At 46.4% G+C, this 41,731-nt stretch carries 54 protein-coding genes and 1 pseudogene; 10 read left to right on the top strand and 45 right to left on the bottom strand.

Annotation, left to right across the window (positions count from 1 at the left end):
• Positions 1-975: 975 nt before the first annotated feature.
• The 3 genes from C7R92_RS27550 to C7R92_RS33515 all read right to left on the bottom strand — a co-directional run bounded on the left by C7R92_RS27550 (position 976) and on the right by C7R92_RS33515 (position 2,687).
• Entirely contained in the window at positions 976-1,581 is a 606-nt protein-coding gene (locus C7R92_RS27550; protein ID WP_106836348.1) for a hypothetical protein, read from the bottom strand.
• Between the two features lie 18 nt (positions 1,582-1,599).
• Positions 1,600-2,178, bottom strand: a complete 579-nt coding sequence (locus tag C7R92_RS27545) for a zinc metalloprotease (RefSeq protein ID WP_106836347.1) — start codon at positions 2,176-2,178, stop codon at positions 1,600-1,602.
• A gap of 284 nt (positions 2,179-2,462) precedes the next feature.
• Complete coding sequence (locus C7R92_RS33515; protein ID WP_482758283.1) at positions 2,463-2,687, bottom strand: hypothetical protein; 225 nt, start codon at positions 2,685-2,687, stop codon at positions 2,463-2,465.
• 187 nt (positions 2,688-2,874) lie between these two features.
• On the opposite strand from C7R92_RS33515, the gene C7R92_RS27540 reads away from it, so the two are divergent.
• Positions 2,875-4,191, top strand: coding sequence for a recombinase family protein (locus tag C7R92_RS27540; RefSeq protein WP_106836346.1), 1,317 nt, complete (start codon positions 2,875-2,877; stop codon positions 4,189-4,191).
• Here the strand turns inward: C7R92_RS27540 and C7R92_RS27535 are convergent.
• The 4 genes from C7R92_RS27535 to C7R92_RS27520 are packed head-to-tail and all read right to left on the bottom strand — an operon-like array spanning position 4,100 to position 7,125.
• Positions 4,100-4,696 carry a sulfite oxidase-like oxidoreductase gene (locus C7R92_RS27535; RefSeq protein WP_069848645.1) on the bottom strand — a complete coding sequence of 199 codons (597 nt, stop codon included), beginning with the start codon at positions 4,694-4,696 and terminating at the stop codon, positions 4,100-4,102. The genes C7R92_RS27540 and C7R92_RS27535 overlap by 92 nt on opposite strands.
• Before the next feature lie 30 nt (positions 4,697-4,726).
• Positions 4,727-5,158, bottom strand: coding sequence for a CoA-binding protein (locus tag C7R92_RS27530; RefSeq protein WP_106836345.1), 432 nt, complete (start codon positions 5,156-5,158; stop codon positions 4,727-4,729).
• Positions 5,159-5,204: 46 nt separating this feature from the next.
• Complete coding sequence (locus C7R92_RS27525) at positions 5,205-6,701, bottom strand: leucyl aminopeptidase (protein WP_106836344.1); 1,497 nt, start codon at positions 6,699-6,701, stop codon at positions 5,205-5,207.
• Positions 6,702-6,750: 49 nt separating this feature from the next.
• Complete coding sequence (locus C7R92_RS27520; protein ID WP_017251328.1) at positions 6,751-7,125, bottom strand: DUF309 domain-containing protein; 375 nt, start codon at positions 7,123-7,125, stop codon at positions 6,751-6,753.
• Positions 7,126-7,278: 153 nt separating this feature from the next.
• On the opposite strand from C7R92_RS27520, the gene C7R92_RS27515 reads away from it, so the two are divergent.
• Entirely contained in the window at positions 7,279-7,755 is a 477-nt protein-coding gene (locus C7R92_RS27515; protein WP_015892987.1) for a divergent PAP2 family protein, read from the top strand.
• A 12-nt stretch (positions 7,756-7,767) separates the two neighbouring features.
• On the top strand, positions 7,768-8,538 hold the full coding sequence (locus C7R92_RS27510) for a cobalamin-binding protein (RefSeq protein ID WP_106836343.1): 771 nt from the start codon (positions 7,768-7,770) through the stop codon (positions 8,536-8,538).
• Positions 8,539-8,628: 90 nt separating this feature from the next.
• Here the strand turns inward: C7R92_RS27510 and C7R92_RS27505 are convergent, their stop codons facing one another.
• The 6 genes from C7R92_RS27505 to C7R92_RS27485 all read right to left on the bottom strand — a co-directional run bounded on the left by C7R92_RS27505 (position 8,629) and on the right by C7R92_RS27485 (position 12,200).
• A complete protein-coding gene (locus C7R92_RS27505; RefSeq protein WP_106836342.1) occupies positions 8,629-9,264 on the bottom strand; it encodes a 3D domain-containing protein in 636 nt (211 codons plus the stop codon).
• Positions 9,265-9,422: 158 nt separating this feature from the next.
• Entirely contained in the window at positions 9,423-9,683 is a 261-nt protein-coding gene (locus C7R92_RS27500) for a YuiB family protein (RefSeq protein WP_017251331.1), read from the bottom strand.
• A 203-nt stretch (positions 9,684-9,886) separates the two neighbouring features.
• Complete coding sequence (locus tag C7R92_RS32130) at positions 9,887-10,030, bottom strand: YuiA family protein (protein ID WP_238144523.1); 144 nt, start codon at positions 10,028-10,030, stop codon at positions 9,887-9,889.
• Positions 10,031-10,211: 181 nt separating this feature from the next.
• Entirely contained in the window at positions 10,212-10,688 is a 477-nt protein-coding gene (locus tag C7R92_RS27495) for an NUDIX domain-containing protein (RefSeq protein WP_069848654.1), read from the bottom strand.
• A 65-nt stretch (positions 10,689-10,753) separates the two neighbouring features.
• Positions 10,754-11,005, bottom strand: a complete 252-nt coding sequence (locus tag C7R92_RS27490; RefSeq protein ID WP_017251334.1) for a hypothetical protein — start codon at positions 11,003-11,005, stop codon at positions 10,754-10,756.
• Between the two features lie 4 nt (positions 11,006-11,009).
• Complete coding sequence (locus tag C7R92_RS27485; RefSeq protein ID WP_106836341.1) at positions 11,010-12,200, bottom strand: NAD(P)/FAD-dependent oxidoreductase; 1,191 nt, start codon at positions 12,198-12,200, stop codon at positions 11,010-11,012.
• A gap of 349 nt (positions 12,201-12,549) precedes the next feature.
• On the opposite strand from C7R92_RS27485, the gene C7R92_RS27480 reads away from it, so the two are divergent.
• Positions 12,550-13,560: an NAD(P)/FAD-dependent oxidoreductase gene (locus tag C7R92_RS27480; protein ID WP_017251337.1), complete on the top strand. Its 1,011-nt coding sequence runs from the start codon at positions 12,550-12,552 to the stop codon at positions 13,558-13,560.
• 115 nt (positions 13,561-13,675) lie between these two features.
• Positions 13,676-13,966, top strand: a complete 291-nt coding sequence (locus C7R92_RS27475) for a hypothetical protein (RefSeq protein ID WP_069848659.1) — start codon at positions 13,676-13,678, stop codon at positions 13,964-13,966.
• Between the two features lie 30 nt (positions 13,967-13,996).
• On the opposite strand, the gene C7R92_RS27470 is transcribed toward C7R92_RS27475, so the two are convergent.
• From C7R92_RS27470 to C7R92_RS27455, 4 genes are all read right to left on the bottom strand, one after another.
• Positions 13,997-14,617, bottom strand: a complete 621-nt coding sequence (locus C7R92_RS27470) for a hypothetical protein (protein ID WP_017251339.1) — start codon at positions 14,615-14,617, stop codon at positions 13,997-13,999.
• A 42-nt stretch (positions 14,618-14,659) separates the two neighbouring features.
• Positions 14,660-15,019, bottom strand: a complete 360-nt coding sequence (locus C7R92_RS27465; protein ID WP_007716752.1) for a hypothetical protein — start codon at positions 15,017-15,019, stop codon at positions 14,660-14,662.
• Between the two features lie 392 nt (positions 15,020-15,411).
• Entirely contained in the window at positions 15,412-15,795 is a 384-nt protein-coding gene (locus C7R92_RS27460) for a cupredoxin domain-containing protein (protein WP_106836340.1), read from the bottom strand.
• 120 nt (positions 15,796-15,915) lie between these two features.
• On the bottom strand, positions 15,916-16,710 hold the full coding sequence (locus tag C7R92_RS27455) for a metallophosphoesterase (protein WP_106836339.1): 795 nt from the start codon (positions 16,708-16,710) through the stop codon (positions 15,916-15,918).
• Between the two features lie 54 nt (positions 16,711-16,764).
• On the opposite strand from C7R92_RS27455, the gene C7R92_RS27450 reads away from it, so the two are divergent.
• Positions 16,765-17,355 carry a hypothetical protein gene (locus C7R92_RS27450; protein WP_106836338.1) on the top strand — a complete coding sequence of 197 codons (591 nt, stop codon included), beginning with the start codon at positions 16,765-16,767 and terminating at the stop codon, positions 17,353-17,355.
• 27 nt (positions 17,356-17,382) lie between these two features.
• Here C7R92_RS27450 and C7R92_RS27445 read toward each other — a convergent pair whose 3' ends face one another.
• The 20 genes and pseudogenes from C7R92_RS27445 to C7R92_RS27350 form a co-directional block, all read right to left on the bottom strand.
• Positions 17,383-18,864, bottom strand: a complete 1,482-nt coding sequence (locus C7R92_RS27445) for a DUF4153 domain-containing protein (protein ID WP_106836337.1) — start codon at positions 18,862-18,864, stop codon at positions 17,383-17,385.
• A 119-nt stretch (positions 18,865-18,983) separates the two neighbouring features.
• A complete protein-coding gene (locus C7R92_RS27440; RefSeq protein ID WP_106836336.1) occupies positions 18,984-19,901 on the bottom strand; it encodes a hypothetical protein in 918 nt (305 codons plus the stop codon).
• Positions 19,876-20,460: an RNA polymerase sigma factor gene (locus C7R92_RS27435; RefSeq protein WP_106836335.1), complete on the bottom strand. Its 585-nt coding sequence runs from the start codon at positions 20,458-20,460 to the stop codon at positions 19,876-19,878. Before C7R92_RS27435 ends, C7R92_RS27440 begins: the two co-directional genes overlap by 26 nt.
• Positions 20,461-20,626: 166 nt before the next feature.
• A pseudogene (locus C7R92_RS33000) lies at positions 20,627-20,731 on the bottom strand (iron-sulfur cluster assembly accessory protein); the annotation flags it as partial.
• A gap of 626 nt (positions 20,732-21,357) precedes the next feature.
• The gene (locus C7R92_RS27425) at positions 21,358-21,747 is read right to left on the bottom strand and encodes a hypothetical protein (protein ID WP_106836334.1); all 390 of its coding nucleotides are present in this window, start codon (positions 21,745-21,747) and stop codon (positions 21,358-21,360) included.
• A 217-nt stretch (positions 21,748-21,964) separates the two neighbouring features.
• On the bottom strand, positions 21,965-23,746 hold the full coding sequence (locus tag C7R92_RS27420) for a phage tail tape measure protein (protein ID WP_106836333.1): 1,782 nt from the start codon (positions 23,744-23,746) through the stop codon (positions 21,965-21,967).
• Between the two features lie 3 nt (positions 23,747-23,749).
• Positions 23,750-24,088, bottom strand: coding sequence for a hypothetical protein (locus C7R92_RS27415; RefSeq protein WP_106836332.1), 339 nt, complete (start codon positions 24,086-24,088; stop codon positions 23,750-23,752).
• Positions 24,089-24,090: 2 nt separating this feature from the next.
• Positions 24,091-24,540, bottom strand: a complete 450-nt coding sequence (locus C7R92_RS27410) for a phBC6A51 family helix-turn-helix protein (protein WP_158265775.1) — start codon at positions 24,538-24,540, stop codon at positions 24,091-24,093.
• A gap of 12 nt (positions 24,541-24,552) precedes the next feature.
• A complete protein-coding gene (locus C7R92_RS27405; protein WP_106836330.1) occupies positions 24,553-25,068 on the bottom strand; it encodes a hypothetical protein in 516 nt (171 codons plus the stop codon).
• A gap of 325 nt (positions 25,069-25,393) precedes the next feature.
• Positions 25,394-25,561, bottom strand: coding sequence for a hypothetical protein (locus tag C7R92_RS32120; RefSeq protein ID WP_158265774.1), 168 nt, complete (start codon positions 25,559-25,561; stop codon positions 25,394-25,396).
• A 57-nt stretch (positions 25,562-25,618) separates the two neighbouring features.
• Positions 25,619-25,870: a hypothetical protein gene (locus C7R92_RS27400; RefSeq protein ID WP_106836329.1), complete on the bottom strand. Its 252-nt coding sequence runs from the start codon at positions 25,868-25,870 to the stop codon at positions 25,619-25,621.
• Complete coding sequence (locus tag C7R92_RS27395) at positions 25,870-26,760, bottom strand: hypothetical protein (protein WP_106836328.1); 891 nt, start codon at positions 26,758-26,760, stop codon at positions 25,870-25,872. Before C7R92_RS27395 ends, C7R92_RS27400 begins: the two co-directional genes overlap by 1 nt.
• Positions 26,761-26,819: 59 nt before the next feature.
• Positions 26,820-27,209 (bottom strand): hypothetical protein, encoded by a 390-nt coding sequence (locus C7R92_RS27390; protein ID WP_106836327.1) that lies wholly within the window; start codon positions 27,207-27,209, stop codon positions 26,820-26,822.
• A complete protein-coding gene (locus C7R92_RS31925; protein ID WP_146147637.1) occupies positions 27,206-27,373 on the bottom strand; it encodes a cold-shock protein in 168 nt (55 codons plus the stop codon). Before C7R92_RS31925 ends, C7R92_RS27390 begins: the two co-directional genes overlap by 4 nt.
• A gap of 562 nt (positions 27,374-27,935) precedes the next feature.
• A complete protein-coding gene (locus tag C7R92_RS27375) occupies positions 27,936-28,151 on the bottom strand; it encodes a helix-turn-helix transcriptional regulator (RefSeq protein WP_158265773.1) in 216 nt (71 codons plus the stop codon).
• A gap of 82 nt (positions 28,152-28,233) precedes the next feature.
• Positions 28,234-29,196: a CGNR zinc finger domain-containing protein gene (locus C7R92_RS27370; protein WP_106836323.1), complete on the bottom strand. Its 963-nt coding sequence runs from the start codon at positions 29,194-29,196 to the stop codon at positions 28,234-28,236.
• A gap of 232 nt (positions 29,197-29,428) precedes the next feature.
• Positions 29,429-29,875, bottom strand: coding sequence for a hypothetical protein (locus C7R92_RS27365; RefSeq protein WP_106836322.1), 447 nt, complete (start codon positions 29,873-29,875; stop codon positions 29,429-29,431).
• Between the two features lie 86 nt (positions 29,876-29,961).
• Positions 29,962-30,216, bottom strand: a complete 255-nt coding sequence (locus C7R92_RS27360) for a hypothetical protein (protein ID WP_106836321.1) — start codon at positions 30,214-30,216, stop codon at positions 29,962-29,964.
• 277 nt (positions 30,217-30,493) lie between these two features.
• Positions 30,494-30,793 (bottom strand): hypothetical protein, encoded by a 300-nt coding sequence (locus tag C7R92_RS27355; RefSeq protein WP_106836320.1) that lies wholly within the window; start codon positions 30,791-30,793, stop codon positions 30,494-30,496.
• Between the two features lie 2 nt (positions 30,794-30,795).
• The gene (locus C7R92_RS27350; RefSeq protein ID WP_106836319.1) at positions 30,796-31,164 is read right to left on the bottom strand and encodes a hypothetical protein; all 369 of its coding nucleotides are present in this window, start codon (positions 31,162-31,164) and stop codon (positions 30,796-30,798) included.
• A 331-nt stretch (positions 31,165-31,495) separates the two neighbouring features.
• Between C7R92_RS27350 and C7R92_RS27345 the strand changes: the two genes are divergently transcribed.
• Entirely contained in the window at positions 31,496-31,720 is a 225-nt protein-coding gene (locus C7R92_RS27345) for a helix-turn-helix domain-containing protein (protein ID WP_106836318.1), read from the top strand.
• 77 nt (positions 31,721-31,797) lie between these two features.
• On the opposite strand, the gene C7R92_RS27340 is transcribed toward C7R92_RS27345, so the two are convergent.
• The 7 genes from C7R92_RS27340 to C7R92_RS27310 form a co-directional block, all read right to left on the bottom strand.
• Positions 31,798-32,880, bottom strand: a complete 1,083-nt coding sequence (locus tag C7R92_RS27340; protein WP_244195843.1) for a tyrosine-type recombinase/integrase — start codon at positions 32,878-32,880, stop codon at positions 31,798-31,800.
• A 373-nt stretch (positions 32,881-33,253) separates the two neighbouring features.
• Positions 33,254-33,631: a cupin domain-containing protein gene (locus C7R92_RS27335; RefSeq protein ID WP_106836317.1), complete on the bottom strand. Its 378-nt coding sequence runs from the start codon at positions 33,629-33,631 to the stop codon at positions 33,254-33,256.
• A 102-nt stretch (positions 33,632-33,733) separates the two neighbouring features.
• On the bottom strand, positions 33,734-34,327 hold the full coding sequence (locus C7R92_RS27330; protein ID WP_106836316.1) for a hypothetical protein: 594 nt from the start codon (positions 34,325-34,327) through the stop codon (positions 33,734-33,736).
• A 564-nt stretch (positions 34,328-34,891) separates the two neighbouring features.
• Positions 34,892-35,923 carry a tyrosine-type recombinase/integrase gene (locus C7R92_RS27325; protein WP_106836315.1) on the bottom strand — a complete coding sequence of 344 codons (1,032 nt, stop codon included), beginning with the start codon at positions 35,921-35,923 and terminating at the stop codon, positions 34,892-34,894.
• 136 nt (positions 35,924-36,059) lie between these two features.
• Positions 36,060-37,088 carry a tyrosine-type recombinase/integrase gene (locus C7R92_RS27320; protein WP_106836314.1) on the bottom strand — a complete coding sequence of 343 codons (1,029 nt, stop codon included), beginning with the start codon at positions 37,086-37,088 and terminating at the stop codon, positions 36,060-36,062.
• Positions 37,089-37,321: 233 nt separating this feature from the next.
• Positions 37,322-37,681: an iron-sulfur cluster insertion protein ErpA gene (erpA, locus tag C7R92_RS27315; protein ID WP_017251346.1), complete on the bottom strand. Its 360-nt coding sequence runs from the start codon at positions 37,679-37,681 to the stop codon at positions 37,322-37,324.
• Between the two features lie 147 nt (positions 37,682-37,828).
• The gene (locus C7R92_RS27310) at positions 37,829-38,050 is read right to left on the bottom strand and encodes an aspartyl-phosphate phosphatase Spo0E family protein (protein ID WP_106836313.1); all 222 of its coding nucleotides are present in this window, start codon (positions 38,048-38,050) and stop codon (positions 37,829-37,831) included.
• 337 nt (positions 38,051-38,387) lie between these two features.
• Between C7R92_RS27310 and mqnE the strand changes: the two genes are divergently transcribed.
• Positions 38,388-39,491, top strand: coding sequence for an aminofutalosine synthase MqnE (gene mqnE / locus C7R92_RS27305; RefSeq protein ID WP_106836312.1), 1,104 nt, complete (start codon positions 38,388-38,390; stop codon positions 39,489-39,491).
• Positions 39,492-39,594: 103 nt separating this feature from the next.
• Here the strand turns inward: mqnE and C7R92_RS27300 are convergent, their stop codons facing one another.
• Positions 39,595-39,858: a DUF1450 domain-containing protein gene (locus C7R92_RS27300; RefSeq protein ID WP_047072975.1), complete on the bottom strand. Its 264-nt coding sequence runs from the start codon at positions 39,856-39,858 to the stop codon at positions 39,595-39,597.
• 173 nt (positions 39,859-40,031) lie between these two features.
• On the opposite strand from C7R92_RS27300, the gene C7R92_RS27295 reads away from it, so the two are divergent.
• Positions 40,032-41,099: an NAD(P)/FAD-dependent oxidoreductase gene (locus C7R92_RS27295; RefSeq protein ID WP_106836311.1), complete on the top strand. Its 1,068-nt coding sequence runs from the start codon at positions 40,032-40,034 to the stop codon at positions 41,097-41,099.
• A 78-nt stretch (positions 41,100-41,177) separates the two neighbouring features.
• Positions 41,178-41,648, top strand: a complete 471-nt coding sequence (locus C7R92_RS27290) for an NUDIX hydrolase (protein WP_106836310.1) — start codon at positions 41,178-41,180, stop codon at positions 41,646-41,648.
• The last annotated feature ends 83 nt before the right edge of the window (positions 41,649-41,731 follow it).

Below are 41,731 nucleotides of genomic sequence, written 5' to 3'. Positions count from 1 at the left end.
AAATTCAAGGGGTTAATCCGATAGCATAACGATATGAATGGAAATCCTCACATCTGCACAGATAGCGAGGATTTTTCGATGCTGATCTATTTTTGATCTCACTCGTTTTTTTAAGACAAATTGTCAAGCCACGTGCGAAAAAGCTTACATAATGGCAAGGTAGTGACCTGTCTTGCGATCAGCGGGACGTCACTCGCCTTACTTTCCCCATATCTTCATTTTAGAAGGTGGTGTAAATTAAGCTAACAAATCAAGAAGTCATCGATATGGCACGTACTATGAAAGAAAACTGTGGCCATCCTGAACTCGAACACAAAAAACTTATTATGCATACCCTGTTTTCTGAAATAGTCATAAACTCATATGGTGAAGCCGTAGATAGACCAGGACGACGAGTAGCTTGTGAAATTAAATCCTTTAAAACAAAAAAGAGGCGGATCATCGCCGCCTCTTTTCCCAAATCACTCCCAAGCAAACCTCTGCTCTTTCCAGGGATCTCCATACATATTTTAATGTAACCATTAAACAACCCGTCTCTCCAAAACAAGGACGGCTTATTTTCTACCCAGCTAGAGTAAAATAGACGTATACTGGTGAGCGAAGCATGCCGCTCTTTGTCCAGTTTCTCATTTTGACGCGAGCCTTTATCTGAGGCTGAACATAAACATGGTCCCGATCCTCGCCAGTAATCAACTGTTTCGCAACTCCATAAAACACCTGCTTGTGAGTAGGCGGAACACCAAGCTCAATGACACCTGCAGGCCGACCATTATAGTGTGCAAGCCAGCCAAAGTCACCTTTTCTGTAGCCGGCAATATGGACATCAGCATATAAATAATTAATGACCCTTATGAAGTCATACGTTCTTTTACCTGAGTGATATCGTCCGTACTTGCGCTTATTTATTTTTGCGAGAGTACACCTTCCGTTACAAAAAAGCCCCCGAATAGTTCGGGGTAACAATTTAACTAATGACTAATTATACTTTTCTAGAACTTCTTTCTTCAATTTATTAAACTGCTCAACATTTTCACCAAAATATTCACTTTCCTCTAAACTACGGTACGTATCAGTTGGTTGTGCTTTTTTAGCCTTTGTATTCTGCATACCTGCACTGATATCATACTTACCTTGATACATTCCAATAATTGCATATCCTTCTTTATCACCTGTATCTCTCAAGAATAATACGTAGGTACCTTCTTCATTCATGAGATTATAACCTTCAACTGTATCAAAAACATTACCTTCGAAATATGCAGGCTCATATACAGAGATTGTATCTCCTTCTTCAAGACTTCCCTTGTGAACCTTCTGTATTTTTACTTCTGACTCTGAAGCAGTTTTTACATCACCTTCGCCAAGATTCCATTCTTTTAATGATCTCTTTCCTGTAAATTCAGCTTGCACTATATAGCCCGAGTATTTTTCAACCTCTTCAATATTTTCAAACTCAATAAAATCAGCCTGACTTATAGCAACTCGATAATCTTTATCAGTAGTATTGAATTCTTTATAAGAAAATGCTCCTCCTATTAACAAAGCAATTGTAGCAACAGAAACAGCGATCAATTTTTTCATAACTCCACCTGCTTTCTCCTAGTATTTCCAGGATAAATTATTTTCGTCTAATGTTGTAGGATCTGTAAGGTTCAACTTTCCTTGCTCCATTATAGAATTCGAGGATTGATGGACTAATCCAAGTCCATGCCCAAATTCATGAATTGTAGTTTTTCTGCGGTTTGCAGAATTGTAGTTATAGTAATCCATATATTCACGATTTAAAAGTATTTTCACCCTATCCCAAGATTCAGTCCCGTAATGTCTTTCGTAATTATCATTGTTGTCTAAATAATATAAGCGAGTCTCTCCAGCATAATCCAATCCATATTGACCTGCAGTAACCCTCAAATCGTAATTAGAAGAAGACACATTGGATGTATCATAGCTAATATTAGCTCCAGAAATACCTTCATAGTCTGCTATAGCTTCGGTAACAGCACCTAGTAGATTCTCATCTGAGACTGAAGCAGTGATATAGGTATCAATGTCCTTGACATAACTTGCTGTTGGAGTAGTATCAAAAAATGCATCGCCCCTCGTCAATTCTGCATATGCGACATTGGTTAAAGAAAAAGCTCCTAGTAAGACTAAACTAAATACTCTTTTTTTATTCATTTTTATGCTCCTTTTTTAAAATTGTTGCATACAGTTAATGGAAATAACTACTTCCATAATTATATAATAATTTCCTTTTTTTTCTTGTCAATCAAAAATATAATTCGCATATAACGACCCGCCTAGACATTAAGCCTGGCGGGTCGTTTGCTGTATAATCCCTCTGCTCAGTCTATGCAAGCCCTTGCGCTTACTGCTTGGCGTCGTACAGATAATTGTTAAGCCGCACCTGGTATTCAGCTTTCAGGTGCGACACATTGTAAATGCACTCTTCTTGACGACCTTTAACTGTAACAAGAACCAAGTACCATCGTCGTTTTCTGAACGTGGATTTTGCCACCCATTCTCCCAAACTGACTCCGGTATTCGTGGTGTTTCCGCTCTGCCCACATCGATACCGTGTCGAACATCGGGCGGTACGATAATTTAAGTTGATCTTGATTTAGACTTTGTGCATCCAGAGCTAGCGCCTTAAAAAGCATGCCATATAGGATCGTTTCATGCAAAATGTCTCGCCATTGGTCAGGTTAAATCATTGTCTAATACACCCGCTCAACCTGCAGCATTTTTTTCAATGGGCACCCACCACACACCATACAGCGACTATTAAAAGACTGTGAAAAGAAAAAGTTTGATGTGCTGCTCATTTATCGATTGGATCGATAAGTTCGAAACGTAATTGATCTCTAGAACGTTATGGAACACCTGGACAAACATGCTGTCATGTTCAAATCCGCAACTGAGGTTTATGATACAACGTCGGCTATTGGGCGTTTCTTCAATACATTATTAGTTGCAGCTATCGCTCAATGGGAACGAGAAAATCTTGGAGAACGCGTGAAAATGGGTATGAAAAAAAATTTTCGTAAAGGTGGATGGAATGGCGGCGAACCTCCATACGGATATCACTTAGAGGATGGGAAGTTGATCGTTTACGAACCAGAGGCAGCTATAGTGAGACGCACTTTTGAAATGTACAAAAAGCATGGGCACCGATATATATCGAAAGTATTTAACCGCGAAGGTCTTCGAACTAGAGATGGTGCATTATGGGCCGAGTATACCATCCGATATATCTTAGATAACCCTGTCTATTCTGGGAAGATACGCTGGAACTATCGCCATTTAGGTGGTAAAAAAAACGGACAGGAAATAATCATCGATGGAGAACATGAAAGCATTATCTCTATTGAAGAACAAGAAGCAGTTCCCTCAATTGCAAAAAGAAGGCTTCTGACCCGAGAAAAAACTCATGTATGCTTCCCCTTTACCTGGCTACTGCGATGTTCAAGATGCGGAAATACAATCAACGGCGGCGAAAAGAAGCAAAAGCTCCAGAACTATCGTTTCTATGGTTGTCGTGGCAGATTCTCCCTTGGAGTATGTGACTTGCCAATTATTTCAGAGGACACCATCGAAAAGCTTGTACTACAAAAAGTAGATGTAATTGTTAGTGGATCATGGAAAAAAGATATCAATTTTGCAAGAGAGGAAATGGAGGTTGACACAATAGACAACAGCCATCTCGAAAATGAACTTTCTGAAATACAGAAACGAAAAAAGAAATGGCAAATGGCATTCGCTAACGAGGCTATATCAACAGAAGATTTACGCCAGCGTATGCAGGAAGAAAACGATCGGGAAACAGCTATTCGCAATCAACTAACTTCGCAGGTAGCACCTGCAAAACCAGTTGTTAAGCTAACAAATCAAGAAGTCATCGATATGGCACGTACTATGAAAGAAAACTGTGGCCATCCTGAACTCGAACACAAAAAACTTATTATGCATACCCTGTTTTCTGAAATAGTCATAAACTCATATGGTGAAGCCGTAGATAGACCAGGACGACGAGTAGCTTGTGAAATTAAATCCTTTAAAACAAAAAAAGAGGCGGATAATCACCGCCTCTTTTCCCCAATCAATCCCAAGCAAACCTCTGCTCTTTCCAAGGATCTCCATACATATTATACCCGTTCTTCTCCCAAAACCCTTGCTTGTCTTTCTCCATAAACTCAATCCCACGCACCCACTTGGCGCTTTTCCAGAAGTAGAGATGCGGGATGACAAAGCGCAGCGGCCAGCCGTGCTCAGGCGTCAAGTCTTCACCGTTATGTTTCGTGGCGAACAGATTGCCATTTGTCATGAAGTCGACCAACGGAATGTTCACAGTCCATCCGTGCTCAGCGTGCAGCATGACGTATTTCGCTTCCGGCTTCACCTTCACCAGCTTCAGAACTTCCTCCACGGGAATGCCTTCCCATTCATTGTCCAGCTTGCTCCAGCCTGTCACGCAGTGAATATCGTTGGTCGTGCCGCCTTTTGGCAGAGCCATCATTTGTTCGTAGGCCAGCGTGACTTCTTCTTCGACGAGACCGAAAAGGCGAAAACTCCACTCCGTAGACAGATCTGTATATTCCGGAACCTCTCCATAGTGCAGGACAGGAAAGCCTGTCGTCTGTTTTTGATTCGGTGGAATGCGATCGCGCTTGGTATCTGCCGCTGGGTTGATAAACATGTTGTTTCCACTCCCTCGATTGTCAGTCTCTTATTTTCCAACCCGCAAAAGGGCGTGATCTACCTTGATGCACATGTCCTGCACAACCTCGATGCCTTGATCTGCAACCAATTTAGCCGCGTCTTCGTTGGCAATGCCTTGTTGCATCCAGAACACTTTTGGCTTGTTCTGCATTTTCAATGCTTCCTCTGCAACAGGCATCATGTCTTCACTGCGGCGAAACACGTTGACGATGTCGACTGGCTGATCAATCTCAGTCAGGCTCCCCAATACTTTTTCACCCAAAACCGTTTCACCCGCGATAACAGGATTGACCGGGATGATCGTGTAGCCCGCGTTCTGCATGGCTTGCGATACCATATAGCTGGTACGGTCCGGCTTGTTGGACAGCCCCACTACTGCGATCGTTTTTGCATCCTCCAGCATTTGACGACGTGCTTCGTTGCTTGGATTTTGAGCCATGTGAAAACACTCCTTTTTATTTTGAAATGGGAAGTTGAACTACCTCTTATTTACTACGACTGGAAACGAATTCAACGATGGTCCGCGTCATCGCTCCGGTTCCGCCAGCTGGTTGCATGTCGCCAGCACTTGCTGTGTACGCCGTACCCGCGATGTCCAGATGTACCCACGGTGTGTCGCCAACGAATTCTTGCAGGAAAACACCACCGATGATACCGTGGCCATAACGTCCACCCGAGTTTTTCAAATCGGCAAAACGGCTCTTGTTCAGGCTACGGTACTCATCGAAGGTAGGGAGCTGCCACAAACGCTCACCTGCCACATCTGCTGCTTTCATCAGTTCATCCAACAGTACTTTATCATTAGTCATGGCGCCAGAGCAGAAATGACCGAGCGCAACCACGATACCACCTGTCAAGGTAGCGGCATCTACCAAGCAAGACACACCTTGCTCTTTTGCATAGGTGATGCAATCAGCCAGTACGAGGCGACCTTCTGCGTCTGTCGTAATGATCTCTACCGTTTTGCCGCTCATGGTCGTGATGACATCCCCTGGACGGAATGCCGTTCCGGATGGCATATTTTCCACGGTACCGACGACAGCCAGTACGTTTACTTTTGGTTTAATCTGTCCCAGTGCCTCCAATGCGCCGATCATCGAAGCCGCTCCACCCATGTCCGACTTCATGTCTTCCATGCCTGCTACTGGCTTGATGGAGATTCCACCTGTATCAAATGTCACGCCTTTACCGATCAGGCCAATGACATCGTCCCACGTGTCTCTTCCTTGATATTTGACTGCCACGACGTAAGGCTCAAGCTCGCTGCCTTGTGCTACAGAAAGCACTCCGCCCATCCCCAGCTCTTCCAGCTTCGCTTTTTCCATTACTTCCACAGTCATGCCATAGCGCTCTGCTACCTCGACCATCGCATCCTTCAAAGCGCGTGGAGTCAAGTAGTTAGCTGGTTCATTGACGAGCGTGCGCGCCAGATTCGTCCCAGATACGAGCGCCGAACCACGTGCAACACCTGCCTGTACCAATGAAGCATCGGCATCTGCTGACAAAATTTGCACCGTCGCAATTGGGTCAGACTCACGCTTTGGCTTTTGACGATAGCCCTCGTAATTGTATTCGGCAAGTCCAAAGGCTTCTGTCACTGCCTGCGCCAGACGATCAGCACTCAGATGCTCTGTTGTTGGCAAATCAATAACTACTGTTTTGCCTTTGCCTTTTCCCACAACCGTTTTGGCTGCACGTCCCCATGCATTTCGGGCTGCGACGAAATCAAATTTCCCTGGTTCACCCATCCCGACGATCAACAGTTTTTTCGCAGCTACGTTGCTCATTCCGTGAACAACCGTAATTTCCTTTGCCTCACCCGTAACTTCCTTGTCCTGCTGCAAACCACTCAGACTGCCTCCAAAAGCTTCGTCCAATTCCGGGTATACTTGCGAAATCTCCTCACCCTTCCACAGCGGAACAATCAGTTCATCACACGCAATATTCACAAGCTGTATGCGTTTTTCTACTGCTACTTTCATATACTCTTCCCTCTTTCTGTGTGGTAGGATACTATATGGGCACATTTGTTTAACATGATGTGTCGACATATAAGCGCAAGGGTGGAAACGTCATGGCTTTTGCCTCTGTGTAAGAAATGACATCCTTTTCCGGCAACAATTTCTCGCATTCATCTATGTAACGAAGAACTCTTGTTACGTCCAGTCCCCAATGAACTGGCTGGTAACGGGTCAAATACTTTCGTGCATTGCCTAACATCCAGCGAGCACCTTTTATATTGCCGTACTCTTGGTGATACAGTCCGACTGACAATTGCAGCAATCCTTGTAGAAACTTGTCTGACTTATCTTCCATCCAGATGTCTTCCAACAGATCGTGGCATTCGTAGTATTCTCCATCATTGAATTTTTCAATGAACTGCAAATACTGCTCGGGATACCCCATGGATGCATGCCTCCGTTTCGAACCTTCCGTCTTCATGGTAACACAGATTGGCAATGACTTTACATCCAAACAAAAACTTCACGGATTAAGACAACGCCCTTCTGTTACAATAATCCTAGAGATAAGCGCACAGTAGAAAGGAATGGATTTTCCGTGGCGGATTTTTTTGAAAACTTCCCCTTATGGGCAGCACTGCTAGCCATAGGGATCGCCCAATTTATCAAAATTCCCCTCCATTTTTTTGCAACGAAAACGTGGCAATGGTCACTACTCATGAGTACAGGCGGTATGCCCAGCTCCCACTCTTCTGCGGTGACGGCACTATCCACAGCCGTGGGACTGCGTGAAGGCTTCGGCAGCAACATGTTCGCTATTTCCGCTATTCTCGGCGTAATCGTGATGTTTGATGCCGCAGGTGTCCGCCGCCATGCCGGTATGCAAGCCGTTGTCTTAAATAAGCTGGTCGATGAATTCAACCACCTGTTAGAAGGAATGAAATCGTTAAAAGTACGCCCTAGCCAGGAAAAAGCAAAAAAACTGAAAGAACTACTCGGTCATCAACCGATCGAGGTTTTGATCGGCGGTTGGTTAGGCGTCATGATTGCGTTATTGCTCCATCCGTTTTTTTAAAGGAGGGCTCCCATGCGCATTGTTTCCATCTGTCCCAGCAATACCGAAATCCTGTATTATTTAGGCCTGCATGAGCATGTCGTCGGATTGGATGATCACTCTGACTGGCCGCTGGAGTGGCAGCATCTCCCCCGGGTTGGGCCCGATTTGACAATCGATATGGACCTGGTCGCTGCCCTCCAACCGGATCTGGTCGTAGCGTCACTCTCTGTTCCTGGCATGGAGAAAAATATAGAGGCTCTGCGCGATAGAGACATTCCTCATATCGTCCTGAACCCTTCCCGGATCGCAGAAATCGCTCAGGATATCCGACTCGTCGGGGAGGCATCAGGAACACAGAGGCAAGCCGAGCAGCTTGCGGTTCAATTTGACGAAACCATTGAAAGCATCCGACAAAAGGCCGCGAAGTACACTCAACGCCCGAAGCTGTACTGGGAATGGTGGCCGAATCCCATCTACACACCTGGTCAGGAAAACTGGCTGACTGATGTAAGTGAGATTGCGGGTGCCACTAATATTTTTGCAGATTATCCTGTCGCGAACGTCAAGGCTACCCGAGAAATGGTCATGGAACGCGATCCCGATCATATTTGTGTCGTCTGGTGCGGAATTGAACTGAAGCGAATCAAGCCTGACATGATCACAAACCGCCCAGAGTGGATGAACATGACTGCGATTCGAAACAATCAGGTCCACTTGTTGGAAGAGGGCCTTTATTGCCGCCCTTCTCCTCGCATTTTGGAAGGACTGGAGAAGCTGGTTGATTTGATTCATACAGAATGACACAAAAAACGTTCAAAGCCTGTGCCTTGAACGTTTTTTCTTTTTTTCTTTCATGCCACCGATGCGGCATTCATTTGTTTTCGTTAGTTGCTATTCAGTTTGTTGTTGGCCGCTGACGGGTTCCGCCATGGCTGCGATTCCTTTTTCATTCAAGCTATTCAGAAAAGCTTCCGTTACTTTGCCTTCGCCTTTTTTTACGATATACACGTCCACCGATTTTTTCCCCCATTGCGAGAATACGTCCTGCTTGGTCTCGAAATACAGGTCAATCTTATGGCCGCGAATCGCTCCACCCTTGTCAGCTACAACGCCATATCCATAACCGGGGATGTACAAAATGGTCCCCAGCGGGAAAACGCGCAGATCAGCTGCAATCGTGGAATAGTCGTCTCTACGAACTTTTACACCTGAATATGTAATGCCATAGGACGGGTGAGATGGATTTTTGCCCGTCGACTCGTATCCAGCATAGTAGCCGGTCGCAACTACACGTACTTTTGGATATTGATCGTGAAATACATCCGCTTTATCAATCACTTGAGTAAGAGAACTGGCTGATACCGTCCGTTTTTTGACGACATGTTGCCCCTCTTTCATTTCCTTGATTCCAAAAGTGGATGAGACTCCGTGGTCTCCCACAACATTATAGCTGTATCCATCGCTTGCGAAGGCCGTCAAGACCAGGATGAACAGCGCGACGATACCTACGAACTGCTTTCCATTCATTTCTTGGTAAACCTCCTCTCGTTTCTAGTCATGTCCCGACGAGGAGGAAAGTATACACAAATTTTGGGTGATTACAGAAATATTCAGTCAGTTGCATGTTTTTCCAATAAAATACCAAAAGAAAAACAGGCCCGAAACAAAGGCCTGCTTGTACTTGATTAAAACATCCGATATCCTTTTTTGCGAAGCGTTTGAATGGTCCAGCCACTCGCCACTGTACCTGCCATGCCGCAACCCAGAATGAGCGAATCCCATATTCCCGGAACGATTTGTTGATAGACAAGCGCACCTACAACTACACCCACGCCGATCACAACTGGAAACCATGTTGTTTTCAAAATCATGTTTAAAATAAACCCAATGCCAAACCCTAGCACGGAGAACAGAACAATGGATACCATAAATTGCATCAAGTTCATCGACGAAAAAGACCTCCTGCCACCTTCTCCACCTTTTGCCACTTTTTCGGCAAATACAGGAAAGACGGGCTATTTTCGGTATTAAGTGTAGCAAAAAGGCGAGGGATCGGTCAATAAGAGAACCCTATCGTATGTGTATGGCCTGACAGAAAAAACCGCCGATGCATTCGCTTCGACGGTTTCTATGCGAGGTTCCTTAATCACTATTGATGAAAAGAAACAGCTTCCTTCTGAGCTTCCTGTGTACCAGCTCCGTCACAGTTAGGACAATTCTCCGAGCCCCCCAGGAGCAGTTGGAAATACCCTTGGCCGTGGCAGTACGGGCACTGTTCTTGTTTTTGTCTCATGTTGAGCTCCCCTTTCGGCATACATGCGTGAGAATTAATTACATGTATTTTCAGATTATTTTGATGTATCTAACTATATCAGAATTTCCCCTTGGTTCACAATACAGTTCATTGCGAAAAAACCATAAAAAAACCGCAATGTAAGCGGAAACATTGCAGTTTATCTAGCTTATTCGCAGTATTACTTAAAGATTTTATAGGATGTGTATTGAAAAATGGGATCGATATCAAATGATTGACCTGTCATTCCTTGCTCACGTTTGATATAGTCCGGCAATATGATTTTCAAATAAGTCGATGACAGCGGGTCTTGAAGCAGGTCCTGTATCGGCATAAATCTCGCCTCCGCGATCTCACCTTCCTGCGGGCGCGGTTCTCCTCCTATGTAATCCATCCAAAAAACGACCATATTGTCGCTAATGGACTCCCGAATGACGCCAGAACGGATTCCCGCTACTTGTCGTACGACTGCCTCGACACCCGTTTCTTCCAGCACCTCACGCACTGCTGCTTCATCTACAGTCTCGCCCTCCTGCACGAATCCCGCAGGAAATGACCATTGTCCTTTTAATCCGCTGTACGTTTTTTTGACAACCAGTGCTTCTTGCCCGCGAATAACAATCCCGCAGGCGCCTAGCCAAACCTTCCCTTCCCGCATCCAGCTCGCTCCTTCCACGTCCTAGCTAAACGAAACCCCCGGCTCTTCTTCGCCGGGGGTACCTATCAATCATCCTCGTCATCAAGGAGCCCATTATCGATCATGTATCGCAGATTTTCCCGATCCCTCTCGCGGCCCTTTTCCTTGAGCCGGTCGATGGCAGGCAGGATGAGAATATCTACTTCACGCTGTACATGCCATGCCAAATCGTGTCGCCCCTGTTCCTCCAGAAAAGCTCCCACTTCCATCAAGGCATTGTACCGATCCATCTCTTCGCGGACCATGAGCCCCCGGACTTGAATGCTCGCGTGACGCATCGTTTTACAGCTTTACTTTCTTCAGTGCGAGACCGACGCCACCAATTTTGTACAAGTAGCGCAGGTCGCTCGCTTTTTTCATCATGGCTGCTGTGCTGCCGAACAGCTTTTTCGAACCAACTTGCCCGATGCCCTCACCTTTTCCAAGAGAGGCAAGTGTCCCTTGCAGATGCGGGATGAATTTTTGAGGGAGATCGCCACGAATCAAGGCAGCGAGATTCTCACCCAACGTCTCGCCTTCCTGTACCGCGATTTGCGCAGTTGGCGGGTAAGGACGTCCTTCTTCGTTGAAGATCAAGGCACAATCCCCTACCACAAAAACATTCTCATGACCAGGCGCACGCAAATATTCGTCTACCTTAACGCGACCACGCATGACTTCGAAGCCTGCTTTTTCCACGATACTGTTGCCGCGGACACCTGCTGCCCAAACCACCGTCTTCGATTTGATTTCTTCTCCGGTAGCCAACAGCACGCCATCCGGGGTGCACTGCTTGATCGGTGTTCCAATTTTGAACTCGATGCCTTTTCTCTCCAATACATCCATTGCGTATTGGATCAGCTCTGGATCAAAGCCAGGCAATGCAGTTGGTGCTGCCTCAATGCAGTAGACTTTCACCAGTTCAGGATCGACATCAAATTCTCGGCACAGCTCTGGCAGACGATCGCCGAGCTCTCCGCAAAACTCAATGCCTGTAAAGCCAGCTCCACCCACAACAAACGTGAGGTAGTCCGTACGATCCGGCTCATTTTTGAATTTGGAGAACATGTATTCAATGTGCTCGCGAATATTGCGGACTGCATTGATGCTGCGAATGCTAAACGCATGCTCCTTGAGTCCCTCAATTCCGAACGTTTCTGGCTCGCTACCCAATCCGATGACGAGATAGTCATACGACAGCACCTCGCCATTTTCGAGCGCTACGGTCTGCTCCTCTGGCTGAATGGCTTGCACCGTTCCTTTGACAAAGTTGACTTTGTCCTTGTTTAAGATGCCATCCAGACTGACGCGAGCATGATCCGCTGGTGCTGTACCTGCAGCCGGCTCATGTAGCCAAGTCGTGATGTAGTGATAGTTGTGCTTGTTGACCAAGGTGATTTCTGCCTCATTGTAGTTGAGCTTTTTCTGTAGCTGCAACGTTGTGAGCAAACCACCGTATCCAGCGCCAAGAATCAGGATTTTGGGTGTACCCATCAGTATCCCTTCCAATCATGTATGATGTCATAGTTCATGGTAACTTTAGGAAGATTGTGCGATTTTTCACGTGGTCTGGTACCTATTAAGATGCCCCATTTCATGATCCCTGTAGTATCGGAATTATTGCCCTGTACTGCCATCCGAACCACTCTGTGAAAAAATGCACAAAGTCAGACGTAGAAAAATGTGACAATTTCTTTACAGTCATCCTCATCTTATCGGCTGCCGATTGGATTTGCAAGGGTTTTTTGCCTATCATCTTTCGAATTTTCTCTCCTGTTTTTCCACTTGTATGGGTTATAATGGTTGAGGAGTTCGCTTACGATTAATTCGGAGGTGCTTTGGATTGAATTTTCTGCAAAAGGACGAGCAAATCTACGACATTACGATCATTGGTGGCGGCCCTGCCGGGTTATTTACCGCTTTTTACGGCGGGATGAGGCAGGCCAGTGTAAAAATCATTGAGAGCATGCCCCAGCTAGGTGGGCAATTATCCGCTCTTTATCCGGAGAAGTACATATATGATGTAGCCGGATTTCCAAAGGTTTTAGCACAAGATTTGATCAATAATCTGAAAGATCAGATTTCCCGCTTTCAGCAAACCGTTTGCCTGGAAGAGAAAGTGGAAAATGTCGTAAAAAAAGTAGACGATGTGTTTGAAATCACAACGGACAAAGGCACTCACTACTCCAAATCCGTAATCATCACTGCTGGGGTAGGAGCGTTTGAACCTCGCAGGCTGGAACACCCAGATGCCGTCAAATATGAAAAATCCAATCTGCACTATTTTGTTACCGATCTGAACTCCTTCAAGGGACAGCGTGTAGCTGTTATTGGCGGCGGTGATTCCGCTCTGGACTGGTCCCTCATGCTAGAACCTATCGCAAAAGAAGTATACCTCATCCATCGCAGAGACAAGTTCCGCGCACATGAACACAGCGTAGAAATGCTCATGTCCTCCAAAGTAAACGTCACGACACCTTACGAAATTGCAGCTTTGCACGGCGAGGAGCGCATCGAAAAACTCACGCTGGCCAATTGCACAACAAAAGAAGAAGTCGATCTGGAAGTCGACGCAGTCATTGTCAACTTCGGCTTCATCTCCTCTCTCGGTCCGATCAAGAACTGGGGGCTGGAGCTCGAAAAAGGCTCCATCGTGGTCGATACCCGCATGGAATCAAACATTCCAGGCATTTTCGCAGCAGGCGACATCGCAACCTACCCTGGTAAGGTCAAGCTGATCGCTGTCGGATTTGGTGAGGCCCCTACCGCTGTAAACAACGCGGTTTCCTACTTTAATCCGGATGCCAAATTGCAGCCTGGTCATTCTTCAAGCATGGACAACTTCAAATCGTAAAAATGTTTCGTCCCTGTTGTGCCTCCGTTGGCTGCGACAGGGATTTTTCATTCCATTGCATAACCGCTTTTGTTGGCGTGCACAGTAGAAGCAACAACGAGGAGGCGATTACGCTTTGAATCATCTCTGCCCAGTTTGCAATGGCTTCACACCGCTCCAACAAACCTGTTCAACGTGCGGTCAAGCTCTGCAAGATGCAGGCCGTCTGTATGACTTTTATGGGAGCTACAGCCCTTACCGGGAGATAGACGATGCCAAGATGGACAACGGCTACATAGATCGTACGCGGCACCAATGCGTCCATACAGGCTGGTGTCCCTCCTGCCAAACCGAACAGGCGGTCTTCCTGGATGAATGGACCCCCGCTATGCTTGTAACCGATATGAAAAAGGACGCGTACCAGTAAGTCGGTCACGTCCTTTTTTTGTTCGAAACGTTATTTTTTCTTCATGGCCAGCTTTTCCGCCATGCGAGAATTGTTTGCTTGCATTTGTTCTAGCATTTGCTGGAGTGACTCCTTAATCTTGGCTGTATCGCCAGATTCGATCGCCGAGTCAAAAGCTTCGTGTGTTTTTTTCATTTGCTCGATCCGAGCTTTTCGGGCGTCACGCTCTTCTTTTGGCCCCATGTTTTTGTCTTTCCATTCCTTGAACTGCTTTTCCATCTGTTCGTTGGTTATTTCGCCCTTTTTTACCTGTTCATTCAGCTTGTTAATCAGTTGCTTCCGTTCTTCACGCTTCGCCTGCCACTTCGGGTCGTCACTCAGCGCCTCGAACTCGCTCATTAAACGATCGCGTTCTTTAAACGTTGCCTGCCATTTCTCCACGCTATCCGGTGCATATTTTTCCGCTAGCAAGAGCATGTACATTTTTTGATGAACGCCTCTGTTGGAGCTGTTTCGCACCTTCATGTGCTTCTCTCCATGCTCATCATGGCTGTGAGTCGGCTTGATCACCTGGGCAACAGTTGCCGATACATCTTGGGCCAACGCAACACCTGGCATGGCGAGACCCATTACCAGCGCTGTTGTCATCATTCCTTGCTTCCACATCTTCATACGATTCACTCCTTCTGGTAGAAAACGTCTATCATTGAACCGTTAAAAAGGGCGCAACTCTTCTCTATCCAGCCCCAATAGCTTTACAAGACCCATTTGCTCGAGATCACTTTTTGTTTTTTCGGTGCCATACTGATAAATGAGTTGGTAGATGGCCCTCAGGTTGTCATCGTATTCGTCGTTGTCCCGATCCGGCATGTCAGACCATAGTGTATGCCCATGCATCCACATCATGAAATCCCCATGGACGCAGTTATTGAACAAGTCTCGCATCATGCCTACTTGAACATCGGTCGCTTCGATCTCAAAATCGTACGTGGCAGAGCCTTTTTCATCACGGATTTCTGCCACTGTCGTTCCTGCTTGTAAGGTCACGTAGTAGTGTTTCTTATCCAGTGTCACTCATCTCCTTTTTGGATCGCATCACCGACTTGAAAACTTTTCCTCCTTACCTTGTGCAAAAATCTCGAAAACATGTATATGACAAGCAAAAAAGCCCTCCGTCATGGGAGGACTTCTGCCTATTTCCTGCTTAGCCTATCTGTTACGATCGATCTTCTTTCCGCAAATTATGCCCGGTGTTCTCTCCCGTTTTCGGAGGAGTGCTACGTGAGCCGGCGGATGCTTCTGTTGGACGTTTGTCTTTGTTGTTGTGCTTGGACATGTGGTTCCCTCCCTTACTCGTGAGTGGCTACCCATGTAGTATGTCCCTACCATTGAAATGAAAAAACACCTTGACCCGCTATGCAGGCCAAAGTGCTTGTTTGTTGTTATATTCCAATAAGAGAATCGAATTATTTCACGACTAATTTTGCAACCATTTTTCCATGATCCGGTCCACAGATCACGTTGCAAAAGATGGTGTACTCACCAGCTGTATCGATTTTCATTGTTTTGCTGCCATCTTTTTGCATGTCTACATCCAGCCCTTGGATACCAATACCGTGAAAGCCTTCTGTCGACTTGAAGTTGAGCGTGAACTCTTCGCCAGCTTTTACTTCAAAGGTTTCTTGATTGAATTTCCAGTTACTAGCTTCGATATTCACTTGTGTGCCAGTAGTCGCTGCAGGAGCCGCTGCATCCGTGCTAGCAGCTTGTTCCTTGCCTCCGCCGCATGCTGTAATCAACATTGCAGACAATGCAACTGAAGAAACCAACAGACCCCACTTCTTATTCACTTTTGACCCCTTCTTTCTTCTTTTTCTACACTTCCATCTTACTCGATGAAATCAATCCAAAATCTGGGATCGTGTGAACGAACAGTGACGAATTGGGGAACGATTAATGAACACGAGCGCTCATGATCCATTGATCGCGTATACCGTGATCTCTGGAAAGCAATTCAGCCGGATTGGTAATCTGGAAGTACCAAGCCCGCGACTGATGCCAAATACACCAACGGATTGATCCTCTTTTTGCCCCACATGAAAATGCTTGTAGGCACCAACAGTCCGATTGAATAAGCGAACTTGACCCCCATGAGTATGTCCGGTCAAGAGAAGGTCAGCTTTCAAACTCTCACTGTGAATCAATGAGACTATATTGGGAGAGTGGGCCAAAAATATCGTCAAGTTCGCCTGCTGGATCTCTTGCCTAGGACGCCGTTCATTGCCGTACATCGAATTATCGAAGCCGTATATCCAAATGCAACTGCCGTCCTTTTCGATCACGGTACTCTCGTTTTCCAACACTGTCATTACCTGTTGCCAAGCTTCTTTTTGGGAATGGAAACCAGCAGCGGAATAGGCCTTTTTGCGAAATCTTCCTGCTTCTCTCTCGTAATTGCCAGGGACGAAGAATATCCCATCCTCGCTCTTTATTTTCGCTAGCTCATTCAACACACGTGTCAACTGCCCCCTGTGCTGTGTCAAATCCCCCGTCACTATCACAATATCCGGATCATAAGCATTCACCAGTTTGTGCAACTCTCCATTCCAAAAGCGTGTTCGTCCATGGAGATCAGACAGGTGAATCAAAGTAAGGGGAGATACACCAGGTAGTGTCAGCTTCACTGTCGTTGCTTTGACATAAGTCGTATGATAGGCCAAAAATATCATTCCCATCAGGATACACAAAACAATCGTCGTCATCATTTTGGAACAATTCCCCTTCTCACCCGTCTTATGGTTAATAGGAGTGGATCAGTCATGATGCTTCAAAAAAATCGTGGTACCATAGCAGTTCTTTTCTCGATAGCGATTCTTTTTACCTTTTTCATCCACCCTTTCCCTGCGTCAGCCTGTAGCTGTGCCAGACCTCCCGACACACTAACGGCAAAGAACTTGTCTGCTGCTGTTTTTACAGGGAAGGTGCTACAGGTGAATGAGCGTACAGACTGGATTGGTATGCTTTCGTTTTGGGATAAACCCGTTCGGGAAGGTTTTGACGTTATGTTCGAGGTACAGTCCACTTGGAAAGGAGGAGATCAGCAACAAGTCTTGATTGTCAGCGATGGGCTTGGAGGCGCATGTGGCATTCCGTTTCAATTGGGGCAAGAATATCTTGTCTATGCGTCTTATGGGGAGCTAAATGAGCTAGAAACCAACATCTGTACACGAACAATCCTCAAAGCAGATGCAGGAGAAGACTTGCAAGTATTGGGGTCTGGTACAGTACCTGTCCCTTCAGCAAATCTCAATTGGAATGATTCTTTAGCCATAGTTATTGTTATTGTCATCATCATCTCAGGAGGAGTCTTGTTCTACCTCTTTTGGTTCCAAACAAAACGGAGACGATAGATCACCTCGTCTCCGCTTTCATTAATTTCATGGAAGATAAGCCTTTGCACGATACTCCGAGAGATTAAAGGACTGCCAGCTATTGTCCTCATACAAAATCTCTTTTCGCTCCTGTAGCATCTCCATAAACCTCTCTTCTACCTTTTTATCCCGCACAAGCTCCATAACCACTGGTATGGCGTCATAAGACAGCTCGCTCAAATACTCGATGTCGATGTGTCCAGTCGCATGATAGCGCTGTACATTGTTTTTGGCAATGATGACGTCCATATTGATGTAATTCAGAATGACGTAACTCACTAGTGTCACAATCGCGTAATACTTGATCAGGGAGAAACCGTCGCGCCAAATTTTCAAGAGAGCAATGATAAACAATACAAACAGAAATATCATGAAAACGTGAGCTAACAGCCGCGTATGCGTATATCCGTAAGCATCCTCATACAGTGAGAGGCGAAAATAGGCGGACACGAGCATGAAACCTGTGCAAATCGTCAGCATACTCAGCAGAACTTGAATGATCCGGTAGAGCATTGATTTTGCCCGTGATGCAAAGTGCATCGAACATAGGAGAATCAAGAAATTAATAACAGTAACCGTCACCAGCTCATTGAAGCCATTTCTAGCATACTCGGCGTACGTCAATTCATCTGGTAAAACTCGCTTCGCCCCGCTGAACAAATACGATATCTGAATGTATGTAAACGCTGTGTATACCATATTGATGATCGCCAGAATCGTTACAAGGATAACCCCGTCCCAGACGATCTTCTTTTCATCTTCAGGCACAGGCAATTCCACTACTTCTTCTCGTTTCCCGAAAAGAGAATACATGTAAGCAAACACGAGGATCGTAATGATCGCGATTAGCATCATTCGAAAGGTTGCTTCAAGTGAATGGATATCAATGACCCTTCGCGGTATTTGACCCAGAAAATGTCCAAACACACTATCCGCATTCGAGAGCAAGGAGAGTACAATCACCAGCAGAGGCACCGAGATGCCGATTCCGATGAAAACCTTCTTCATCACCCCATACTTCTCCTGATTCACCCTACCCTTGATCCATTCCTTTGACAACCGAAAAGGCATCCGCATATACTTCGGGGTGTAAAGGAGCAGCATCTCCAACATCTCCATGAAAAAGCCTGCCTCGTACCATTTCGCTTGATGACGCTTGGTGATCAGAATCGTTTGGATCACGAATAAAAACGGAATCAGTAACAGGTTGAACAGATGAAAATGCGGATTGGAAAATAGAAAAAAGGTAAAGGCCAATAGAAAAATCGGAAGCGTCCATATCCAGTCGAATACTTGCTTTCGAGAAAAGCGTATAGGAATGCGTTGCCTAGCCTGCCAAATAAAAAGACCATACAAGCCGATTACGAACAATAGATAAGAGATGCCAAATCCTTTACCGTAAAACATCCAGTCAAACAGTAAGCCGATCCCAAATGCCCCCAGCAATAGCCACTGTAAGCCTTTTTGTTCTTGCGTAACATCAGCCACCTTTTTCACTCCTTACTCATGCTTTTTCCTTAAAAAAGTCAAGAGCAGACTCCCATAAGGAGCTGCTCTTGTAAATACGCGCACATCTGGATAAATGTTACATTTTTGGTTAGGTGTATTTATTTTAAATTCTGGGCAATCATCAGTAAATCTTTTTTCGTCAGAACAGGATTCATGGCAACCACTTCGATGAGTCTATTCTTGTCCTCTTGATAGACCTTTACGACCTTTTCTTCGGTTCCATCTATTAGCTTGCCAGCTATATACAGTCCCTCATAGTTTTGCACTTTCACTTTTTCTACGATGGCATCCTGCCCTGCTTCTTCCTCGATGTATTTCACACCTTCAAAATTCGTGATGGCGATGTATACGTCCCCGTCCCGCTCTTTTCCTTCACTCCCTTTGTACAACGTATAGACTCTATCAAAATGTGACTTAGGAGATACCTTTCGCACAACGATTTGCTTCTTCTCGTTCTCTGCTTCCTTGTACATTTCTTCGAATAATTCTGCTTGGCTATAATCAAATGGGTAATTTACATGCCCATTTACAAATTTGTAACCACCCGCTAGCTCAGCTGGTACCTCATAAAAGCTCCCCACTTCTTTCTGTAGTGGCCGTGTGGATTCATGAATAACAGGAATATAGGTGAAAGAAACACGTTTTTTCGGATTGTCTGGGCCAGCCATATATACAGCTGCTCCCTCTCCTTGCTTTAGCGAATCCCTTACATCTTGAAAACTCTTCCAGTTTCCAGATTTACTTTGCGGTTGTGGAGTAGCAGTCTGCTGCACTTTTACAACAGCTTCCCCTTTTTCATTCTTCAATTCGTATACCTTCATGGCTGCATAAGCGGATGTTCCCCCAAACACAAGAATCGCTGCGACAACTAATCCCAATCTTTTTTTCACTTGCTTCCCCTCCGACCTCATTTTTTGTTCCTTCATTTTTTGAAGGACCTGTTCCTTGACATCGAAATCATCGGCGGCGGCAGTTAACTGTTGTTTCCAATCATCGGGTTGCTGAGATCGAGTCATGTCTATCACCGCCTTCATTCACGAGCATGTAGGATTTGCACTTTTTCAATGCCCGTTCATACTGTTTGCGCAGCGTAGCTGGCTTCGTATCAAACAACAAGGCAAGCTCGTCGTAGCTTCGGTCTTCCACCACACGCAAAATTAGGAGATTGCGCTCCTTTACAGATAGCTTTGCTATTGCTACATGAAGAGGGTTGTTCAAATACTCCGTATCTTCTACCTTCTTTTCTCCCTCATGGCGACTGACCGTCTGAATCCCCGCTCGCAAAAAAGTGAACACACGATTCAGCTTCGCTCTGTTTAAGAGGTTCAGACAATGATGATACGCAATCTTATACATCCATGCCGAAAGAGAAACAGTGTGCCGATAGCTGTCCAGCTGCTCGAATGCTTTCAAGAAAACCTCCTGGACAGCATCCTCCGCTTCCTGTCGGTGTCCCAGCATGTGATAGCAGTACACGAACAACGGCTTTTGCATCGCATCGATGATCAATCCAAATTGGTCGATATCCCCGGCTCTGACCTCCTTTAGCGCTTGCTCCATTTCGTTATGATCCAATCCCTCTCACCTCCGATTCGCACGTATAACAAACAAAGGCGTCATTTTGTGACATGATTTGGAAATTTTTTTAACCAACAAAAAAACCTCTTCAACTCATGCGCAATATCTGCACAAGTCAAAGAGGTTTCTATTACTCTTAATCACCAAATACTAGCAAAAGGCCTTAGTCGTCACATTTCTCCGCTTTACCTTCAGCGAGTGCCGTCTTAAATGAAGATCCACACCCACAAGAAGCGACTGCATTCGGATTCTCGATGGAGAAGCCTCCGGTCGGCTTACGTTAGGCTATCGGCAGGCTAAAACCGCGTCAGATCAACGTTTTGTTACGTTTACGGATGATTGCGGATTGCTTTCGGGATTGTTAATCGCGCGCCTAGATAACGGTGGATAGCGCTACTACTATCATACCCAAACGGACAAGCTCTCGCAACCGAAATCGGACGGTGATCACTTCGTCACCGCCACGAGGTCCTCCACGTTAATCCATTGCGCATCCCAATCGCATACGAGTTTAAAACGTTTGCTCACCGCATCAATCTCGCGAACCACGCCCCACTCTCCGAAATTTTCAATAGGGATTCCGTTCCCTCCGAATATTTTCCGCACCTGCACCTACAGTTCTCGGAGGCAAATCCGGAAAAACAAACGCGATCCTGCCGCCTGGTAACGAACGAATCTCATACGGTATGCATCGATCGTTGAGTTCGCGGCGGATGGCGGTGGCATCGCGCAAGGGTACGGTAAAGTAGAATGACGGGTCGAAATCGCGGTAGGTCACGGATGGGCACGCTCCTTTAACGTTTATTGAACGAGTATACTCCGAAAGATTGGGACAAAAAAAGAGCGCCCCAGCAACGGAAGTTTCCGCTACCAGGGCGTAGGTGTTTACGTTAATTACTCCTTCTTTTTTTCTTTCAAAACAGCTCCTAGGCCTCTAACGAAAAAAGGTGCTGCGAATGCGATCAATGTAGCACCATCCGTATAACGTGACATGTCCTGATTAGGCCCATGGCTGGTAAAATTAGGAGCCATCAATCCAAAGATTCCCCAAGTAAATGCAATCACATAAAAGAATGCGTACAATCCTATTTTTGCATAGCTCTTAAATATATCACCAATAGCAAAGGAGACAGAGGCCATCGAAAGTAATAACAAAGTGAACGGACTAACCGTGAAATTAAATACAAGACGAAAGATTGCAATAGTAACTATGGCAATGCTTATAATAAGCATACAAATTTGTCCAAATTTTAAATCTAATTTCTGCATTTTATCGTTTTCCAACCAAATCACCATCTTATCTTATGTTTAATAAGATAATTATAAATACAATAGATGAAATATACAATTTTTGTCGAAGGAGTAACGCGATACTTTACGAACTTTTTGGCGGGATCTAGTTTTCGTGATCGTGGAGAGCGATTACTCCTCAGTCTAAATAAATAGTTCTAAAACAAAAAAACGCCCACTATCGATTTCTCGACGGTGGGCTTTCGTCATTCTACGTAAGTGCGTTCAATTGACGTGCCAGGCTGTACGCGATCCGGTCGATGTCCGCCTCTTCGCGTATAGTAACGCCGTTCATCGAGATGTTCACGGCTGGCGCGCCGCCGCCCGAACCGCCGTCGGAATACTCCCGATTTTCCTGCGAGGTCAGTACGCGCTCACCTCGGTGCAAGGTTGCGCGATAACCGTCACGTGGGATATAACTTATCCCATTATAGTGGGAACCGTCCGTCTTTTCCGATGTGCTCGGCATGAACGTATCGACCGCCCATGTACCGACCTTATCACCGAAGTTGAGCGCTGGATTGGCGTTGAGGATCGCGTTGCCAAATACGCTATTTTCCATCTCGCTTCGGATGCCCTGGGAGATACTTGTGGCAATCCTAGCGCCGATTGTGAGGCCAGCTTTTGCAATGTCTGCCGCGTTTTCCTCAAGGAACAAGCCGAAGTCTTTGGCTACTCTCGACGCGCCACTCTGTATCATCTGCTTGCCCGATGAGTTGTAAAATTCCTCGAACCCGCCGACAAGGTGCTTCCAAAACGGAGGTGGTCCGCCTGCCCTGTCCATTATCTCCGCTTGCTTGAATTTCATTTCGGCTTGTCCAGTGACCTCCCATCTCTGCGGATTGTTGACGTACGGGTCCATAAAGTCGCGGATACTCTTACCCACCTGTTCAAAAGTCGCCGTGATCTGAGGGCCGTATTCCTGCGCCATATCCGCGAACATCAGCGCCATGTCTTTGACTACTGGGAGCAACGGTTGTAACGCTGAAATCTGAATGGTTTCGAGTGCGCCGCTCAACTGCTCCATTGCACCTTTCGCGTTATCCATCTTCTGCCTTGCCACGTCAAGAGCTGTCACCTTCGACATTTCCTGCTGGAACTTCCGGACTCCCTCGGTGCCTTCGTTGTAAAGAACGGTAGCGGCGCGAATAGCGTCTGATCCGAACATTGTCTCAAGCGCGAGCATACGTTGTTGATCGGTCATTTTGCCAAGCGATTTCTGTAGGATACCTGCGATCTGATCAAGGCCCTTCAACCGTCCGCGTGCGTCATAGAAGGCGTTGGCTCCCGTCTGAGTGACGATACCCAGTTTCTTGAATAACGCGGTTTGGTCTTTAGTCGTCGGCTGCAAATTCGAAAGCATCGTTTTCAGCGAGGTTCCGGCATCGCTTCCGCGAATCCCGCTGTTCGCAAAGAGTCCGAGTGCCGTGTTGGTGTCGCGGAAATTCATTCCCACGCCGGATGCCACGGCCGACACCGCGGAGAGTGAATAACGGAGGTCCTGGACACTTGTCGCGGATGCATTTGCAGTACCAGCGAGAATATTCGCTGCATTTTCCGCCGCGAGAGCATCACGTTTAAACGCGTTCAGCGACGTTGACATGATCTCGGCCGCGTCCGCAAGCTCCAATCCACCGGCAGTTGCGAGGTTTAAGGCTGATTGGAGTCCGCCTGCTTCGACTTGTGCCGGTGTAAGCCCCGACTTGAGAAGCTCCTCGATGCCTTGTGCTGCCTCTAGGCTCGAGTATTTAGTGGAGGCACCCATCTCCATTGCAAGGTTCGACATCCGCATCATTTCGGCGTTGGATGCGCCAGTGAGCGCCTTAATCGACGACATTTGTGCTTCATAGTCCATCGCCTTGTTAATAGACGAGATGGCAAGCGCTGTAGTCCCGGCGACTGCTGCTACCGATGAGAGTCCGCCCATAAACTGCCGTAGCTTGCTGGATGCGTCATCTCTCAACCTCAATCGCGCCATAAGGTCAAATGCCATAGCTTACCCACCTACCCTCTGACCGATTTTAGCGATAAGATGGTCGCGAGCTAGGTCAATCGCGCCAAGCAACACCGCAATTTTCGCCATTTCCCTCCGGATCGGTCGCGAGTTCTCCGGCCACTTTCGTCTCAACTCGTCCAATCGCGCTACGCATCGGTACACCTCGTCCATGTGGCGTGCGAATTCCGCAGTCTCCTCGACCCTATCGCGCTTGAGCTCCGCCACTATCTGACGGAACTGGACGTAATCGGACTGAAAGAATCTGCGTGTTCCTTCAATCACCGCGGCGAGTTTCGTGGTTGCCGCGCTTGCTACTACTGCCATTGCGTAATAGTCCACGGTCATTCCTCCCCGTTCACCATTCGGCTGAATTTTAGAATCTCTGCTTGAATCTCGTCCGGCGATTTCGGTGTAAACGTAGATGTATTGTCCACATGTTCCACACGATCTGTAAGAAGGCCAAAACGACGGAGGTATAAATCTAGTGCTTTCACGCTTGGAACCTTGTTTCCGACGCGACCTAATGCTAAATCAAGCAGCGCCTTGTAAATCTGTTCGCGGTGTGTTTCCAGGAGGTCGTCAGACAAGTAATTCTTATAGCCGATGAAATTTGGAATCTTCTTGAACTCATAGAGAGTTGTCCTAGATATCCCGCACATATCGGCGATTTTTTCCATCGGGAGTTTCTTACCATCCTCGGAAAGTAGCCCGAACTCGTTGTCAATCAACAATTCCGCTGCCCTCTGTTGCTGTGGAGTCAGTTTTGCCTTGTAGTAATCCCTTTTTGACACTCTCACCACTCCTTAGTACAAATGTTTTATGGTTTCGTAATGCTCGCGCGCTTCTTTCAGCGCATGATCGAGCGCCACGCGATCGTCTTTGAGCTGTTTAGCACCATCAAGACACGACTTATCCTCGAAGTTTTTCCTGTGGTAACTTCTAAGTCGAAGATTTAATACGCGGATTTCCAACGATAAATCGTCGCAGTTGCCCGTATTTAGTCGTTCCATTGTTGTGATAATGTGAAGGGTACTAGATCCTATTGAACTTAAGCTGCGCGACTTAGAGCCACGGAGTAAGCCCGCAACCTCCGCATACTGTTCGAATTTAGACGTATCAACCGGAACCATACCGCCACTAACAAGAACGGCTGCATACTGAGCCGTGATCTTATAAAATTTCTCCAACTCATCCAAAAGGACATACGATAAAGGCAGTTCGATAAATGGCTCTGGCGGATCGTCCAGCAGTCCCCGTTCCTTCCGTGCATTTCTCGTACGTTCTCGTAGCTGCTCTAAACGTGCCTTAAGGTCGTCCATTTCTCTCCTCCTCAAGTTCGAGATATCGCTCCCACGCCGCCTCGATTCGTGCTCCCTCTTCGGGGGTTACTGGCCTTGCTTCTGACCTTAGATATGGGTGGTCCAACATAAACTCCAGACAAAAATAAATGTGTTGCAGTTCAGACGTCAGGTCAGACTCTTCGTTGATTCTTTCCATGCAATGAATGAAGCCACTCGCGAATGATCCCACTAGGTTTAGGTCGAAATCTTTGCATCTTGCGAGTAGCTTTGCCGCCTTCTGGTACTTCTTGAACTGTGTTATATCTACCGGTACAAGCTGACCGGCTGCAATGATCTGTGCGTACTAAGTAGCGGGCTTGAAGAAAGGACGCAGTTCCTCATATAGTGCTGGTCCGAGATCGCACTCAACGAAGTCCTCTATCGGCTCATAGTCTCCAAGCTCCGCGTCGAGTTCCGCAATACTTGCCTCTAACTCTTCGATTGTCGGACTACCTGCAGGCATCCATGCCATCTAATCCCCTCCTGTATAAGAAATAAAAGCGCCACCCTTTTAGGGCAGCGCTCTGCGTCATTCGTATCTATTTCCTAATTCATCGCGATTACGACAGTGGTCGAGATAGCGTTGCTTCATCTTCACGTACCTTGCCGCGTCCTCTGGCTTCTTCGTCTTCAACGCTTTACCGTACATTACTGATAGATTGTCCGAGTGTAGCCTCTCGTTGCTAACTGATACGGTCGCAAGATCGAAACCAGCGGCTAAATCCACTACGGTCGCATCATTATCAATCACTGTTGTTTTATTTGTTGTAAAAACTCTCATTATTCTCCCCCTCGTCTGAATTCCTCTATTCTTTGATTCAAGCTGCGCCATCTTTCCGCAAACTCACGGTTTTCTTGCTCGCGTCTCTCTTCCAATGCTCTCGCGGCTTTAGCCTGCGGCGTATCTTCGGGGTGAACGTAATCCTCTGGCTTCAAAGCCTCTTTGTCTTCGAAAAATACTTCTGGTGTATTTAAGAATCCAGCATACTCTCTCCCAAGTGTAGTGGTCATACTTTCGGTTACGAGGCTCGGAAAAAGGGAGTTACGTTCAATCATTGAGTCCGCGAGCCCGATAATTTGTACTGCTTCTTGTACCTCTTCACTTAGTGTTCGTTGCTCCAATCCTTCAAAGATTTCGCTAAGTTGCACTCTTACTTTCGCCTTGTCAACCCCTGCCGTTTCAAGGATCGGTGCTGCAATCTGCGCAAAGTCTTCACGTACCTTTAACGCAAGGTATCGATCGTCTGGTGATTTCACATACTTTGTTACGAACTCCTCTACTTTTCGCTTTGCGTCATCTGCACGGCCAGTGAGCATCAGAGTTGTCTTTAATGCTTTTAGCTCGTCCTCAAATCTCTCCAATTTAACTGGATCGGGTTTCCTTGGCTTCGCATAAACGATCGCGTCAGCTCCTTCCCTTGCTTTTCTCAACTCTGCCATATAAATCTGTTTTAATTGGTAGGCGTCTTGTAAAAACTCAACTCCGTGTTGAAGCTTGAGTTTACTCACAGCATTCTCTCTCCCAATGTCTGATAAGTCGCGGTTCCTCGAAATCTCGGCCATATCATCTTGAAATTTTCTTTTGCGCTCTAATGCTTCTGTGCTTGTCATTGACTCGACGATACGAGCCTTTTCAATGTGCTCTCGAACTTGTTGGATTGTTTTTGGCATAAATATTCTCCTCCGTTTTTTAATGATTATAAACGCCTCTGCCGTCTCCAGCTTTGGCGCTATATCAACGCTTCAATTGCTCCCATATGTTCAACCTCGTCCGGCTCGTCCCGCACTCCATCGCGAATAAGCCCTGCCAACTTACGGACCGCCTGGCGTATTTCTGCGCGCTTGACCTCGATTGACCCCGCGTTCTTGTACCGGACTGCACCACGTAGGATTGTCGTTGATATGCGTAAATCCTGCGCGATAGAAAGGTAGCGAGCGTATAACAGGCGTCCGCGTCCGTTATCTTGGTGCCATTGATAGCGGAAATGATCTTCGTAGTCGCGGAAGGTGTCGGCAATCGGTCGGGATATACGTGGGAACTCGTTGCGTAATCGTTCGTCATCGCTAACAAGCGTCTGTAGGCGTTGCGCTTCCGCTAATAATGCGCGCGCCTGCCTCATCGGAGCACCTGGACATTCGTGGCCTGCGGTCCCTTCGTACCTTCCGCTACGTCGAATTTGATCTTCGCGCCTGACCGGAGCTCTCCGCTGACTACGTTGCGCGAGTGAACGAACACGTTACATTCAGTAAATCCGAAGCCTTTTGCATCGTTGTACCAATGCATCTTTCCGCAGCGGTTTCCGATGGCTGACAGCGACTTTGGTTCGTGGCGAGGCGAAGTGAATCCGGTTGACGCGATCCACGGAAACGGATCAGGTTGGTTCCAAGTTTTCACTAACATTTCTCCTTTTTATGTGTGTATTTGGTACGCAAAACGACGATTTCGCCCTATTTCAGCTTGCTTTTTGATGGCGTCCGATAGACGGGAAGGTTACGATATCCCCGCGCCTTATAACCGCCAAAATCGCCTAATTGCGTACAAGTTTTCGGCTATTCGCGGTCTACATCCACACCGAGTATCCGCCGCATCGACCGCTTCCTCCGGTTGGGCACGCGATACTGCAACGCGATCCGTTCACCGTCACGATAGTAGCGCGCCGTCGGCTCTACATCAGGGTAATAGCGCCGGATTCGTGCCATGATTCCGATGTCCTCGGTATAAGCTGCGAGATGGTCGGGACTAATGCGCCAAAGGCTATTAGTCATCTCTTGACTTTTTCACCTCATTTGACATAAAATTAAATTGGATAATTACAACCTTTTATCATTTAATGATCAAAAAATAATTAGGCTGGCAATTCACGAAGTTTCTGCGCGCTTTCGGGCGTAAGTCCGAACTCGGCCACGATCCGGATTGCTAACTTCCTGCTAACTTGTTTCATTCCACGCTCAATCTCACTGATCATTCCACCTGTTACTTTGATCCGTCTACCGAACTCGTCCTGGGTTAGCCCTTCTACTGCACGCAACCGAATCACTAGCTCACTATCAACTTTGACCACTTCACTCACTCCCTTTTAGTCAACTTCCTACTGCATACTCAACTACAAGGGCAAAATAAATAACCCTTTGTAGCCCTTCCCACTATATAACACGGTTGTCCAGACTGTGGCGATGATTCCGATAGTTTTGCCATTTGCGCGCCTCCATCCACTCCGCCGATACCTCCCGCATGTTGTACGTCACGACTTCGCCCGGTTCCTCCGCGTCTCTCCATCTCGGATTACCTTTCGGATTGTACCGTTTACCCTCGTATTCCGATTCCGGAACCCACTTTGGAGCGCGTCTCCCGTTCCGAAACCGCTTGTCCATATCTCCCGCGTTGTCTTTTGCGTAATCATCGCTACCTCGCGTCTCATTTCGTCCCATCCGCGAATCCTTTGTCGGAGTTTCCGAATAAAACGGTATCTCGCGCAGCTCCACTGGACTATAGAACGGATACTCTAACGTATGTCGCTCCTGATCCTTCTTTAACCGCTCGTCGCCCGTCCGCCCCACCCGCTGACGAATCTTGTCCTTATACGCCAGACACGTGCCGCCGCATATCTTGGCGCGATTGTTCCGACTCCGGTCGAGAAAAAACCATTCGCAGACTTCGCAGCGCTTAATCCGGTGACGGTTGCGCGGCCCAATCCGGAGACGACCGTAATAACGGAGCAATACGAAGTCCGCCGCACCTGACCCGATGAATGGCCGATCCTCCACCGCGTACTCGTCTGGCACCCTTGTCTTTTTGAGGCCGCGCGAATGATCCTCCGCAAGTATGTAGTCCGCCAGATGCTCGAGTAGCGCTGGCACGGGTGGGCGCCCGTTGATTAGCGTATGGGCAGACGTGCCGACCGCGAGTAGCGGCTTGTCTTCCACTTTCGTATGGTCCAATTGCGCCCACTCTTCGGAAATGAGCTCGTCGGTAATTTCGCGAGTCAGTCCGTTACGAGAGGCGAGCGGCGTTTCCGCGTGTTTGCGATAGTGTGCACGCTTGTGATTCGGGAAGCCCCGGCGGGCGATGGCCGTGAGTCCTGCGTGTTGAATCGACTGCTTCTGCAAACAACGACCTCCTTATCGAGCGATTCCCGTTTTCGGGACGGCGGCTCTTTCGTTTTTAATTGGTCTTTTCTTTGCGCGATAAGATATGTGTTAGTTCATATATGACTGACCTCGCGATAGAAGGAACGTAGTGACTGATTGATGCGATATCTTTTTATCGTTCTTGTTCTTTCGTTCTTGTTAATTCGTTATTATTACTTTCCTATAGGCGGGATTCTGTTAGTTCCCGTTCTTAGGAATCCGTGCCATCCCGTATATGGGACTCTTCCGTTTTTGGGTAGTATAGCGGCAGGTAGAGTTTCTTCACATTTCCCATCCAAGGTACCAGCGCGGTCACGACGAGCCCTTCCGTCTCCAACACGGAAACTAGCGGTCTGATCCGGTCGCCGTGAATCCCGGTATCTCTCCGAATCTGCTCAACGGTCGGGTACGCCCACATATAGAAGTCGTTCGTCTCTTTACCGTGAGCATGCGCCTGGAGGTACATGTAGATCGTCAACGCGTCCCGAGCGGTCGCACCGTCATACTTCGCGGTAAGCTCCGGCATTATTTCACGGTAGATGGCGTGGGGAATCGGCGTAAATCCGCCGCCCCCCTCCGATAGCGATCGATGTTTCTGCGCCAATGCCATCCGCGCTGGCTCGATAAGCTTCTGGTAACGTGGATCGCGTGCTTGCATTCGTTCACCCTCCGTCCATATCGTAGTACAATCGTTTATTTACCGTGGGAACACGCCGCGAGCCCGCCAGCTTAACGGCGTGGTTTTTATTCATAATCCTTACTTTCTTCCATAAGTCTAATAGTCATATCAATGTGACTTTCTGTTAATGCCTCAATTATCTCCATCGGGTCTGTTAGTTCTCGAAATACTCGAAAGTCTTCAACTCCTATTTCTTCTTGGATTTCAATTAGTGACCTATTGTCATCCTCAAAGATGATCATGACATCAAGCTCCTCAACTTCACCGCAGCCACAATAGCAAACAAATCCAACTTCAAGGTATCGTGTTTTGTTTTCCATTCAACATCTCTCCCATATCGTTTTATTTTCCGTTGGCTCGTCCGACATCCGACCGCTTGCTTCCGTTCACATGGCGGATCACCTGCCCTCTACTCTGTTATTCGTACGCCAAATCGTCGCGCACACTTTCCGAACAAAAAAATAAACGCCGTTGGCGCGGCGCTTGCGTTCATCTACGCTATCAATTTCCGTTCTGTTGGCGCAGTTACCGGATGATTACGTAGTCCCTCCCTTATGCGGCTGCCTATCCCGCACAAGATCGTCGGGCATGCGGTAATTATACGTTCATGTCTTTGGCGATCACGTTATGCTCTGCAATGCACATTAGAAATTCCGTAAGTCCGAAGTGGTAAAGAGACGATATATCAAAATCATCTCCGACCTCTATCTCGAATAGCTCCGCGTCCGTAGAGTAAACCCCCTTGTGTCCATAAACCGGTGATACCGTTGCGAACGCAAGTGACATTTTATCGTAGGTAATTGCGTATCGGTCGGAGATTAGTATCCCATCGAAGATATCCGCGACAATTGATTCATTTGTATCATCGTAGGACACCAAAATCTTCACATTCTTCATGATTAAATTCCTCCTTGGATTTGGCTCCGGAACTGTTCCGGCAGCATCTCGTGGTATTTGAAGTAATGACCGTATATCGAATAGTTGAGGTACTCGCGCATCATGTCGAGTCCGCTGATGCTTGCGAGTTTATCTACGAAGGCTTGTACTATATGCTCGGTAATCTCCGGCCCCTCGAATAGCGGTCGCTCGCGCAGGTCTGACTCGTAATAATCTCCCGCCTTCTTAACGCGGCACCAGTAGAGTATTCGATTTGGCAGATAGTCCTCGCTGGCTACGTAAAAGCAATGCTTGTCATCGATAAGCCACCCTGACGCAGTAAAGTAATCCTCCACCTCGTCGTCGTAAAATCGTAGCGTGATCGGTGTCATAATCCCGGCCTCCATCCGATCGTAGTGTTGACTATCTCGGAGTCGTTCCGGATCAATTCAATCAAAGCACGTTCAGTGGCGTTCATGGTCGGCACATCCCTTTTCGTTCCTGCTCCGCGATTACTGCGAGCATCCAACGCAGTCTCGTCCGAAGTGAGAGGCGGTGGTACGTTCCGGCTTTCATTCTCATTTTATATCATCCTTTTTGAATAACGTTATATTGTATTTTAATATATGGTATAACGTTATTTTGAATTCGTCAATACTGTTATTGCGTTATTTTTTCGGATAATTTACAATACAGATATAAATAGTTTGCGGAGGGGTACCGGTGGGCTTTGTACTTATCGTTAAGGTAGATGAACAATTACGCGCTAGAGGATGGACACAGGCTGATCTAGCGGAGAAAACAGGGCTCCGCCCCAGTACGATAAGTGAGATCGTTCGCGGCTCACGGACGGTTATCAATAAAGAGCACATCGCAAAGATTGCAGAAGTAATGGGGATAACGGACATTACTGAATTAATCGAACTTAAATCAACCGATAAAGGATAGAAAAACGCCCACCGACCGGAATTTCTCCGATTAGTGGGCGTTTGTTACTTATATCATTTCCTCGTTACAACCCTCTCTTATTTATAGTTTTCCCGATTTTCTAATTTCACCACCTGATTAAGCGGCGAATGTTTCTCATGCTCGCTTTTTATATAGGTACTCGACAGATGTGTATACCTAAGAACTTGGCGCGGATCGACGTGACCGAGTAGTAATTGGAGTAACCGCGTATTATGATTCGCTTCCAAAAACATAGTTGCTCCGGTGTGGCGAAGAAGATAAGGATAGATACGCATATCTAGTCCCGCTGCTTCGGCGTACTTCTTTAGTCGACTTCGAAAATGATTTGCACTCATTTTTTCTCCGTATACAGTTAGAAAGACGTACTCAGAATTTGATTTTTTGCTCGTGTAGTCTATCAACTTTCTCAATAATCTCATTGTGTATTCAGATATTGGCAATACTCTTGATCGCCGCGATTTGGTCATCGTTGATCTGAGGCGTATTATCCCCCGTTCGAAATCGATGTCTTTCTTCTTGAGCGAAACAATTTCACCAACTCTGCAAAAAGTATCAATTTGGAGAATTAGCATGGAGAAATCTCTGTAGCCACTATATGTAGTGCGGTCTGGGGCTCGAATAAGTTTCTTAAGTTGATTTACTGACAGTATATTTATATCCCCTTCCGTCTCCTTAACATTTTTTATATTAGCGAAGGGGTTAGAATTAATTAGTTTTTCAGCATGTAAAAACCGGAACATGGTTCTGAGTCCCTTTAGACGCATATTAACAGTTACCGGTGAAAGACCCTCTGTCTGATACTTTTCTGGCTTATGCGAATGACCATTCCATTTACGTTTTGATTTCAGCATCCAAGTAATATAATTTCTTATCACTGACGGCGTCACGCTTTTCAACTTCAACTCAAAATCATTGCTTTTTAAGTATCCGCAGAAAAAGCGGTAGTTTTCACGATATGTTTCTAATGTTCTCTCCGCTATTCCCTCCGCAATTTTAGCGCGATAGAAAATGTCGAATAGGTCATCGAGTAATTCTATTCGATCCTGCTCTCTCCTTACATAATCATTTTCCACCCTTTTAAGCAATTCAAAAACGTCATCAAGCGTATATCTATGCTGATCTTCTTCATGATTAATCAAGTAATTTCATCCCTTACGTAATTTTGCTATGCTTTAAAATTACAGTAGAAATCATCGAAATAACAGTCTGATTCTTTTGTTAGTTTTAGCCGATATAAAAATATGTGCAACTATAACTAACGCTAGATGACGCGTGTTAACGATATAAGCGATACTTAACGCATGCCCAACGTAAATACATGAAGAGATTACGTAAAACAAACGCTAACACCCCGCTAAGTCAAAGTTAGTTTTTGATACGCGGATTTTTGACGCCTGCTGATCTCTTTGAGCATATACCAGACTAAGAATAAGGCCGCTCCCTCGCGTTAGGGAACGGCCTTTTTTCTATTGGCATCGTGTCAAAAACCTAATTTCACTCCGATTCGGTCATTTAAAACGGCTTGACTGATGATGCCTCTTTAAAAGTCATAAAAGATGAAGGGGTTAGTTCTTCACTCTCAATTACAATTGCAATTAATCCAATTGTCGTTTTTGTTTCGTGCCATTCATCTTTCTCCCAAAAAACAGCATCTCCAGCTTCAACTTTAAAATATTCATTTTTTTCGCCTCTAACATACCCTTCACCAACCATAATAAGGAGTAGTTGAGGCACAACAGCTTGGTGATAGCCTATAATACCATTCGCTTCTAAATGCATACACCCAATATGAGCAATCTTTTCAGTTTGAATAATCCGAGACATAATAAAGTCGGAATTGAATTTTGTAATTCTCTTGCCAATCTCTTTATCGAATCTATATAATTCCATTGTTTTCTCTCCCTTAGTAACTATTGTTGCACTAATTTTACCAAATAAAGTAAGTGTTATACAATTACATGCTTAACAACAATATTTTAGAAAACAGCCTTACTATTTGAACCTGCTTTCCGTTACAATCTTCACGTAACCGACATTCTCCGGATTTCCCTCGACGTCCTTTACCACACGAACGTTATAGAAGTCGTCCACGCGACCGAAGTCGAGATACAGCGGATTCTCCCTTTCTGGAGCCACCCCGTCCTCTACAGTTAACCCAACCGCACGCATCGCCTTAATCGCGTCATCTGGATACTTGAATGCCTCAGACGGGCGTACTTCGATCCTGGCCGCGACTCCTTCGATGAACATGACGCTTATCTCGCCTGTATCCGCTTTGTACGTGTGACGAACGAATGGCGTCTTCTCTTCCGTTGAGAGTGACGTCCACTCTCCGGTTTCTGTCGCGGTAGGCTTGCCGAGTAGCGCGGTTACGTCTGCTTCCGGTTTGCCTGCGATTTCACTTATCGTGATTGAGGACAAATCAGATTCCGGCGTAGACGATTCGGACTTCACAGCGGACGTATTGTGTTCTTGCTCTACAGATGCCTTTAATTCATTCGGCATAGTCCCATTTGTATCTTTGAATTCCGGACCACATCCCGTCAGTATAGCGACTACAGTGAGTATGTACAATGAACGTTTCATTGCGTCGACCCTCCGATTTTTACCCAAATTATACCATAATATCACTGGTTCACGGTGAACCACCGTCTCTTCACGGACCCCGAGGTAAAATTTGATTCGCGCGAGGTGTAACGGTCTGACCGCGGGGTTTCGGCATACCGCCTTGGGGGTCAAACCGTAATCGTTCCGTTATGCAATTGATATCCATTCCCAGTTTACGGAAGATCTCTCCTCGGACTCAGCTCGTTTTCACAAACGTTATAACGGCGCGGTTCCTGCGTGGTGTGGATAATTATCGTTTATGCACCGTTTATACAAACGTGATAATGACACGGGTTCGCGCGATTCGACCGTTTTTATTTCCCATCCGTTTATGCACCGTTTATGCAGCGTGACCCCTGAGATTTCGGAGGGCGTCCGTGCCGGGAGCGTGCAGCGGATGTAATGGCGGATTTTGTACGGAAATGTGCGGTCGTGCTCGTTCGCTTTGTTACGTTTAATTGCGATAGTAGCGCAGGTTATCGCGGTCAGAAAGGCTAGCGTATGCTTACGTACTGTACCGGACTAAAGTAACGCTGGGCTTATCTATTTTGAATTGTTCTTATCGCTCAGTAAGCGGGTAATCGGCGAATATTTATCGTGTTGAGATCGGATGTGTTCGAAATCTACTTGGAGATATTTACGCGTGGTTGATATGTTCGCATGACCTACGATGCGTTGCAAAGTCGCGATGTCTCCTCCATTTAGCAGGTATTGCGTGCAAAAGTAATGCCGAAATATGTGCGGGCTAAACTTTACCTTTCCGAGTAATCCCGCCTTTTCTGCGTATCTTCGAAATATCTTTCGAACTGCATCAGATGTTAGCGGCTTACCGTATACATCAACAAAAACATTCTTAGTTTCAAAATGCAGCCCAGTTTCCTCGATCAATTCATTAAGAGCCTTCGATACCTCTTCTGAAAAAGGGACAACTCGTGCTTTTCTATTTTTATTCAGAGAAGCGGGCAATCTAATCATTTTGTTGGGAAAATCGAGCATATCAACTGACAAGGCCATCGCCTCTTGAATTCTAAGCCCGGTATCCGCGAGTGTCATCATGAGGGCCCAATCCCTGTACCCCTTGTAACTTTTCTTATTAGCCGCTGACATCATCTTCATTAACTGTTCCTCGGAAAATACTACGATCTCTTCCTCGTCTTCCTTCGCCGGCTTAAGGTTTGTCGTCGGGTCTTCAGTAATGACCCCCTCTTTTTTCCAGAATCGAAACATCGCCCGGAATGTGCGTAGTCTTATCGCAACTGTCGCAGGTGCCAGCTTAACTCCTGGCAAGTACCGCTCACTAACGCCCTGGTACTTCGACCGATCGCTCGCCATGTACAAGTGATAATCGCGAGCAATTGGTGATGTTACCTGCCTTATGTATTCGATTTGTGGGTGACTCTCCTCAAGCCATTTGCGAAAATACCCCCAGTGTTTGCGATAATCGTGGAGCGTTCTTTTTCTCTTCCCTTCTGCCTCCTTTACCTTGACAAACAGTTGGAACGCCTCGTCCAGCGTATAATTTCTTGATGCTTGTACCGAAGTCGTGCTCCTACCTTTCACCATCCGCTTACTCATACGTGATTACCTCCCAAATAAATATCAGGATAACCAAGTAGACTCGCGCAATAAACTCGCGGTGCTTACGTGTGCTTATCGTTAATAGCGTTCGTTTTCGCGCACTTTCAGGCAAAAAAAACGCCAGCCGGAATGGCTAACGTTTCCTTATGAAGCGATTTACCGGACTGTACGCGTCGTGACTGTTGCGTATGTCTTCCGTATCCATTTGGACGTACCGTCTCATGGTTCGGATATCGGCCCAACCTCCCATCTTCTGAATCGTGAACGGATCAGCGCCGTTAAGCACCATTCCCTTTGCCCACGTATGACGCCACACATGGCTCGTCATTTTCTTGGCGCTTATCCCCGCCCTCTCTCCGTAATACTTCAACCGTTTATTAAAGTGATTCGGTGATAGTGGCTCGCCGTAACAAGATAAAAACAAACGATCGGTCGTAAAGTGTTCGCGATTCTCACTGATGAGCTGTAGTAGTAGTTTCGAAGTATGAGCGGAGATAGGGATGTGGCGCGGCTTTCGATTTTTTGAACGTTCGCCGGGGATTGTTATGAATCGCGTTTGAAAATCAATGTCCGGAATTCGAAGACCGAGCAACTCTGACGCCCTCATTCCGGAATCCAAAAGACACGTCATTCCAACAAAATCGCGGAAACCTACAAAATCGCGCCTATCCGGTTGCTCCAGTAGAGCCTTCACTTCATCATCCGTAAAGCAATTTGTTAAATCGACGTCCTGGCGAATCAATTTTACGTTCGTAATCGGATTTACCTCGATCAACTCTTCACGCGATAGATGGTTGAACACGGCCTTTAACGTACGAAGCCGTATATTTACCGTCGTATCCGAAAGGCCGATCCGCTGCTCTGACGTGATAAACTTGTGCCCATCGTATCTCTTCGCGTCATACCGCATGTAGTTTACGTGGTCGCGGAAGTGATCCGACGTAAGCTCGTCAACGTACTCCACATCGTAGTTATCGCGTAACCACTTTGTGAACTGCTTCCAATGATTGCTGTAGCCCGTCAAAGTCCGCTCTCGTACTCCCTCCGCACATTTAGCGGAAACTACTAGATCAAAAGCTTGATCAAATGTCAGTCGCGGATACCCAGTGTCCGCCTGCCGCCTTCCGATTGGTGTACGTTTTGCGCGCTTCTTCAACACCATAAGAAAAAGCCTCCTCAACGGTAATTTTACGCAATCCACCGTTAAGAAGGCCGTTATCTACAACCCTAAAACGTACATTTCGGGGTTGTTATTGTACATTCGCGCGATTGATAATCCGCAGATATTCGGGTGCAATCCTCAACCCACGGCAGGCTTCCCGAAAAATTCCGGTTAGGCTACCGACTAGGCTCCGGTCAGATCACCGGAACCAAAAAACGTTGATATGCCGCCAATTAGTCGTCACATTTCTCCGCTTTACCTTCAGCGAGTGCCGTCTTAAATGAAGATCCACACCCACAAGAAGCGACTGCATTCGGATTCTCGATGGAGAAGCCTCCGCCCATCATCGATTCCTTGAAATCAATCTCTGTACCTTTAATGTATGGGTAGCTGTCCTTATCGACAACAATTTTCACACCGTTTTGCTCGAAGGTCTCGTCGCCTTCTTTTATCTCTTCGTCCCAGCCCATCCCGTAGGTAAAGCCGCTGCAACCACCAGTTCTGACACCTACCCGTAAAAACACATCGGGCTTACCTTCTGCTGCCAGCATTTCTTTTACTTTCAGACTGGCGCGCTCTGTCAATGTAATCATGCTTCTTTCCCTCCTTCACAGGCTCATTATTCCTGCACTTGTTACAACCAGTATATTCAGTTTACTAAGAAACGCTTCTTCCCACAAGGTTCCCCTGCACTTTACGCGTTCATTCTTTTCAAAATAAAAAAGAAGGGTCTCCCCCTCCTATGCAAAATGTGCATTATTTTCCATTAGATAAAATCTATAAGCTTTCTTCCGGTTCCCTGCCTTAGACAGACTATGATCGATCTGGTTCAGTTCGTTGTGTAGTTGATCAATTTGTATACTGTATTCTAGGACATCTGGATGATCTAACCCAAACTCTAACCCCATATGTACCATACGCTGTCGAAGGAGTTCGATTTTCTCGAGCAAAACGTCCCGCATTTGAAGCTCCTCCTAGTAATAGATCAGGATTTCTTACTATATTTTACAAGAACAGCTAGAATTTCGCAAACAAAAATTACTTTATTTCCGAAAATATACCAAAAATACGACGGTAATTATTATATTTTTACATACGTAACTTCCTGCAAGAGAGTTGGAGAACTTATGATATTGTTCGTACTTACCAAGAGGTTTATAATATAGGTGCTCTTGTTGCCCGAGATTTACTCTATTCCTATAGAGCCTTTCCACTCCCATGGAACGAATATCGATTGGGTACGACTGGATTAAAGCTCTTTCATCTAAGAACCATTGACTTTGAAAGGAAGTGTTTGGAATGGCGCTTGAAACGATTGCCATACAAGACAAATCTCTCGCCGGAATCGCAGAAAAAGTTATGCATGGCGAAAGACTTACCTTGGAAGACGGTGTCACCCTTTTTAATTCCAACGATCTTTTGACGATTGGACAATTGGCGAACGTTGTTAACTATCGCAAGAATCAGGATAAGGTTTACTTTTTGCAGAACCTGTACATCAACCCAACGAACGTATGTGAAGCTCATTGCAGATTCTGTGGCTTCCGCCGCGATGAAGGAGATGAGGGTGCCTACACAATGAGCATGGAAGAGTTGCTTCATTATGTAGAAACACGCTTCCATCCGGGTATCCGTGAATTCCATATCGTTGGCGGACATAACCAGCACAAGCCATTTGAATACTACCTCGACACCATTCGTACCTTGAGAAAGGCGTACCCGGATGTGACGATTAAATCGTATACAGGTGCAGAGATTGAGTTCTTCTCCCGCATTTCCGGTTTATCCATCCGCGAGGTATTGCAAGAGCTGATGAAAGCTGGTCTTCAAAGCCTTACTGGTGGTGGCGCTGAAATTTTGACTGAGCGCTATCGTATGAAAATGAGCCCGGAAAAAGCAAGTACAGACATGTATCTGCAAGTACACCGCACGGCTCATGAGTTGGGCTTGAAAACACATACCACCATGCTGTACGGCTCCATCGAGACATTGGAAGAGCGCGTGATTCACATGCTCCGCCTGCGGGAGCTCCAAGATGACACAAACGGCTTCATGGTGTTCATTCCATTGGCTGTTCAACCGATCAAAGCAACAGCTGGCATCAAACGCCGCAACTCTGCCATTGATGACTTGAAAACAATGGCGATTAGCCGTCTGATGCTCGATAACTTCCAGCATGTCAAAGCATACTTCATCAACATCGGTACCCAGCTCACACAGCTCTCTCTGCAAATGGGAATTTCCGATGCTCACGGAACCTTGATCGAGGAGCGCATCAGCCACTCAGCTGGTGCACTCACCCAGCAAGCTCTGACTGTAGATGAGTTGGTTTGGTTGATCAAAGGCGCAGGAAAACGCGCGTTGGAACGCGATACCTTCTACAACGTGATTAAAGAACATTAATCCAAAAAAAAGCTGATGCTCCAAATCACTTGGGCATCAGCTTTACTATTTTGATACGTGCACGGTTGATCATGCTCCCCAATGAACATCCTAAGAGAACAACCTACAGAGGGAAATCTGCATCCAGCAGCTCTTCTTCCTCCCGTAATTTATTCTTGATTTTCACCAGTAATTCATCGGCTGTTGGGGCTTGTACCAATGTGCCGTTTACGAGCGCGAATGGCTCCATGTAGCATTCACCGCAATACCCCAGACACCCGTACTCGAGTACGTCCACGTCCAGATCAGGATCATTTTCCAATGCATCCACGACGGATTGCGTATAGGAGGAAACATTGCTCGCGCAAAATTCTACAAGTGGTTTCATCTATTGTCACCTACCGATTATTTCGACATCATCACGTACTTTATTGTACCTCGACTTTGATAAAAATCCAGCGGAGAAAACGGGAAAAAGATTCTGCTTGCATTTTTAGTGAAAGAGACTAAAAATAGAGTGGGTGCTGTAAAAAACGGACAGAAGAAAGGACTAGACCTTCTATGAAACGACTTGTGATCCTTGGAGGAGGATACGGGGGTCTTCGTATTATTGAGCGAGTCCTGTCCCCTGATTTACCAGATGACGTGTTTATAACCCTCGTAGACCGTATGCCGTTTCATGGCTTGAAAACAGAGTATTACGCTCTGGCGGCAGGTACTACACCGGAATCTCACCTGCGTGTTAATTTTCCAAACGATCCACGCCTGACCGTCAAATACGGTGAAATTGCTGGTGTGGAATTGGACGAGCAGGTCGTCAATTTTGCTAACGGGGACACCCTCTCCTACGATTGGATTGTAATCGGATTGGGTTGTGAGGATCGTTACCATGATATCCCTGGTGCTGAACAATTTACGTGTTCGATTCAATCCATGGGAGCTACCCGCAACACATACATGGCAATCAATAATGTGAACCCATACGGCACGGTTAGCGTTGTGGGCGGTGGTCTTTCCGGGGTGGAAATGGCTGCTGAGCTGCGCGAGAGCCGTCCCGACCTGAATGTACGCATCATCGACCGCGGTCAAAGCATTTTGAGCCCATTCCCGAAAAAGCTTCAGGAATACGCATCTCAATGGTTCATTGAACACGATGTACAGCTTGTTTCCATGGCGAATGTCACTGGCATCGAGCATGGGATCGTGTACAACCACAACCAGCCTGTTGAAAGTGATGTTATCGTATGGACAGCAGGTATTCAAGCGAACAAAATCGTGCGCTCTCTGCCGATCGAAACAGACAACATCGGACGCGCCAAATTAAATCAGTATCATCAAATCCCATCCCATACGAACGTGTATGTGGTAGGTGACTGTGCAAGCACCATCATCGCGCCGAGCGCACAAACAGCTGAGATCCAAGGCGATCAAGTTGCCTTGATGTTGAAAAAAGACATCAAAGGTGAGGAGTATCCAGCTTCATTGCCTGCTCTCAAGCACAAAGGCTTCCTCGGTTCCCTCGGCAAAAAGGAAGGCTTTGCCAGCATGGGAAAAATGTCTCTGGTCGGTCAGATGGCTCGTGTCATCAAGAGCGGTCAGCTATGGATGTACAAAAAGCATATGGGATAAAACACAAGCCTGTTGGCCGGATGGTCAAACAGGTTTTCTTTTTGTATAATCCAAGGATAGAAAGGGTGATTTTTCCAGATGAATGATTATATACAGACCATGCGCCGTCTGATCGGGCAAGAGCGTCTGATAACTGTGGGCTGTGGAGCTATCATCGAGGACGAGCTGGGACGTATTTTGCTGCAAAGGCGCAAAGACCAAAATAACTGGTGTCTACCTGGCGGGCTGATGGAGATCGGCGAAACCTTCATAGAAACACTATTTCGTGAAGTAGAAGAAGAAACCAATCTGATCATTGAGGCGCCAGAGCTGTTTGGAATATACTCCGGCCCATCGGGTTGCAGGGAATACCCGAACGGCGACAAGATATTCAGCGTGCAAATCATCTTTCGTGTCACCTCGTATCATGGAGAGCTGGTGCAGGAAGGCCCGGAGAGCTCTGAACATACGTTTTTTACACGGGACAACCTCCCGCAAACACTCAATCCCGGTCAGGCAGCGTTTATATTGGATTGGGCGGAAGGGCTTACGGGGCCTATCGTCAAATAATTCAGAAAAACACAGTGATGATAATCTCCAAGCAAAACCCACATAATATCGTAGACCAGAGGAATGAAGTGCACCCCTTAGAA

The sequence above is a fragment of the Brevibacillus porteri genome (genome assembly GCF_003013475.1).
GTDB lineage: Bacteria > Bacillota > Bacilli > Brevibacillales > Brevibacillaceae > Brevibacillus > Brevibacillus porteri.
This window is presented reverse-complemented; position numbering and strand designations above follow the sequence as displayed.

Bases quoted from the DNA above. Each gene is read 5' to 3' on its own strand.
- C7R92_RS27550 (WP_106836348.1), bottom strand. From the start codon at position 1,581: ATGAAAAAATTGATCGCTGTTTCTGTTGCTACAATTGCTTTGTTAATA.
- C7R92_RS27545 (WP_106836347.1), bottom strand. From the start codon at position 2,178: ATGAATAAAAAAAGAGTATTTAGTTTAGTCTTACTAGGAGCTTTTTCT.
- C7R92_RS27540 (WP_106836346.1), top strand. From the start codon at position 2,875: ATGGAACACCTGGACAAACATGCTGTCATGTTCAAATCCGCAACTGAG.
- C7R92_RS27535 (WP_069848645.1), bottom strand. From the start codon at position 4,696: ATGTTTATCAACCCAGCGGCAGATACCAAGCGCGATCGCATTCCACCG.
- C7R92_RS27530 (WP_106836345.1), bottom strand. From the start codon at position 5,158: ATGGCTCAAAATCCAAGCAACGAAGCACGTCGTCAAATGCTGGAGGAT.
- C7R92_RS27525 (WP_106836344.1), bottom strand. From the start codon at position 6,701: ATGAAAGTAGCAGTAGAAAAACGCATACAGCTTGTGAATATTGCGTGT.
- C7R92_RS27520 (WP_017251328.1), bottom strand. From the start codon at position 7,125: ATGGGGTATCCCGAGCAGTATTTGCAGTTCATTGAAAAATTCAATGAT.
- C7R92_RS27510 (WP_106836343.1), top strand. From the start codon at position 7,768: ATGCGCATTGTTTCCATCTGTCCCAGCAATACCGAAATCCTGTATTAT.
- C7R92_RS27505 (WP_106836342.1), bottom strand. From the start codon at position 9,264: ATGAATGGAAAGCAGTTCGTAGGTATCGTCGCGCTGTTCATCCTGGTC.
- C7R92_RS27500 (WP_017251331.1), bottom strand. From the start codon at position 9,683: ATGAACTTGATGCAATTTATGGTATCCATTGTTCTGTTCTCCGTGCTA.
- C7R92_RS32130 (WP_238144523.1), bottom strand. From the start codon at position 10,030: ATGAGACAAAAACAAGAACAGTGCCCGTACTGCCACGGCCAAGGGTAT.
- C7R92_RS27495 (WP_069848654.1), bottom strand. From the start codon at position 10,688: ATGCGGGAAGGGAAGGTTTGGCTAGGCGCCTGCGGGATTGTTATTCGC.
- C7R92_RS27490 (WP_017251334.1), bottom strand. From the start codon at position 11,005: ATGCGTCACGCGAGCATTCAAGTCCGGGGGCTCATGGTCCGCGAAGAG.
- C7R92_RS27485 (WP_106836341.1), bottom strand. From the start codon at position 12,200: ATGGGTACACCCAAAATCCTGATTCTTGGCGCTGGATACGGTGGTTTG.
- C7R92_RS27470 (WP_017251339.1), bottom strand. From the start codon at position 14,617: ATGAAGATGTGGAAGCAAGGAATGATGACAACAGCGCTGGTAATGGGT.
- C7R92_RS27455 (WP_106836339.1), bottom strand. From the start codon at position 16,710: ATGATGACGACGATTGTTTTGTGTATCCTGATGGGAATGATATTTTTG.
- C7R92_RS27450 (WP_106836338.1), top strand. From the start codon at position 16,765: ATGATGCTTCAAAAAAATCGTGGTACCATAGCAGTTCTTTTCTCGATA.
- C7R92_RS27440 (WP_106836336.1), bottom strand. From the start codon at position 19,901: ATGACTCGATCTCAGCAACCCGATGATTGGAAACAACAGTTAACTGCC.
- C7R92_RS27420 (WP_106836333.1), bottom strand. From the start codon at position 23,746: ATGGCATTTGACCTTATGGCGCGATTGAGGTTGAGAGATGACGCATCC.
- C7R92_RS27405 (WP_106836330.1), bottom strand. From the start codon at position 25,068: ATGGACGACCTTAAGGCACGTTTAGAGCAGCTACGAGAACGTACGAGA.
- C7R92_RS32120 (WP_158265774.1), bottom strand. From the start codon at position 25,561: ATGGCATGGATGCCTGCAGGTAGTCCGACAATCGAAGAGTTAGAGGCA.
- C7R92_RS27400 (WP_106836329.1), bottom strand. From the start codon at position 25,870: ATGAGAGTTTTTACAACAAATAAAACAACAGTGATTGATAATGATGCG.
- C7R92_RS27395 (WP_106836328.1), bottom strand. From the start codon at position 26,760: ATGCCAAAAACAATCCAACAAGTTCGAGAGCACATTGAAAAGGCTCGT.
- C7R92_RS27390 (WP_106836327.1), bottom strand. From the start codon at position 27,209: ATGAGGCAGGCGCGCGCATTATTAGCGGAAGCGCAACGCCTACAGACG.
- C7R92_RS31925 (WP_146147637.1), bottom strand. From the start codon at position 27,373: ATGCATTGGTACAACGATGCAAAAGGCTTCGGATTTACTGAATGTAAC.
- C7R92_RS27365 (WP_106836322.1), bottom strand. From the start codon at position 29,875: ATGCAAGCACGCGATCCACGTTACCAGAAGCTTATCGAGCCAGCGCGG.
- C7R92_RS27360 (WP_106836321.1), bottom strand. From the start codon at position 30,216: ATGGAAAACAAAACACGATACCTTGAAGTTGGATTTGTTTGCTATTGT.
- C7R92_RS27355 (WP_106836320.1), bottom strand. From the start codon at position 30,793: ATGAAGAATGTGAAGATTTTGGTGTCCTACGATGATACAAATGAATCA.
- C7R92_RS27350 (WP_106836319.1), bottom strand. From the start codon at position 31,164: ATGACACCGATCACGCTACGATTTTACGACGACGAGGTGGAGGATTAC.
- C7R92_RS27335 (WP_106836317.1), bottom strand. From the start codon at position 33,631: ATGGAATTATATAGATTCGATAAAGAGATTGGCAAGAGAATTACAAAA.
- C7R92_RS27330 (WP_106836316.1), bottom strand. From the start codon at position 34,327: ATGAAACGTTCATTGTACATACTCACTGTAGTCGCTATACTGACGGGA.
- C7R92_RS27325 (WP_106836315.1), bottom strand. From the start codon at position 35,923: ATGAGTAAGCGGATGGTGAAAGGTAGGAGCACGACTTCGGTACAAGCA.
- C7R92_RS27320 (WP_106836314.1), bottom strand. From the start codon at position 37,088: ATGGTGTTGAAGAAGCGCGCAAAACGTACACCAATCGGAAGGCGGCAG.
- erpA (WP_017251346.1), bottom strand. From the start codon at position 37,681: ATGATTACATTGACAGAGCGCGCCAGTCTGAAAGTAAAAGAAATGCTG.
- C7R92_RS27310 (WP_106836313.1), bottom strand. From the start codon at position 38,050: ATGCGGGACGTTTTGCTCGAGAAAATCGAACTCCTTCGACAGCGTATG.
- mqnE (WP_106836312.1), top strand. From the start codon at position 38,388: ATGGCGCTTGAAACGATTGCCATACAAGACAAATCTCTCGCCGGAATC.
- C7R92_RS27300 (WP_047072975.1), bottom strand. From the start codon at position 39,858: ATGAAACCACTTGTAGAATTTTGCGCGAGCAATGTTTCCTCCTATACG.
- C7R92_RS27295 (WP_106836311.1), top strand. From the start codon at position 40,032: ATGAAACGACTTGTGATCCTTGGAGGAGGATACGGGGGTCTTCGTATT.
- C7R92_RS27290 (WP_106836310.1), top strand. From the start codon at position 41,178: ATGAATGATTATATACAGACCATGCGCCGTCTGATCGGGCAAGAGCGT.